Genomic DNA, 57,186 nt, shown 5'->3' with positions numbered 1-57,186 from the left:
GCATGGCATTGCCGGGCTTCACGTCGACGCGTTCGCCCGAAATGACCGTGTCGCCGACCTTCAGGCGCTGCGGCGCCAGGATGTAGGACAGGGTCCCATCCTGGTACTTGATCAGCGCGATGAAGGCGGTGCGGTTCGGATCATATTCGAGCCGCTCGACGGTGGCCGGAACGTCGAACTTGCGACGCTTGAAGTCCACCAGACGATAGGTGCGCTTATGACCGCCACCCATACGGCGCGCAGTGATGCGGCCGGTGTTGTTGCGGCCACCAGACTTGGTCAGGCCCTCAGTGAGGGTCTTGACCGGCTTGCCCTTCCACAGCTCCGAGCGGTCAACAATGACCAGCTGGCGGAGCGACGGCGTAATCGGGCGGTATTGCTTCAGAGCCATCGGATCACACTCCCGCTCAGATGCCCGTGGTCACGTCGATCTTGTTACCCTCGGCGAGGGTGACGACGGCCTTCTTGAAGTCCGAGCGACGGCCGATGGTGCCGCGGAACCGCTTGGTCTTGCCCTTGGAAACCAGGGTGTTGACCGCGGTCACCTTGACGTTGAAGAGACCTTCAACGGCGGCCTTGATCTCCGGCTTGGAGGCCGTGAGCGGCACGCGGAACGTGACCTGGTTATGCTCCGACACCAACGTCGACTTCTCGGTGATGACGGGAGCGAGGATCAGGTCGTACATCCGCTCCTGGCTCACCGCAGGTTTCGACTGCTTGCTCATTTCAGGCGAGCCTCCAGTTGCTCGACCGCGTTGCGGGTCAGGACCAGCGTGTCGCGGCGGAGAATGTCGTAGACGTTGGCGCCCTGCTCCGGCAGCACGTCGATCAGCGGGATGTTGCGCGAAGCCTTGGCGAAGTTCTCGTCCAGGTTCGAGCCATCGATGATCAGCGCGGACGTCAGGCCCAGGGTGGCGAGACGGGCAGCCAGCTCCTTGGTCTTGTGCGTCTCGGCAGCGGCAGCCTCGAGAACGATCAGCTTGCCCTCAGCGGCCTTGGCCGACAGGGCAGTCTTGAGCGCCAGCTTGCGGACCTTCTTGGTCAGCTCATGGGCGTGCGAGCGCACGACCGGGCCGAAGATGGTCGCACCGCCGCGGAACTGCGGCGAACGGATGGAGCCCTGACGAGCGCGACCGGTGCCCTTCTGCGAGTAGGGCTTCTTGGTCGTGCCGCTGATCTCGCTGATGCCCTTGGTCTTGTGGTTGCCGGAGCGGCGCTTGGCCAGCTGCCAGTTAACCATGCGGGCCAGCAGGTCGGTGCGGGTCGGCAGGCCGAACACGGCGTCCGACAGCTCGATCTCGCCGACGGCTTCGTTGTTCAGGTTCTTGATCGTGGCCTTCATGGCGCTCACTCCTGCGTCTCGGCCGGGGCTTCCGCCGCCGGAGCAGACTTGATGCCGGCCGGGAAGGGCAGGCCTTCCGGAGCCTTCTTCTTGACGGCGTCACGGATGCGCAGCCAACCGCCCTCGGCGCCGGGGACGGCACCCTTGAGCATGATCAGACCACGGGCTTCGTCGACGGCGACGACCTGGAGGTTCAGGACCGTAACCCGCTCGTCGCCGAGATGACCGGCCATCTTCTTGTTCTTGAAGACCTTGCCGGGATCCTGACGGTTACCCGTCGAACCGTGCGAACGGTGCGACACCGACACGCCGTGCGTGGCGCGCAGACCACCGAAGTTCCAGCGCTTCATCGCACCGGCAAAACCCTTACCGATGGAAGTGCCGGTGACGTCGACGTACTGGCCGGCGACGAAGTGGGCGGCCGACAGCTCGGCACCGACCTCGATCAGGGCATCGGCATCGACGCGGAACTCGACCAGCTTGCGCTTCGGTTCCACACGCGCCTTGGCGAAGTGCCCACGCTCAGGCTTGTTGACGTTCTTGACCTTGATGGCGCCCGCGCCGAGCTGGACGGCGGTATAGCCATCCTTGTCCTCGGTGCGAACGGCGACGACCTGGCAGCTGTCGACTTTCAGCACAGTGACCGGAACATGCTGACCGTCGTCCGTGAAGACGCGGGTCATGCCGACCTTCTGCGCGATCAAACCGGATCGCATTGTTCTTTATCTCCTGACCAGGGACATCCGCTTACCGGAGAGGTCCCTTACCAAACCAAAATCAGAGCTTGATCTCGACGTCGACGCCGGCGGCGAGGTCGAGCTTCATCAGCGCATCCACGGTCTGCGGCGTCGGATCGACGATGTCGAGCAGGCGCTTATGAGTGCGGATCTCGAACTGCTCGCGCGACTTCTTGTCGATGTGCGGCGAACGGTTCACGGTGAACTTTTCGATGTGCGTCGGCAGGGGAATCGGGCCCCGCACGCGCGCGCCGGTCCGCTTGGCGGTGTTGACGATCTCGCTGGTCGACTGGTCGAGCACGCGATGATCGAACGCCTTCAGACGGATGCGGATGTTCTGGCTGTCCATGTCCAAACGTCCCTTGCACCTTCTAGCGATGACGCGGACGCGTCACCGGAACTCCACGAGCTTGCTTGGGGGCATCGCCGACAGCGCAATGCCGCGCGCCGAACCACCGAAGCGGGGTCGACGGGCGACACATTGACCGATGCGACGGGCCGACACGAAAAAGAACATCCCCTGCGCAGGAAGCGCTGAGGGGATGCTCCGATCAGCATGTGGCGCGCCTCCTGTGGAGGCGCGCCTTGCCGTTCGTCTCGGGCTGCGTCTAGGCCGAAGCTGCCTACCACCAACCCAAAATCCAGAGGGCGTAATCTCTAGGCGTTCAGCGCCCGCCTGTCAATCCTGATTCTCCCCCCGTATCGGAGGAAGCTGGGTTGACAGGCGGACGGCTCCGAACACCGACGCCCGATGGCTAGAACCGGGCGGGCCGCCCTTCCTGCTCGCGCGGGGTAGACGGCCCGTCTCTTACATCCAGCGGCCGGATCGTTCCGGCCGCCCTACCCTTCCCTCTCCGGCGACCGCCTCGCGGCGGCTGCCGGATGGGTCATCACTCGACGATCTTGGCAACGACGCCGGCGCCGACGGTGCGGCCACCTTCGCGAATGGCGAAGCGCAGGCCTTCGTCCATGGCGATCGGGGCGATCAGAGCCACTTCCATGGCGACGTTGTCACCCGGCATCACCATCTCGACGCCTTCCGGCAGCGAGACCATACCGGTCACGTCCGTCGTACGGAAGTAGAACTGCGGACGGTAGTTGGTGAAGAACGGGGTGTGACGGCCGCCCTCTTCCTTCGTCAGGATGTAGGCTTCGGCCTTGAACTTGGTGTGCGGGGTGATCGAACCCGGCTTGGCCAGAACCTGGCCGCGCTCGACGTCCTCACGCTTGGTGCCGCGCAGCAGCGCGCCGATGTTGTCGCCAGCTTCACCCGAATCGAGCAGCTTGCGGAACATCTCGACGCCCGTCACCGTCGTCTTAACCGTGGCCTTCAGGCCGACGATCTCGACTTCGTCACCGACCTTCACGATGCCACGCTCGACGCGGCCGGTCACCACGGTGCCGCGGCCCGAGATCGAGAACACGTCTTCGATCGGCATCAGGAACGGACGGTCCTTCGGACGCTCCGGCTGCGGGATGTACTCGTCGACCGTCTTCATCAGCGCCAGGACGGCGTCACGGCCGATCTCCGGCGAACGGTCTTCCAGTGCGCACAGCGCCGAGCCCTTGGTGATCGGAATGTCGTCGCCCGGGAACTGGTAGGACGACAGAAGCTCGCGCACTTCCAGCTCGACCAGCTCCAGCAGCTCCGGATCGTCGACCATGTCGACCTTGTTCATGAACACGACCAGCGCCGGAACGCCAACCTGGCGGGCCAGCAGGATGTGCTCGCGGGTCTGCGGCATCGGGCCGTCCGCGGCAGACACGACCAGGATCGCGCCGTCCATCTGGGCGGCACCGGTGATCATGTTCTTCACGTAGTCGGCGTGGCCCGGGCAGTCGACGTGCGCGTAGTGGCGGTTGGTCGTCTCGTACTCGACGTGGGCCGTCGAGATCGTGATGCCGCGGGCCTTCTCTTCCGGCGCCTTGTCGATCTGGTCGTAAGCGGTGAAGGTGGCGCCGCCGGACTCCGCCAGCACCTTCGTGATCGCCGCCGTCAGCGACGTCTTGCCGTGGTCGACGTGGCCGATCGTGCCAACGTTGCAGTGCGGCTTGTTCCGCTGAACTTTGCCTTCGCCATGGGGTGGTCTCTCCGTTTCTCAATCGTTCCAGCGGTCTTCAGGCCACCTTGGCGCGGACACCGTCCGCGATGGCCTGTGGCACCGGCTCATAATGGTCGAACTGCATGCTGTACTGCGCGCGGCCCTGACTCATGGAGCGCAGGGAGTTCACATAGCCGAACATGGCCGCCAAGGGAACCAGTCCCGTGACGATTCGCGCGTTGCCGCGCTGGTCCATGCCGGTGATCTGCCCCCGGCGACCGTTCAGGTCGCCGATGACGTCGCCCATATAGTCGTCCGGCGTGATGATTTCGACCCGCATCAGCGGCTCAAGCAGCGCCGGTGCAGCTTTTGTCATCGCCTCGCGGAATGCGGCCCGCGCCGCCAACTCGAAGGCCAGCGGGGAGGAATCGACATCGTGGGTCTCGCCGCCGGCCAAGGTGACCTTCACATCGACGACCGGATAGCCGGCGACCACACCGCTGTCCTTGGCGGCTTCCAGTCCGCGTTGCACACCGGCGACGAAATCCCGCGACAGGGTGACCGCGCGGTTCTCGAACACGAAGCCGGCGCCGCGCTCCAGCGCCTCGACCTTCAGCGTCACCCGCGCGAATTGGGCCCGGTCGCCGGTCTGTCGGGCATGGGTATGGTCCACCTCGGCAGCGCGCAGCACAGTCTCGCGGTAGGCCACCTTCGGCGTGCCGACGGAAGCGTCGACGCGAAATTCGCGCTTCATCCGGTCGACGACGATGTCGAGATGCAGTTCGCCCATGCCGCGGATGACGGTCTGGCCGCTCTCGCGATCGACGGACACCCGCATCGACGGGTCTTCGTGGCTCAGCCGGTTCAACGCCGCCGCCATCTTCTCCTGGTCGGCCTCGGTGCGCGGCTCAACCACGATCTCGATCACCGGCTCGGGAACATCCAGCCGTTCGAGCACGATGGGCTTTGCCGGGTCACAGAGGGTATCGCCGGTCGCGGTGCGCTCCAGCCCGGCGAAGGCAACGATGTCGCCAGTGTGGGCGCGCTCGATGTCTTCCCGACTGTTGGCATGCATCAGCAACATGCGTCCGATCTTCTCGCGCTCACCCTTCACGGGGTTGAGCATCCAATCGCCCACGGTCGCGGTGCCGGAGTAGATCCGGCAGAAGGTGAGCGTCCCGACATAGGGGTCGTTCATCACCTTGAAAGCCAAGCCGGCGAAAGGCGCACTGTCGTTTGCCGGCCGCTCTTCGCTGCGGTCGCCGCTCACGGCATGTCCTTTGATCGCACCGATGTCGTTGGGTGCCGGCAGGTAATCCACAACGGCATCCAACATCGGCTGGATACCCTTGTTGCGGAAGGCGGAACCGCAGAGCACCGGAACGACCGCGCCGGTGATGGTGCCCTTGCGGATCAGCCCGCGCAGGGCATTGGGCGCAGGCTCCTCGCCGCGCTCCAGGTAGGCGGCCATCGCCGCCTCATCGAGGTCCAGAACGGCTTCCAGCAGCGTCTGGCGGGCGCTCGCTGCCGTTTCAGCCAATTCCTCGGGAATGTCTGTATGTTCGAATTCAGCGCCGAGCGTCTCGGCCTTCCAGATCGTGGCGCGCATCGCGACCAGATCGACGATTCCGGAAAAGCCCGCTTCAACACCGATGGGAATCTGAAGGACCAGCGGCTTCACGCCCAGCCGGTCTGTCATCATAGCGACGCAGTTGGGGAAATCTGCCCCGACACGGTCCATCTTGTTGACGAAGGCCATGCGCGGCACGCCGTACTTGTCGGCCTGCCGCCACACGGTTTCCGTCTGGGGCTCGACCCCCGCAACAGCGTCGAAGATGGCGACAGCGCCATCCAGGACACGCAAGGACCGCTCGACCTCAATCGTAAAATCGACGTGGCCGGGCGTATCGATGATGTTGATGCGGTGGTCGCGCCAGAAACAGGTCGTAGCCGCCGAAGTGATGGTGATGCCCCGTTCCTGCTCCTGCTCCATCCAATCCATGACGGCAGTGCCGTCATTGACCTCGCCCATGCGATAGGACTTGCCGGTGTAGAACAGGATGCGCTCGGTCGTCGTCGTCTTGCCGGCATCGATGTGAGCCATGATGCCGATGTTGCGGTAACGGTCGAGGGCGTGCGAACGGGGCATGCAAAATCACCAGGACAGGCGTGAACCTTACCAGCGGTAGTGCGAGAACGCCTTGTTGGCTTCCGCCATACGGTGCGTGTCTTCGCGCTTCTTCACGGCGGTGCCGCGCTGGCTGGCAGCGTCGAGCAGCTCGCCCGACAGACGCTCGGTCATGGTGTTTTCCGAGCGGGCGCGGGCGGCGCTGATCAGCCAACGAATGGCCAGTGCCTGGGCGCGGTCCGAACGGACCTCGACCGGAACCTGGTAGGTCGCACCGCCGACGCGACGCGAACGCACTTCGAGGTGCGGCTTCACGTTGGCCAGGGCGTCGTGGAAGACCTGAACCGGGTCGTTCTTGGTCTTGACCTCGATGCGGCCGAGCGCACCGTAGACGATGCCTTCGGCGGCCGACTTCTTGCCGTCCAGCATCAGGCAGTTCATGAACTTCGTCAGGACGCGGTCGCCGTACTTGGCGTCCGGCAGGACTTCACGCTTCTCGGCGCGATGACGACGGGACATCGTGAGTTCTCCTTACTTCGGACGCTTCGCGCCGTACTTCGAACGGCGCTGCTTACGATCCTTGACGCCCTGGGTATCCAGCGTGCCGCGAATGATGTGGTAGCGAACGCCGGGAAGATCCTTCACACGACCGCCGCGGATCATGACCACCGAGTGTTCCTGGAGGTTGTGGCCCTCACCAGGGATGTAGCTCGTCACCTCGAAGCCGTTCGTCAGACGAACGCGGGCGACCTTACGGAGCGCCGAGTTCGGCTTCTTCGGGGTGGTGGTGTAAACGCGAGTGCAGACGCCACGCTTCTGCGGGCAGGCCTCCATCGCGGGAACCTTGTTGCGCGCGGCCAACGGCTCGCGCGGCTTACGGATCAACTGGTTGATCGTCGGCATATCTGCCCTTCATCCCTTCAAGATCACTCGGCCGGCGGAGCCGGACGAAGCAAAAGCCCGCCTGCGAAACGTTGCCGTTCCGAGCGGGCTGAATGAGCGAAAGCCGATCGGAAAGCTCCGATCGGCGGGATCGGTGGATTCAAGCGGACGCACGGGTTGCCCCAGGGGTCCTCTGAAGTTCGCGGACTTTAGGGAAAGGGGTCGATGGAGTCAAGCGAGCTTTGCGCCGCGTTTGGATCCGGCCGGGCGGAGCGCTCCGGAGCGCCAGTCGGACGCGTCACCGGAGATCAGCCTGCCTCGGGGGCAGCCCCAACTCCGACAGTGCGCGGATGATCATATCGCGCAATTCCCGGTGAATGGCCATGCGATTTGGGCCGGCATCGTCACGACAGAGCGAAGCGTCCTCCCCGTTCTCCCGCAAAAGAGCGGCAGCTTGGGTGGCGCAAATCGGAAAGAGGCTGAAGGGAGTTGCCCCCGCCACGGACCGAAGACGGTCAGGCGGCAGGAAGCCGGCTAGATCGTCCACCTTCGCACCTGGGATCGCCGCGTCGTCGAGCAGCAGAACCGACATCGAGCGGCTGGCCGCCGTCAGCCCCTCCGACGTCATGATACTGGTCAATTCCGGGGCCACGGCCACACCGGCCACCACCCGGGCGTCACGGTGATCGGCCCCCACCGGACCGAGATCCAAGCCGGAGAAGGAAATGCCGGCCTTTGCAAACCAACGGCAATCACGATCCTCCGGCGATCGCTCGCACAGGCTCCTGTAGCGTTCGCCGCTGATTCGTACTCCGAGCAGTGCCATGGCCGAGGTTCCGCCACGCAACAGCCCGACCGTGCCGATCCGTCCGGGCTCGATCGTCGATGACAATTCGGCGTTTCCAAGCAGCGCGGAAATCGCCGCGCTCATGTCGGCGGGCCGGGCGGTCAGTTCCTTGAGCACACCGGCGCCATCCGGTTGGAACCCGACGGGTTCGACGAGGGCCACGACATAGCCGGCCCGCGCCATCCCGGCCGCAAGCCAGTCTCCGATATGGCCGCCTGCGCGCAACCCGCCATGCGCCATCACCAGCAGAGGATGGCGCCCTTGGGGAAGCGCGCCCGTCCGGGCCGGCGTCGGTTCGAAAACCCGACTGCCTCCGACAAGCGTGCCGGCACCACCATCGCCATCGCTTGCAGCGGGATACCAGATGCCGACCGTCACCTCGCCGCCACGCGCCGGCGAGGCGATGGTCATCGACCGGTATCCCACCGCGACCGTCGTTTCCGGCAGGCCGGAAAGGGCCGATCCGGTGGCCGCCGGCAGGAGCAGCGTGACAAGGGCCACCTTCAGGAGCGCGATCAACCTCCGCCGCATCATGTCATCCTCCGATCCGGCCAAAGGAAAAGCCGGACAAAGAAAAAGTCCGGGGCTTCCTTATCGGAGGCACCCGGACTTCTTCTAACACCCAACCAATCAGCGCCGCATCAGGCCGCGGAGCTTTCCTCGCCCGGGGTCGGCAGGGCCGGAGTTTCCTCCGGAGCGCCGGCTTCCAGGGCGGCCTCGCGGTCGCGCTCGGCGGCGATCAGCTTCAGGCGGTTCACCACGGAGCCCGTGCCGGCCGGGATCAGGCGACCGACGATGACGTTCTCCTTCAGGCCTTCCAGATTGTCGACCTTGCCGCCGACGGCCGCTTCCGTGAGGACGCGGGTGGTTTCCTGGAACGACGCGGCCGAGATGAAGGACCGCGTCTGCAGGCTGGCCTTGGTGATGCCCTGGAGAACCGGATGACCGTGGGCGGGCTGGAGGCCTTCCGCCACGGTCTTCTCGTTCTCCTCGTCGAACTCCTGACGGTCGACCTGCTCGCCCACCAGGAAGGTGGTCTCGCCGGCGTCGGTGATCTCGACCTTCTGCAGCATCTGGCGAACGATCACCTCGATGTGCTTGTCGTTGATCTTCACGCCCTGCAGTCGATAGACGTCCTGGATCTCGTTGATCAGGTAGTCGGCCAAGGCCTCCACACCCATCACCGCCAGGATGTCGTGCGGCACCGGGTTGCCGTCCATCAGCAGATCGCCGCGTTCGACATAGTCACCCTCCTGCACGGAGATGTGCTTGCCCTTCGGGATCAGATACTCCTTCTCGTCACCGGTCTCGTCATTGCGGACGACGATGCGGCGCTTGGTCTTGTAGTCCTTACCGAATTCGACGCGGCCGCTCATCTCCGAGATGATCGCGAAGTCCTTCGGACGACGCGCCTCGAACAGCTCGGCCACGCGCGGCAGACCGCCGGTGATGTCACGGGTCTTGGACGACTCGCGGGGGATACGCGCCAGCACGTCGCCGGCCCGGACCTCGGCACCGTTCTCCACCGACAGGATGGCGTCCACCGACATGAAGTAACGGGCTTCCAGGCCGTTCGGCAGGGTGATCAGGTCGCCCCGCTCATCCACCAGCGCGATGCGCGGCTTCAGATCGGCACCGCGCGGCTGCTGGCGCCAGTCGACCACCACCTTGGAGCTGATGCCGGTCGCCTCGTCCATCACCTCGCGCATGGAGATGCCTTCCACGAGGTCGATGTAGCGGGCGGTACCGGCGCGTTCGGTGATGATCGGCAGGGTGTAGGGATCCCATTCGGCCAGCTTCGCGCCGCGCTCGACCTTCACGCCCTCGTCGGCCAGCAGCTTGGCACCGTACGGCACACGGTGACGGGCCCGCTCGCGGCCCTGCTCGTCGAGCAGGATCACTTCGGTGCTGCGCCCCATGACGACCGGGATGCCGGACGAGTTCATGACGACGTTGCGGTTGTTGATCCGCACCGTCGCATCGAACGCCGCCTCGATCTGGCTCTGCTCCGCACCGCGCTGCGCCGCACCGCCGATGTGGAAGGTACGCATCGTCAGCTGGGTGCCGGGCTCGCCGATCGACTGCGCCGCGATGACGCCGACCGCCTCGCCGGTGTTCACCAGCGTGCCGCGGGCCAGGTCACGGCCGTAGCACTTGGCGCAGACGCCGTCGCGGGTCTCGCAGGTCAGGACCGAACGGATCTTCACCGAGTCGATGCCAGACCGCTCGATACGGTCGACCGTCGGCTCGTCGATCAGGCCGCCGTCCTCGACGATCAGCTCGCCGTTCAGCGGGTCGATCACGTCGCCGACCACGGTACGGCCGAGGATGCGGTCGCCCAGCGGGCTGATGACTTCGCCGCCGTCGATCACCGCCTTGACGGTGATGCCGCGCTCGGTGCCGCAATCATGCTCGACGATGATGGCGTCCTGCGCCACGTCGACCAGACGGCGGGTCAGGTAACCGGAGTTCGCCGTCTTCAAGGCGGTGTCGGCCAGACCCTTGCGGGCGCCGTGGGTGGAGTTGAAGTACTCCAGCACGGTCAGGCCTTCCTTGAAGTTCGAGATGATGGGCGTCTCGATGATCTCGCCCGACGGCTTGGCCATCAGGCCGCGCATGCCGGCCAGCTGACGGATCTGCGCGGCGGAACCGCGCGCACCGGAGTGGGCCATCATGTACACCGAGTTCACCGGCTTGCCGGCTTCGGTGGTCGAGATCGCCTTCATCATCTCGGAGGCGACCTTTTCGGTGCATTCCGACCAGACGTCGACGACCTTGTTGTACTTCTCGCCCTGGGTGATCAGACCGTCGAGATACTGCTGCTCGAACTCCTTCACCCGCTCCTTCGACTCGTTGACCAGCTTCTCCTTGGCGACGGGGATGACCATGTCGTCCTTGCCGAAGGAAATGCCGGCGCGGCAGGCGTGACCGAAGCCCAGCTTCATCAGGCGATCGGCGAAGATCACCGTCTCCTTCTGGCCGCAGTGGCGGTAGACGGCGTCGATGACGTTGCCGACGTCCTTCTTGGTCAGGACGCGGTTGATCAGCGAGAACGGCACCTTCGGGTGACGCGGCAGCAGCTCCGACAGCAGCATGCGGCCCGGCGTCGTCTCGACGATGCTGATCAGCTCGTTGCCCTCGTCGTCCACGCCGACGTAGCGCGCCTTGATCTTCGCATGGATCGACAGGACCTTGGCGTTCAGCGCCTGCTCGATCTCCGAGACGTTGGCGAACACCATGCCCTCGCCCTTCTCGCTCGGGCGGTCCATGGAGATGTAATAGATGCCGAGCACGATATCCTGCGACGGCACGATGATCGGCTTGCCATTGGCGGGCGACAGGATGTTGTTGGTCGACATCATCAGGACGCGCGCTTCCAGCTGGGCCTCGAGGCTCAGCGGGACGTGCACGGCCATCTGGTCGCCGTCGAAGTCGGCGTTGAAGGCGGTGCAGACCAGCGGGTGCAGCTGAATCGCCTTGCCTTCGATCAGCGTCGGCTCGAACGCCTGGATGCCGAGACGGTGCAGCGTCGGCGCACGGTTCAGCATCACCGGATGCTCGCGGATGACCTCTTCCAGGATGTCCCACACCTCGGGACGCTCCTTTTCCACCATCCGCTTGGCGGCCTTGATGGTGGAGGCGAGGCCATACAGCTCCAGCTTGGCGTAGATGAAGGGCTTGAACAGCTCCAGCGCCATCTTCTTCGGCAGGCCGCACTGGTGCAGCTTCAGCTCCGGACCGACGACGATGACCGAACGGCCCGAGTAATCGACGCGCTTGCCGAGCAGGTTCTGACGGAAGCGGCCCTGCTTGCCCTTCAGCATGTCGGACAGCGACTTCAGCGGACGCTTGTTGGCGCCGGTGATGACGCGGCCACGGCGGCCGTTGTCGAACAGAGCGTCGACGGCCTCCTGCAGCATGCGCTTCTCGTTGCGGACGATGATGTCCGGCGCCTTCAGCTCGATCAGCCGCTTCAGACGGTTGTTGCGGTTGATGACGCGGCGGTACAGGTCGTTCAGGTCGGACGTCGCGAAACGGCCGCCGTCGAGCGGGACCAGCGGACGCAGCTCGGGCGGGATCACCGGAATGACTTCCAGGATCATCCACTCGGGGCGCGACTGCGAGGCAAGGAAGGCGTCGATCAGCTTCAGGCGCTTGACCAGCTTCTTGCGCTTGGCTTCGGAGTTGGTGTCGCGCAGATCCTCACGGCAGCGCTTCTTCTCCTCGTCGAGGTCGAGCGCCGACAGCATGATGCGCAGCGCTTCGGCACCGATCGACGCGGTGAAGGCGTCCTCGCCATACTCGTCCTGGGCGTTCATGTACTCTTCCTCGCTCAGCAGCGAATGCAGCTTGAGCGGGGTGAGGCCGGGCTCGATGACGACGTAGTTTTCGAAATAGAGGATGCGCTCCAGATCCTTGAGCGTCATGTCGAGCAGCAGGCCGATGCGGCTCGGCAGCGACTTCAGGAACCAGATGTGCGCGACCGGGGACGCCAGTTCGATATGGCCCATGCGCTCGCGCCGGACCTTCGACAGCGTGACCTCGACGCCGCACTTCTCGCAGATGATGCCGCGATACTTCATGCGCTTGTACTTGCCGCACAAGCACTCGTAATCCTTGATCGGGCCGAAGATGCGGGCGCAGAACAGGCCGTCGCGCTCCGGCTTGAAGGTGCGGTAGTTGATGGTTTCCGGCTTCTTGATCTCGCCGTAGGACCAGGACCGGATCCGCTCGGGGCTCGCGATCTGGATGCGGATCTGATCGAAGCTCTGCGGCCCCTGGACCTGGCCGAAAATGTTCATCAACTCATTCATGACCGTCTCCCGCTGGCATCGCCGCGTTGTCGGTTAAGGGCAGTGCATGACCCCGGAACGGCGAACACGCCGTTCCGGGGTTTGGTCACGTCAAATCGGCTCAGTAGGACCGCTGGTTCAGTTCGACGTTCAGGCCGAGCGAGCGCAGCTCCTTGACCAGCACGTTGAACGACTCCGGAATGCCGGCCTCGAAGTTGTCGTCGCCGCGGACGATGGCTTCGTAGACCTTGGTGCGGCCGGACACGTCGTCCGACTTCACCGTCAGCATTTCCTGCAGCGTGTAGGCGGCGCCATAGGCTTCCAGCGCCCAGACCTCCATCTCACCGAAGCGCTGACCGCCGAACTGGGCCTTACCGCCCAGCGGCTGCTGCGTGACCAGCGAGTAGGGACCGATCGACCGGGCGTGGATCTTGTCGTCCACGAGGTGGTGCAGCTTCAGCATGTAGATGTAGCCGACGGTGACCTTGCGATCAAAGGTCTCGCCGGTGCGGCCGTCCACCAGAGTCGACTGGCCCGACCGGTCGAAGCCGGCGCGTTCCAGATGGACGCAGATGTCCTCCTCGCGGGCGCCGTCAAAGACCGGCGTCGCGAAGGGCACGCCCTTGCGCAGGTTGCCGCCCAGTTCCAGCAGCTCGCCGTCGGTCATGTCGGCGATGTCCTCGTTGTAGGTCACCTCGCCGTACGCCGACTTCAGCGTGCTGCGCAGGGCCTCCAGCTGGGGAGCGCCTTCCGCCTTCTGGCGGATCGCCAGACGGTACTGGTCGACCGCACGGCCGATCTGCTTGCCGAGACCCGAGGCCGCCCAACCGAGGTGGGTTTCCAGGATCTGACCGACATTCATGCGCGACGGCACGCCCAGCGGGTTCAGCACCAGATCGACGGGGGTGCCGTCCTCCAGGTAAGGCATGTCCTCCTGCGGGATGATGCGCGAGACGACACCCTTGTTGCCGTGACGGCCGGCCATCTTGTCGCCCGGCTGCAGCTTGCGCTTCACCGCGACGAAGACCTTGACCATCTTCATGACGCCCGGCGGCAGCTCGTCACCGCGCTGCAGCTTGTCGACCTTGTTCTCGAAGCGGTCCTGCAGGGCCTTGATCGAGTCGTCGAACACCTTCGCAAGGTTCTCGACGGTCTCCATCACCTGCTCGTCGGCGATGGCGATCTGGCGCCACAGGCCCTTCGACAGGCCGGCCAGCACCTCGTCGGTCAGCACCGTGCCGCCCTTCATGCCCTTCGGGCCGGACTGGGCGGTCTGGCCGATCAGCACTTCCTTCAGGCGGGTGTAGAAGCTGCGCTCCAGAATACCGCGCTCGTCGTCGCGGTCCTTGGCCAGCTTCTCGATCTCGGCGCGTTCGATGGCGAGCGCGCGCTCGTCCTTGTCGACGCCGCGGCGGCTGAACACGCGGACCTCGACGATGGTGCCGACGACGCCCGGCGGCAGACGCAGCGAGGTGTCGCGGACGTCGGAGGCCTTTTCGCCGAAGATGGCGCGCAGCAGCTTCTCTTCCGGCGTCATCGGGCTTTCGCCCTTCGGCGTCACCTTGCCGACCAGGATGTCGCCCGGACGGACTTCGGCGCCGATATAGACGATGCCGGCCTCGTCAAGGTTCTTCAGAGCTTCCTCACCCACGTTCGGAATGTCGCGGGTGATTTCCTCCTGGCCCAGCTTGGTGTCGCGAGCCATGACCTCGAACTCCTCGATGTGGATCGAGGTGAAGACGTCGTCCTTGACGATGCGCTCGTTGATGAGGATCGAGTCCTCGAAGTTGTAGCCGTTCCACGGCATGAACGCGACGAGCACGTTCCGGCCGAGCGCCAGCTCACCGAGGTCGGTCGACGGACCGTCGGCGACGATGTCGCCGGCGTTCACACGGTCACCGACCTTCACCAGCGGACGCTGGGTGATGCAGGTGTTCTGGTTGGACCGCTGGAACTTCAGCAGGTTGTAGATGTCGACGCCCGGCGCCGTGCTGTCCGAGCTGTCGGTGGCACGAACGACGATGCGGGTGGCGTCGACCTGGTCGACGATGCCCGAACGCTTGGCCACGATGGTCACGCCGCTGTCGCGGGCGACGGTCGCCTCCATGCCGGTGCCGACCAGCGGGGCGTCGGCCTTCACCAACGGCACCGCCTGACGCTGCATGTTCGAGCCCATCAGCGCGCGGTTGGCGTCGTCGTTCTCCAGGAACGGGATCAGCGCCGCGGCGACGGACACCAACTGCTTCGGCGACACGTCGATCAGGTCGATCGCTTCCGGCCGGAACATCAGGTACTCACCGCCCTGGCGGCAGGACACCAGATCGGCGGCGAAGCTGTTGTCGGGATTCAGCTCGGCGTTCGCCTGGGCGACGACGTAGCGGCCCTCCTCCATCGCCGACAGATAGACCACCTCGTTGGTGACCTTGCCGTCGATGACCTTGCGGTAGGGGCTCTCGATGAAGCCGTACTGGTTCACGCGGGCATAGGTCGCCAGCGAGTTGATCAGACCGATGTTCGGGCCTTCCGGCGTCTCAATCGGGCAGATGCGGCCATAGTGTGTCGGATGCACGTCGCGCACCTCGAAGCCGGCGCGCTCGCGGGTCAGACCGCCCGGGCCGAGGGCCGAGAGACGACGCTTGTGCGTGATCTCGGACAGCGGGTTGGTCTGGTCCATGAACTGCGACAGCTGCGACGAACCGAAGAACTCACGCACGGCGGCGGCAGCCGGCTTGGCGTTGATCAGGTCGTGCGGCATCACCGTGTCGATCTCGACCGAGCTCATGCGCTCTCGGATCGCACGTTCCATGCGCAGCAGGCCGACGCGGTACTGGTTCTCCATCAGCTCGCCGACCGAGCGGACGCGGCGGTTGCCGAGATGGTCGATGTCGTCGATCTCGCCGCGGCCGTCCTTCAGGTTCACCAGAACCTTCAGGATCTCCAGGATGTCCTCCTTGCGGAGAACGCGCATCTGGTCGTCGGTCTGGAAGTTCAGGCGCGCGTTCATCTTGACGCGGCCGACGGCAGACAGGTCGTAGCGCTCGCTGTCGAAGAACAGGCCGGAGAACAGCGCCTCGGCCGATTCCAGGGTCGGCGGCTCGCCCGGACGCATGACGCGGTAGATATCGATCAGCGCGTCTTCACGGCTGGCGTTGCGGTCCGCATTCATGGTGTTGCGGATGTAGGCGCCGACATTCAGATGGTCGATCGCCAGCACCGGCAGTTCGTCGACGCCGGTCTTCTCCAGCTTCTCCAGGTCGCTGGCCGACAGCTCGTCACCGGCTTCGAACAGGACTTCGCCCGTGCGCTCGTTGATGATGTCGACGGCGAGGTAGCGGCCGGTCAGCTCCTCGGTGGAGACCTGCTGCTCGGTCAGGCCGGCTTCGACCAGCTTCTTGATGACGCGCGGCGTCATCTTGGTGCCGGCCTCGGCCACGATGGCGCCGGTGGCGGCATCGACGAGATCGGACGCCAGCTTGACGCCCTTCATGCGCTCGGCGCTGAACGGGGTCTTCCAGCCGCCGGCGGAACGGCTGTAGGTGATGGTGTCGTAGAAGTAGTTGAGGATCTCTTCCTTCGACATGCCCTGCGCCTCATAGGGCAGCAGGTCCTTGCGGTTCGCCTTGCGCTCGGCGCGCAATGCCTCGGTCTCCGCGCCGTCCAGAGCGAACAGCAGCGTGGTGGCCGGCAGCTTGCGGCGGCGGTCGATGCGCACATAGACGAGGTCCTTGGCGTCGAACTCGAAGTCGAGCCAGGAACCGCGGTAGGGAATGACGCGGGCGGCGAACAGATACTTGCCCGACGCGTGGGTCTTGCCCTTGTCATGATCGAAGAAGACGCCCGGGCTGCGGTGCATCTGGGAGACGATGACGCGCTCGGTGCCGTTGATGATGAAGGTGCCGTTGGCCGTCATCAGGGGCATGTCGCCCATGTAGACGTCCTGCTCCTTGATGTCACGGATCGAGCGGAGTCCGGTGTCCTCTTCGACGTCGAACACGGACAGGCGCAGGGTGACCTTCAGCGGTGCGGCGAAGGTCATGCCGCGCTGCTGGCACTCCTCGACGTCGTACTTCGGCTGCTCAAGCTCGTACTTGACGAAATCCAGCACGGCGCGGTCGGAGAAGTCCTTGATCGGGAAGACCGACTTGAAGACTTCCTGCAGGCCCAGGTTCGCCCGCTTTTCCGGGGCGACGTCCATTTGCAGGAAGTGGTCGTAGGAGCTGCGCTGCACCTCGATGAGGTTGGGCATCTGGGTGACTTCCGGGATGCGCCCGAAGCTCTTCCGAACACGTTTACGACCCGTAAAGGATTTGGCCATGGATGTCCCCAAACGTCTGTACGTGATGCGCGTTATACCGACCGTTCAACCGACCGAAGGATCACGCCGGCTGCTGCCGGCTGGTCCCAAGGGCGCCCGCGCGGGCCATCCCCATGATGGGGACGGAAAGAGCCGGGCCGGGCGAGCCCGGTCCGGCGGAAGGCAGAAAATGCCGTGCGACGGCCGGCCCCCTGGGGAACCGACCGCCGTCCGGCTTGGTACTGTGTGATCCGTACGCAACAAGGTCTTACTTAATATCGACCTTGGCGCCGGCTTCTTCAAGCTGCTTCTTGATCTTGGCGGCCTCGTCCTTCGTGGCGCCTTCCTTGACCGGCTTCGGAGCGCCCTCGACCAGGTCCTTGGCTTCCTTCAGGCCCAGGCCGGTGATCGCACGGACTTCCTTAATCACGTTGATCTTCTTGTCGCCGGCATCGGCGAGGATCACCGTGAACTCGGTCTGCTCTTCGGCCGGAGCGGCAGCGGCAGCGGCCGGGCCGGCGGCGGCGACGGCCACCGGAGCGGCGGCGGAGACGCCCCACTTCTCTTCGAGGAGCTTCGACAGCTCGGCGGCTTCCAGGACGGTCAGGGCCGACAGATCGTCGACGAGCTTCTGCAGATCAGCCATTTTACTACTCCAAACAACTTGAGTTCTGGGGATGGAAAAAACGAGTGACTAGGCCTGGTTAGGCCGCCGCCTCGTCGTCCTTCTTCGCGTAGGCAGCCAGCACGCGGGCGACCTGGCCGCCCGGAGCCTGGAGAACACCGGCGATACGGGTCGCCGGGGTCTGGATCATGCCCACGAGGCGGCTACGCAGTTCGTCCAGCGACGGGAGCGAGGCGAGGGCCTTGACCCCCTCCGCGTCCAGAATCTGGGAACCGAGGCTGGCGCCGACGATCTTGAGCTTCTCGTTGGTCTTCGCGTAGTCGGCCACCACCTTGGCGGCTGCAACGGGATCCTTCGAGAAGGCAATCGCCGTCGGTCCCTTGAAGAGACCGTCCAGACCTTCGAACTGCGTCCCCTGAAGGGAACGACGGGCGAGCCGGTTCTTCGTCACTTTGAAGCTGGCGCCAGCAGCCCGAACCTTCGCACGCAGGTCGGTGACTTCCTTCACCGTCAGGCCCAGATGGTGGGTGACCACCACCAGGCCCGTGTCCTGGAGCTTCGATTGCAGAGCCGCGATCGTCGCTTCTTTTTGTGTACGATCCACGGATCGCCTCCTTGCACAGAGGTGTACATGAACCCCCTGCCCTTGCGGGCCGGAGGTCCGGCGAACCTGTCCCAGAAGTCAAGCCGTTCCTGAACCGGGCCGTCCGCACGCATGCGGTGGGACCGGAGTGGTAAACGGGTTCAACTCCTGTCTGCGCGGGTGGATTTTAAGCCCTCCCCTTTCCTTGCGGTCGGGGGGTGACACCAGCGGTCTCGGACAGGGGTGGGTGGGTGCCCTCCGGGTTGCCCCGTCAGACGATCCACCCGGTCACCGCCACTGCCCAAGAGCAGCGGCGGCGAAACGGGTCGTCAGGCGGCGGCCGGAGCCGACACGCTGGCGAGGTCGAGCTTCAGGCCCGGGCCCATGGTCGACGACAGCGAGACCTTGAGCACATACTGGCCCTTGGCGCCGGCCGGCTTGGCACGGGTGATGGCATCGACGAAGGCGCGGATGTTCTGGACCAGCGCCTCTTCCGAGAAGCTGACCTTGCCGACGCCGGCGTGAACGATACCGGTCTTCTCCGCACGGAACTCCACCGCACCGGCCTTGGCGGCCTTGACGGCGCCGGCCACGTCGGGGGTCACGGTGCCCAGCTTCGGGTTCGGCATCAGGCCGCGCGGGCCGAGCACCTTGCCGAGCTTGCCGACCACGCCCATCATGTCGGGCGAGGCGATGCAGCGGTCGAAGTTGATGTTGCCGGCCAGAATCTGTTCGGCCAGGTCGTCGCCGCCGACCACGTCGGCGCCGGCGGCCAGGGCCTCATCGACCTTGGCGCCACGGGCGAACACCGCGACGCGGACGGTCTTGCCGGTGCCGTTCGGCAGGTTCACGACGCCGCGGACCATCTGGTCGGCGTGGCGCGGATCGATGCCGAGGTTCATCGCGATCTCGATGGTCTCGTCGAACTTGGCCTTGGCGGCACCCTTCACCAGGGTGACGGCCTGCTCCAGCGGATAGAAGGCGTCGCGGTCGACGGTCTTGTAGGCGTCGGTCAGACGCTTGCCCAGCTTCGCCATAGGATCAGCCCTCCACCACTTCGAGGCCCATCGAGCGGGCGGAACCGGCGATCATCGTCGCGGCGGCGTCGACATCGTGCGCGTTCAGGTCGACCATCTTCTTCTGGGCGATCTCGCGGATCTGCGAGGTCGTGACCTGGCCGACGAAACCGCCCTTGCCGGGGGTCGTCGAACCCTTGTCCTTGCCCGACGCCTTCTTGAGGAAGTAGCTGACCGGCGGGGTCTTGGTCACGAAGGTGAAGGTGCGGTCGCCATAGGCGGTGATGACCACCGGAATCGGCATGCCGACTTCGAGGTCCGCCGTCTTGGCGTTGAACGCCTTGCAGAACTCCATGATGTTCAGGCCGCGCTGACCGAGCGCCGGGCCGATGGGCGGCGACGGGTTGGCCTTGCCGGCCGGAACCTGCAGCTTGATGTAACCGACGATTTTCTTCGCCATCTCACAACCTCCTGGGACGACGCCTCACGCCTTGAACCGGATGATCCGGCGCGGCGCCGCGGGGTTTTGCGGTTCGGCCATGGCGAGCCTCCCGCAACAGAATGGAGCCACCGATGCAAGCACCGGCAGCTCCGACTCAAAAGACAAGGAACCTTGCGTTCAGATCTTTTCGACCTGAGTGTATTCCAGCTCCACCGGCGTGGACCGACCGAAGATCGACACCGCCACCTTGAGGCGGGACTTCTCTTCGTCGACTTCCTCGACGACACCATTGAACGAGGTGAAGGGACCGTCGCTCACTCGAACCTGCTCGCCCACCTCGAAGGTGATCGACGGCTTGGGGCGCTCAAAGCCTTCCTGCACCTGATGGATGATCCGCTCGGCCTCGCGCTGGGAGATCGGCTGCGGCTTACCGCCACCGCCCAGGAAGTCCGTGACCTTCGGCGTGTTCTTCACCAGCGACCAGGATTCATCGGTCAGGTCCATCTTGACGAGGACGTAGCCAGGGAAGAACTTGCGTTCGGTGTTGATCTTGGAACCCCGGCGCACTTCGACCACTTCTTCGGTCGGGACCAGGATTTCCTCGAACTTGTCTTCCAGACCCTTTTGCGCCGCTTTTTCGCGGATCGCCTGGGAGACTTTCTTTTCGAAACCCGAATAGACGTGAACGACGTACCAGCGCGCAGCCATGTCTTAGCCTCCCAGCCCAAGGATCAAGCGAACGGCAACCGCCAGCACCTGATCGACGACGAGGAAGAACAGGGCGGCCAGCACGACCATGACGAAGACCATGGCGGTCGTGATGCCGGTTTCCTTGCGGGTCGGCCAGGTGACCCTGGCTACCTCGCGGCGGACCTCGCGCGCGAATTCTGCGGGATTGACTTTAGCCATCGTGCGAACCGTGCGAGCTCCGAAGCGACTGTGAAGGGCGCCGCTTTTTACCCTAGCCGCTGTTCAGGCGGCCGTTATTGGGACGGGATGGCAGGAGTGGAGGGGCTCGAACCCCCAACCCCCGGTTTTGGAGACCGGTGCTCTACCAATTGAGCTACACTCCTATCTCCGTCCGGCCACACCTTCCGGTGTGGGAGGCCGCTTAAAGCATTCTTTAGGCGGCAGTGTCAAGGCCTTTCGACCCGACTTTCGGAAGAACTTTTAGAACGGCTTTGCGGAAGCCCAACCGTACAGACCGCTCAGATAGAACTCCCTCCGCCAAGCCGAGGCAAGGCGGAGGGAGGCAGGCTTATAGCATCACTCGACGATCTTGGCAACGACGCCGGCGCCGACGGTGCGGCCACCTTCGCGAATGGCGAAGCGCAGGCCTTCGTCCATGGCGATCGGGGCGATCAGAGCCACTTCCATGGCGACGTTGTCACCCGGCATCACCATCTCGACGCCTTCCGGCAGCGAGACCATACCGGTCACGTCCGTCGTACGGAAGTAGAACTGCGGACGGTAGTTGGTGAAGAATGGGGTGTGACGGCCGCCCTCTTCCTTCGTCAGGATGTAGGCTTCGGCCTTGAACTTGGTGTGCGGGGTGATCGAACCCGGCTTGGCCAGAACCTGGCCGCGCTCGACGTCCTCACGCTTGGTGCCGCGCAGCAGCGCGCCGATGTTGTCGCCAGCCTCACCCGAATCGAGCAGCTTGCGGAACATCTCGACGCCCGTCACCGTCGTCTTAACCGTCGCCTTCAGGCCGACGATCTCGACTTCGTCACCGACCTTCACGATGCCACGCTCGACACGGCCGGTCACCACCGTGCCGCGGCCCGAGATCGAGAACACGTCTTCGATCGGCATCAGGAACGGACGGTCCTTCGGACGCTCCGGCTGCGGGATGTACTCGTCGACCGTCTTCATCAGCGCCAGGACGGCGTCACGGCCGATCTCCGGCGAACGGTCTTCCAGTGCGCACAGCGCCGAGCCCTTGGTGATCGGAATGTCGTCGCCCGGGAACTGGTAGGACGACAGAAGCTCGCGCACTTCCAGCTCGACCAGCTCCAGCAGCTCCGGATCGTCGACCATGTCGACCTTGTTCATGAACACGACCAGCGCCGGAACGCCAACCTGGCGGGCCAGCAGGATGTGCTCGCGGGTCTGCGGCATCGGGCCGTCCGCGGCAGACACGACCAGGATCGCGCCGTCCATCTGGGCGGCACCGGTGATCATGTTCTTCACGTAGTCGGCGTGGCCCGGGCAGTCGACGTGCGCGTAGTGGCGGTTGGTCGTCTCGTACTCGACGTGGGCCGTCGAGATCGTGATGCCGCGGGCCTTCTCTTCCGGCGCCTTGTCGATCTGGTCGTAAGCGGTGAAGGTGGCGCCGCCGGACTCCGCCAGCACCTTCGTGATCGCCGCCGTCAGCGACGTCTTGCCGTGGTCGACGTGGCCGATCGTGCCAACGTTGCAGTGCGGCTTGTTCCGCTCAAACTTTGCCTTCGCCATCGCTTTGGTCTTTCGTTCCCGACGTTCCGGACGCACACAATGGCCCGGCCGAGATCGGTTTTCCGTGGCGCACGCGGGATTGGAGCGGGTGAGGGGAATCGAACCCCCGTCGTAAGCTTGGAAGGCTTCTGCTCTACCATTGAGCTACACCCGCCTAAGCATCCCGCCGGCGCGACCGTCCGGGGCAAACGCGATCACGGACAAGCCGTGGAATGTAGTGGTGGAAGGGGCTGGATTCGAACCAGCGTACGCGTACGCGGGCAGATTTACAGTCTGCTGCCTTTAACCACTCGGCCACCCTTCCAATCCGCAGCCTGGCAGTGCCCGCTGCGGAGTTCGGCAATATGCGAATTTTTCAGACCTTGTCAACACGGGTTAAGCAGTTCACACCAGAAAAAATTCGGCAGCCGGTTCCGGCGGCCCCCCTCCCCTTCCTCGTGGGTATCATGACGCGCTCCAGACATCCCGGCCCCGGCCGCCGTTCCGACAGCCAATCCACCACCTCCGCCGGCGGCACCACACGGGCGTCAGCCCCGCGCCAGGATCGGGCGGACGAGACTTCGGGCCCTCGGCGCAGCGGATCGAAGGGCAATCGTCCACCCCCGGCACGGGGAGTTCTCCTGTATGGGCTGCATCCCGTTGCCGCGGCCTGGACCAATCCGGATCGACGCATTCACCGGGTGCTGGCAACCGAGTCCGGTCGCGCCGCTCTGGAGGCATCGTTCGCCGCAGCCCGCGCCAAAGGACTCCAGCGACCCGAGGCGTCGATCGTCGACCGGACGGAGCTGGATCGCATGCTGCCTGCCGGTGCCGTTCACCAAGGCATCGTGATCGACACCTCCCCTCTTCCGGAGTTGGGCATCGAGGATCTCTGCAACGAGGTGGCGACCGAGCCCTCGGCGGTCATCGTCGCGCTGGATCAGGTGACTGACCCGCACAATGTCGGTGCCATTCTGCGGTCTGCCGCCGCCTTCGGCGCCCGCGCGGTGGTCGTGACCGAGCGCCACGCACCGGAAACCACCGGCGTGCTCGCGAAGAGCGCATCGGGCGCATTGGAGGCCGTTCCGCTGGTCCGCGTCACCAATCTGGCCCGCGCATTGACCGACCTGCAGCAAAACGGCTTCTGGGCGGTCGGGTTGGCTGAATCGGGCGAATCGACACTGGCCAAGCTGGATCTGACCGGCAAGACTGTGCTGGTGATGGGGGCGGAGGGCAGCGGCCTGCGTCGCCTGACGATGGATCGCTGCGACACCATTGCCCGGCTTCCGACGGGCGGCCCGGTTGGCAGCCTGAATGTGTCCAATGCGGCCGCCGTTGCTCTCTATGAGGTCGCCCGCCTGCGGGAATGACGGACATCGCGTCCTTTGCAGCGGGCAAGTGCTTGTTTGCGCGGAAAAGAGACGCTAAGGTGGGCGTCCCGCGAGCGACGGGTGAGCCGGATTAGCTCAGCTGGTAGAGCAGCTGATTTGTAATCAGAAGGTCACGGGTTCGATTCCTGTATCCGGCACCACCGCGCTGGCTATTTCGCTCCGGCACGTCCTGTCCCGCGTCGGCCGCAACACGCAAGCGACAGCATGCTGAGCAATGCACCGCTGCATCCGGCAAACGCCAGCGTCAGCGCGGCTGCAAAGGCCGGGGGCATTTCGGCGATGATCGCTCCATCGACCTTGGTCATCGGCGGTGCGCAGCAGACGACACCCGCAGTGCCGGCACTTCCGACACCGATCAGGACCGCGCAGCCGGCCTAGTACATCCGCCCCATGCCCCTCCTGCGCACCGCCATCACCGTCGCAACGGCGAGCAGTGCGGTGGCCATTGCAGGCAGTGCAAAAGCGAACAGGGTCAAGCCGGTATCCAGCATCGGACACTCCAATGGATCGGTTGCCGGGGGAAGTCGCTGCCACCACGGAACCCGGGAGGGCCGCGGCGGTTGGAGTGGGCATCCAAACGCCGCTCCCCGCAGCTTGTGCGAAAGGCCGATCATGACCAAGCCCCAGCGTCCCGAGTCGGGCCGTGACACGCCCGCCGCTCCCAGCGCGGAGGCCAACCGCATGCGCGCGGAAATCGACCGCGGCTCGACCGGCGACAAGGTACCGGCTACCGACCCCGCCGCCGCACCGCTCGGCACCGACGACGAGGCGGCCGGCACCACGCCACCGCACGGCGCCTCGCGCGATCCGGTGGTCCCGCCGAACCAGCGCATGCCGTCGGGGCGGAAGAAGGGCGGCGATACGCTGGACACCTGATCACTGCCGCCCGCAATCACCGCATAGCGAAAAGCCCGGCCGGGCTTTTTTTATGGTCGCTGTGACCCGCTGCCTTTTGCTCAGAAGTAACGCTCCGGAACACGGACCACGTCGTCCGGCATCACCGAAGTCGTGATCGGCGCCCGGCGGATCTCCTTTTTGGGATCGGCGCCGCGGGTGATCAGGACGTAGTCCTCCTTGGCCCGATAGGTGTAGCCGCCGGCCATCGCCACCGCCGACAAGGCGGTCATGCCGTTGACGTACTGGTATTGGCCGGGATTGCGCACCTCGCCCAGGATGAAGAAGGGACGGTGGTTCAGCACCTCGACGCTGACCTTCGGTTCCTTCACATAGCCGGCGGCAAGGCGGGTGGAGATCTCCTTCTCAAGGTCGCGGGTGCTGCGGTCCTTGGCCGAGACCTCGCCGATCAGCGGCATGGCGACCTTGCCGGTGCCGTCGACGCGGAACTCGCCGGACAGCTGCTCCTCGCCGAAGACGATGACGCGCAGCGCGTCGCCAGCGCCCAGACGATACTCGCTGATCTGGCCGACATTGGCGGTTTCCAACGGAGCATCGTTGCCGGCGCAGCCAACCATGGCGACGGCGAGCGCGGTCAATCCGATCCCCTGGCCCAGCGCACGGATCACATGACGTCGATTCATCCCTAAACCCTTTCCCTGGCTGGCGGGTGCCTGCCGCAGCGCCCGGTCCGACACGATGAAACGGCTTCGAGACCCCGTCCCATTCGTCGGTCGCCTTGCGGCGGCGCCCTTTGGTCACGCACCTGAATTCGGGTGGAGCCTAGCAACTCGCAAGCGCTTGGGAAAAAGTGGAGAGGAATTACCGCCTTCGGATCTCGCCAGTACATCATCCACGATAATAAAAACAGGCATAAGAAAAGGGCGCCCGTCATAGGACGGACGCCCTGCCCTGTTCCGCGGAACCTTTAGGCCCTTCGGCTGGATTTCCCCAGCGGCGGGCCTAGGACCAGCGGATTACATCTGTGCGCCGAGACGCAGATAGATCAGGTTGTCGCTGTATTCGGCGGCGCTCAGGTTGGAATTGCGCTTTTCATAGGTGTAGCCGCCGGTCATGAACAGGTAGCGGTTCATCTGATAGGTACCGCCGACGCCGGCCGTATAGACCTTGTCGTCGCGGTCGTTGCCGTTGAAATTGTCCTGGCGATACTGCAGGCGGCCGTTCAACACCAGGGTGCGCAGCAGTTCGTGGTCGACGCCCAGGGCGAAGACGGTGCGGGTATAGCTGGAGGCGGTACCGAAGCCCGGGCTGGCCGTGGTTTCGCGCACCTGGCGGCTGGCGGTGGCGCTGACGGAGGTCAGCTGCGTAACCGCCCAGTTCAGGCGCCCGCCGAAGGACAGGCCGCTGAAATCCTCCAGCCGCGAATCCTTGTAGTTGCGGACCAGATAGCCGGCGAAGACCTCGCCGGTGATCAGGCCGGTCAGGTCGGTGGCGAGACCGCCGACCACCTCGTAGCCGTCCGAGTCGCGGTCGAGACCGAAGGCGTCGCGGTCGTTCTTGTGGCGGGTCCAGGAATAGGTGCCCTGGACGAAGGCCTCGTACCCCTCGATGAACTCGTAGCCGACGCGGGCGACGGTGCCGTATTCCCAGCGGTCGCGGTCTTCCTGGCGCGCGATGCCGCCGCCGATCAGGCCGACATCGTCATATTCGCTGTATTGGGCGGAGCCGGACAGGCGGGCGCGCAGTCGGTTGAAGCGCTGCGTATAGCCGGCCTCGCCGCCGCTGGTGCGGTAGACCACAGGCTCCGTATAGCCCGACAGGCTGTTGATGTCGCCGCGGCCCTCATGGTTGCGGCGATGGAACAGCTGGCCATCCAACGCACCGCTCTTGCTCACGTCGAACCGGCCGGCCGCCTGCAGGGCGTAATCGGTGTAGTTCTCGCCCGAATGGTCGCTGTAGCGGCCGGCATCGGCCGAGGCCGAGAAATTCAGCGCGTGCGCGGCGAAATCGGACTTGATGTCGATCCGCGGACGAACGGTCCAAATGACATCGTCTTCGTGATCGTCACGGGTGGCGTAGACGTTGGTGTCGTAGGTGGCGCCCGCTTCCACCCGCGGCAGGAACAGGAAGGAGCCCGCACGCAGGCCGAGTTGCTCGACCTCCGGCCGACGACGTTCCAGCACGGTTTCGCCACGCTGCAGGTCATCCTGGGCGGCGGCGGGAAGCGACGTCAGCCCGGTCGACGCGAGAGCGAGGGCGAGAAGGGAAAGGGTGCTGGTCTTCATGGAGTCACCGCGCTTGGCTGGGTTCGGTCGGCTCACTGGGCCGGGGTTCCGGCTCCTTCGTGGGAGCGCCCGGCCGCCGGCCCCTGTCGGGACCGAATGCGGACACATCCTCGGCAAAGACACAACAAGGCGTGCTTGCCACGCAACAGTGAAGCCTGTGTCAAACCGCTTTTGCATCGTCCTGTGGTGTGGCCGCAACAAAAGCTCGCACCCGGCAGAGAACAACCCCGTCGATGGCCTGCCTGTTTTCACCAGTTATTTCAAATGGTCCTAAGATGAAGGTCATAGATGATGACCGCAGGACTGGTCTTTCCGGGGCGCGCCTGCTTGGAACCGGCCGACTGTCATGGGGTTGTTCATGGCATTCCCCGATGAGGGAAGGTGCCGCACCCACGTCGACTCGTCCCCCGCCCCAGCAGCATCCGACCAAGCGCCAGCCGGATGCCACCCCACCACCCTACACGCCGGGCGGCATGACGCCACCGAGGGGCGCGGGCGCGCACAGCCGCGATGAAAAGACCGCTCCCCCCGACCGTTGTCCACCCAAGCTAAAGCCCTGACAAAGGGGAAGCCCCGAAAGACGAGCGGCCGATAGGAGACGCCATCGACACGCACAACCCCGGTAGCGACATGTTCCGGTCGCGCAATTGTCGAAATTTGCGGATTCATTGTCGTTTGGCTTCCTTTCCAACCCGCGCGCCTTCTATTGTTGCTCGCATCATGACAGAACCATCGCTGTGGCTCTATGACGCATCTGCGAAGGTTGCTCTGTGGTCATTGTCTTCCCTACGCTTTCCATGAGGAACGCATAATGGACGCATAGGATGGCGACAGGCGGCAAACGCCGCGCCATCCCTGCCCACGCAGCCGGGAGCGGCGGTCCGTGCCCGCCCCAGCCTTCGCCCCGGATCGAAGGCGGGCGCGAACCACGGGCCCGTTGCCATGGACGACTTCGGACGACTGCCTCCCGACGACTACCAGTTGGCCGGCCAGGTTCACCACCGCCTCCGGCGTGCGCATCAACGCGCCTCGGCCATCTTCATCGACATGATCGGCGATTCGCTGCTGACGCCCACCCAATGGGCGGCGTTGGCCACGCTTCATGCAGAAGGCGCCTTGTCGCAGAACCAGCTTGGCCGTTTGACCTACATGGATCCGGCAACCACCCAGGGCGTGATCCTGCGGTTGGTGGAGCGCAATCTGGTCGAACGCCACCCAGATCCGCAGGACCGCCGCCGCACCAGCGTCAGCCTGACGCGCATCGGACAGGCGCTGGTCATCGACCTGATGGCGAATGCCGCCTCCGCCCACGAACGGACGTTGGAACCCCTGTCCGAGGAGGAAAGGGTGCAGTTCATGGCGCTGCTGGCCAGGCTGATGTGACGCGCACGGCGGCCGCCGGAATGCCAACCGGGCGTTAAAGCGGCAAGACACCCGATCAGCCGGTGACTTTTGCGTGGGGTTTGCTATGAACGCGGTGTGTTGCGTCGCACCGCGACCCGGACACGCCGCTGGTCTCTCATGAACCGGGGTCCCCGCAGGATGAAGCACCGCCGCCCGACCGCCTCGCCGCTGGCGAAGCCTCTTTTCCCGGCTGCCCTGTTCGCCGCCGTGTCCTTCGCAACCATCGCCTCCACGCTGGCCGGCATCGGCCTGACGGCCGCTCCCGCGGCGGCGCAATCGGCGAAAGCGTCGGCGACCTTCTCCGGCGCGCCGGTGCGGGTGGGCGAGATCAACAGCTACACCGGCCTGCCGGCCTTCACCATCCCCTACCGCCAGGGCTGGCAGCTGGCACTGGAGGAGATCAACGCCGAAGGGGGCGTGATCGGCTGCTGCGAATTGCAGGTGGTCTCCCGCGATGACGCCGGCAAACCAGACGATGCCGTGCGCGTCGCCCAGGAGTTGGTGGCGAACGAAGCGGTGGACGTGCTGGCCGGCACCTACTTCTCCCACATCGGGCTGGCCGTCGCCGATTTCGCCGCGCGCAACAAGATGCCCTTCGTCGCGGCCGAACCGCTGACCGACGCCATCACCTGGTCGAAGGGCAACCGCTACACCTTCCGCCTGCGCCCCAGCACCTACATGCAGGCGGCGATGCTGGTGGAGGAGGCGGCGAAGCTGCCGGCCAAGCGCTGGGCCACCGTCGCCCCCAACTACGAATACGGCCAGTCGGCGGTGGCGTGGTTCAAGCAGTTGCTGAAGGAAAAGCGCCCGGACGTCGAGTTCGTGGCCGAGCAGTGGCCGGCCCAGGGCAAGCTTGAGGCCGGTCCGACGGTGCAGGCCCTGGCCGCCGCCAAGCCCGACGCCATCTTCAACGTCACCTTCGGCGCCGATCTGGCCAAACTGGTGCGCGAGGGAGAAGGGCGCGGCCTGTTCCGCAACCGCAAGGTCGTCAGCCTGCTGACCGGCGAGCCGGAATATCTGGAGCCGATGAAGGACGAGGCGCCGGAAGGCTGGATCGTCACCGGCTATCCCTGGGACCAGATCGACACACCCGCCCACAAGGCCTTCGTCGCCGCATACACCGCGCGCTTCAAGGAGTCGCCCAAGGCGGGCTCCATCGTCGGCTACATCACCATGAAGGCGGTCGCCGCCGCGATCACCAAGGCCAGGTCGGCCAATGCGGAGCCGATCGTCGATGCGCTGGCCGGCCTGACCATCGACAGCCCGGTCGGCCCGGTGACCTTCCGCGCATCCGACCACCAGGCGACCATGGGCGCCTATGTCGGCACCACGACGGTGAAGGACGGCCGCGGCACCATGAAGGACTGGCGCTATGCCGACGGCGCCAACTACCTGCCGCCCGACGACGTGGTGCGCAAGATGCGGCCGGCAGAGTAAGGCGTCCGGTTTCCGGCGTCCCGTCCCATGTCCTTCCTCCTCGTCCAGGCCCTCAGCGGGCTCGCGACCGCGGCGACGCTGTTCCTGGTGTCGTCGGGGCTGACCATCGTGTTCGGCGTGACGCGGATCGTGAATTTCGCGCACGGCTCCTTCTACATGGTCGGCGCCTATGCCGGCTGGTCGCTGATCGAGCGGTTCGGCGGCACGCCGGGCGGCTTCTGGGGTTCGGTCGCCGCGGCGGCACTGGCGATGGGCCTTCTCGGCGCTGCGATGGAGATCGGGCTGCTGCGCCGGCTCTACCGCTCGCCGGAGCTGTTCCAGCTGCTCGGCACCTTCGGCGTGGTTCTGGTGGTGCAGGACCTGACGGCCTGGGCCTGGGGGCCGGAGGATCTGCTGGGCCGCCGGGCGCCGGGGCTGAAGGGCTCCATCGACATTCTGGACCAGCCCTTCCCGCTCTACGACCTCGTGCTGATCGGGCTCGGGCCGCTGGTGCTCGGGCTGTTGTGGCTGCTGTTCAACCGCACCCGCTGGGGCACGCTGGTGCGGGCGGCGACGCAGGACCGCGAGATGACCAGCGCGCTGGGAGTCGATCCGGCGCGGCTGTTCACCGGCGTGCTTTTCCTGGGCGGCGCGCTGGCCGGGCTGGGCGGCGCCCTGCAGGTCCCGCGCGAGGCGGTGACCCTGCATATGGACATGGCCATCGTGGTCGAGGCCTTCGTCGTCGTCGTGGTCGGCGGCATGGGCAGCCTCACCGGCGCCTTCCTCGCCTCGCTGCTGATCGGGCAGTTGCAGGCCTTCGGCATCCTGGTCTTCCCGCAGATCACGCTGGTGCTGGTCTTCCTGTTCATGGCGGTGGTTCTGGTCCTGCGCCCGCATGGACTGCTCGGCCGGGCGGAGGAGGCGCCGCCGACCGCACCCGCCGCCGTCACCGTACCGCTGCCGGCCGGTCGCCATGCCGGGGCTTGGGCACTGGCCCTGCTGGCGGTTCTGGCCGCCGCACCGCTGGTCGCCGGCGATTACGCGCTGATCCTGCTGACCGAGGTCGTCATCCTCGCCCTGTTCGCCGCCAGCCTGCATCTGCTGATCGGGCTGGGCGGGCTGGTCTCCTTCGGCCATGCGGCGTGGTTCGGGCTGGGCGCCTACGGCTCGGCCCTTCTGGTCAAGCATCTGGGAGCGCCGATGCCGCTGGCGCTGGCCGGTGCGCCGGTCCTGGCCGGGCTGGGGGCGCTGGGGGCGGGGTGGTTCTGTGTCCGGCGGTCGGGGCTGTATTTCGCCATGCTGACGCTGGCCTTCGCCCAGATCGTCTGGTCCATCGCCTTCCAATGGTATGCGGTGACCGGCGGCGACAACGGCATCCTCGGCGTCTGGCCATCGGCCTGGGCGGCGGGCAAGGCTGCCTATTACTGGCTGACGCTGGCCCTGTGTGCCGGAGCGCTGTGGCTGCTGCGCCGCGCGGCCTTCGCCCCCTTCGGCTACGCGCTGCGGGCCGGGCGCGACTCGGGGCTCCGAGCCGAGTCGATTGGCATCGACGTGCGCCGCTTCCAATGGATGGCCTTCGTGCTGGCCGGCAGCGCCGCGGGTCTGGCCGGCGGGCTCTATGCCTTCGCCAAGGGCAGCGTCTTCCCCACCCTGCTGGCGGTGCCGCAATCGGTCGACGCGCTGGTGATGGTGCTGATGGGCGGCATCCAGACCGTCGCCGGGCCGCTGGCCGGTGCGTTGGTCTTCCACCTGCTCGAGTCGGAGGTCATGAGCCTGACCGACTGGTGGCGGCTGGTGCTCGGCCTCATCATCGTCGCGCTGGTTCTGGTCTTCCCCAAGGGGATCGTCGGCTTCCTGTCCGGGATCGGGGGGCGGGCATGAGCGAGCTGGTGGTGCGCGACCTGCAACGCTCCTTCGGCGGGGTGCAGGCGGTGGGCGGCGTGTCCTTCACCCTGCGCTCCGGCGATCTGCTGGCGCTGATCGGCCCGAACGGAGCCGGCAAGAGCACCTGCTTCAACCTGCTGAACGGGCAGCTTCGCCCCGATTCGGGGTCGGTCAGGCTGGACGGCACCGAACTGGTCGGGTTGCCGCCGCGGCGCATCTGGGCGCTTGGGGTCGGGCGCACCTTCCAGATCACCGCGACCTTCGCCTCGATGACGGTGGCGGAGAATGTGCAGATGGTCCTGCTGTCGCGCGCGCGCCGGCTGTTCGGCCTGTGGCGCCCGGCCGCCGCCCAGTTCCGCGAGCCGGCGCTGGCCTTGCTGGAGCGGGTCGGCATGGCTCGCCAAGCCGACCGCCCTTGCGGCGTGCTGGCCTATGGCGACGTGAAGCGGGTCGAGCTGGCGATGGCGATGGCGAGCGAGCCGACGGTGCTGCTGATGGACGAGCCGACCGCCGGCATGGCGCCGGCCGAACGGCTCGCCCTGATGGCGCTGACGGCCGAGCTGGTGCGCGAGCGCGGGCTCGCCGTGCTGTTCACCGAACATGACATGGATGCCGTGTTCGGCCACGCCACCCGCGTGCTGGTGCTCGACCGCGGCCGGCTGATCGCGGAAGGCCCGCCGGATCAGGTGCGGGCGAACCCGCGCGTGCAATCCGTCTATCTGGGAGGCGAGGCGTGAGCGAACCCCTGCTGGCGGTGGACGGACTCCAGGCCTGGTACGGCCGCGCCCACATCCTCGACGGCATCGCCCTGACCGTCGGACGGGGCGAGGTGGTGGCGCTGATGGGCCGCAACGGCGCGGGCAAAACCACCACGTTGAAGGCGATCATGGGGCTGGTCGAGCGGCGCGCGGCGACCTTGCGCTTCGATGGCCGGGATATCGGCACCCTGCCTGCCCACCGCATCGCCCGTCTCGGCGTCGGCTATGTGCCGGAGGACCGTCGCATCTTCGCCGATTTGACGGTGGAGGAGAATCTGGAGGTCGGACGCCAGCCGCCCCGCCCCGGCGCGCCGGCCTGGACGCCGGAGAAGCTGTTCGCCCTGTTCCCCAACCTCGCGGAGATGCGCGGACGGCGCGGCACCCGGATGAGCGGCGGCGAACAGCAGATGCTGACGCTGGCCCGCACGCTGATGGGCAACCCGTCGCTGCTGCTGCTGGACGAGCCGTCCGAAGGTCTGGCACCGCTGATCGTCAAGCAGATGGCCGACGCGGTCCGGCGCCTGAAGGCGGAGGGGCTGTCGGTGCTGCTGTCCGAACAGAGCCTGTCCTTCGCCTCGGCGGCCGCCGACCGCGCCTGCGTCATCGAAACCGGCCGCCTGCGTTGGACCGGCACGATGGCGGAGTTGCTGGCGGATGACGGGGTGAGGGCGGCCTATCTGGCTGTGTGACCGCCCCCTCCCGCACTCGTCACTTCCCGGCGATGCTAAGGTCCATCACCGACTTCGGGTCGAGCGCCTTGTCGACCTGACCTTCCGACTGCCAGAACTTCACCTGGTTGACGATGTCGTCCACCAGCAGGCGGGCCTGCGGGTCGACATAGGGCAGGCCGGCGGCGGCGATGTCCGGCTTCTGCTTGGTCGCGTCGGCGATGATAGTCAGCAGCTCGTCATAGCCGGGGCCCTTCACCAGAGCGCCCGAGGCGTCCTTGCCATTGAAGGCGGCGTGATATTCGGCCAGCGCGGTCTTGTAGGCGCGGACGAACTTCTCCGCCAGCGGCCGGCGGTCCTTCATCGTCTTCGGCGCGGTGAACAGAGCGCCGAGCTGCCAGGGCGTCTCGTCGCCGACCCAGCCCAGCATCTTGCCGGCGCCATCGGCCACCAGCTGCCGCGACACGGTGGAGGGCGCGATGATGGCGTCAACCTGCCCGCCCCGGAAGGCAGCGACCATCTTCGGCACGTCCTGCAACGGCACCATGGTGACGTCCTTGACCGTGAAGCCGTGCTTCTGCGCCAGAAGCCCGATCATGTAATGGAAGGTCGAGCCGACGGTGGTGATGGCGACCCGCTTGCCCTTCAGGTCGGCCGGCGTCTTCAGCCCGGCGTCATAGGCGGCGTTGGTCGCGAGATAGGCGCTCAAGGGGAAGCCCGGCTCATCGCGGCTCTGTGCGGCGATGATGGTAACGGCGCCCTTGGAGGCGAGGTTGTAGAAGCCGGCGGTCAGGCCGGTCACGCCGAAATCGACATCGCCCGAGGTCACGGCGACCGGCACCTGCTGGGCCGAGGTGAACATCTTCAGCTCGACGTCCAGCCCTTCCTTCTCGAAATAGCCCTTGGCCTTGGCGATGAAGATCGGCCCGGAGGAGGACAGCGCCAGCACGCCGACCGTCGCCTTCTCCAGCGGCTGCGCCAGCGCGGCGGACATCAGGGTGCCGGCGGCGAAGGCGGCGCCGGCAGTGGCGATCAGGGCGCGCCGGGTGAGGCCTGCGAGGGTCATGGACGGAAATCCTCCCGATGATGGTTCAGGTTTCTTGGAATGGGGCGGTCAGCGCCAGTTCAGCAGACGCCGTTCGAGCTGCGACAGCACGGTGCCAATGGCGAGCCCCAGCAGCGACAGCACCAGCACGCCGGCCAGCAGCGTGTCGGTCTGCATCAAATTGCCGGCCATCAGCACGAAGGCACCGATGCCGTACTCCGCCCCGATCATCTCCGCCGCCACCACCAGGATCAGCGCGATCGACGCGGTGATGCGGAAACCGGCCAGAATGCCCGGCAAGGCACCCGGCAGGACGATGGAACGAAGGATCGACCGCCAGGGCAGGCCGAAGCTCTGCGCCATGCGGATCAGGTTGCGCGGCACCGAATCGATGGCGCTGTAGGTGGCGATCACGGTGGGGAAGAAGACGCCGAAACCGATGGTGGCGAATTTCGACGGCTCGCCGATGCCGAACCAAAGGATGAACAGCGGCAAGAGGGCGATCTTCGGGATCGGGAAGAAGGCCGACACCAGCGGCACGCCGACCGCGCGGGCGGTGGAGAAAATGCCCATGGCGAAGCCGACCAGCATGCCGCCCGCCGTACCCAGCACCCAGCCGACGGCGATGCGCGCCAGAGACGCCTTCAGGTTCAGCCACAGCGATCCGTCCGCCACCATGCCGGCCAGCGCGCGGGCGACGGCGCTCGGCGGCGGCAGGAACAGCGGGCTGGCGAGGCCGAGGCGGCTCGCCCCTTCCCAAACCGCGATCAGCAGGGCGAAGGCGGCCAGCGCCGCCCAGGGATGGCGCTTCACGGTAAAACCGCCGCCGCGGAAGCGGACGGGCTGGCCCAGGGCCGGGCTGGGCGGAACGCCCGTCGGGTTCAGGCTGTCAGGCACGGGCGATCTCCCGGTCGGCCATCTGGGCTTCGGCCTTCATCAGGTGCCACAGGCGGTCGCGCACTTCGGCCAGATGGGCCTGGGCCGACGGCTCCTGCCGGCGCTCCCGCGGTTCCTCGATGGTGACCAGTTCGCGGATGCGGCCGGGGCGGCGGCTCAACACGCAAACCCGGTCGGCCAGCCGCAGCGCCTCGTCCAGATTGTGGGTGACATAGAGGGCGGTGGTCTTCTCCCGCCGCCACAGCTCCAGGAAATCGTCCATCAGCAGCTCGCGCGTCTGGGCGTCGAGCGCCGACAGCGGCTCGTCCAGCAGCAGCATGGCCGGACGCACCGCCAGCGCGCGGGCGATGCCCACCCGCTGGCGCATGCCGCCGGACAGCTGCTTGGGCAGGGCCTTGCGGAACTCCGACAGCCCCATGCGGCGCAGGCCGCTGTCGATGCGCTCCCGCCGGTCGGCGGATGAGAGCGGATGATGCTCCAGCACCAGGGCGATGTTGTCCTCCACCGTGCGCCAGGGCAGCAGGGCGAAGTCCTGGAAGATGAAGGTGATCGGGTTCAGGCAACCGTCCGGCACCTCCCCCTCCACCCGGATGCTGCCGGAGGTCGGGGCGACGATACCGCCGGCGATGCCGAGCAGCGTCGATTTCCCACAGCCGCTGGGGCCGATCACCGCCAGGATTTCGCCCTCCGCCAGCGTCAGGTCGATGCCGTCCAGGACGGTCAGATCCTCATAGCGGTGGGTCAGATCGGAAACGAGAAGCCTCATCGCGCCCTTTTTGTGCCTGCACCTTGGTCGGCTTGGGTCCGACTGTTCGTTGGGCCTGCCACTATAGCGCGGCGTCCCGGCGGCGGAGAGGAGAAAGGCATCCCGCATCCCAGCCATACGGCAGTATGGCAGTGGCCGGAAGGCGTCAAGAGGCTGTCAGCTTCCCGACAGGAACGTCAGGCGAGGCCGCTCAGCGATCCGCCGCCAGCCGGCAGGTCGAGCACCCGCAACGCCGCGGCACAACGGCCGACCGCGAGCTCCGCCAGAGCATGGCGCTCGCCGAGCCCGGCCTCGTCCACCTCGTCGGGTGTCATCGCCTGCAACAGGACGCGCAAGGTGCGGACATAGGTGCGCAGAAGCGTGGCCTCCTCGGCATGGTTTCCGAGCAGACCGGCCCGTCCGGCGGCATGAAGGGCCGCAAGCTCGCCGTCCAGCGAGGCCGCGGCCATCTCGATGGCCTGCAGGGCCCGCGACAGGCGGACATGCTTCAGAACGACGATGTCGGCCATGCCCACCTCCCTATGCCGGCTGGAACGGCAGAACGAAAGCAATGGCCGTGCCAGCGCTACGCAGGGCGTGCTTACCGCTGCCGCATCGACGGATGCCAGGCCGTCGTCGCCCGCTCCAGCAACGCCAGCGCACCATACAGCCCGGAACCGGTCAGCGCCGCCACCGCGATGGTGGCCCAGACGATGTCCAGGTTCATCCTCGCCACCTCGGTGGAGATGCGGAAACCCATTCCGACCACAGGCGTGCCGAAAAATTCGGCGACGATGGCGCCGATCAGCGCCAGGGTGGAGTTGATCTTCAAACCGTTGAACAGAAAGGGCAGCGCGTTCGGCAGTCGCAGCTTGACCAGGGTGCGGCCATAGCCGGCGGCATAGCTGCGCATCAGGTCGAGCTGGATGCGCTCCGAATTGCCGAGCCCCGCCAGTGTGTTGATCAGCATCGGGAAGAAGGTCATGACGACGATGACCGCCGCCTTCGACTGCCAGTCGAAGCCGAACCACATCACCATGATCGGCGCGATGCCGACCACCGGGATGGCGCTGGCGAGATTGCCGAGCGGCAGCAATCCACGGGCAAGAAAGGGCACGCGGTCGGCAAGGATTGCCACCAGGAACCCGGCACCGCAACCCATCGCATAGCCGCGCAGAACCGAGGTCAGCACGGTCTGGCGGAAATCGTCCCACAGCACCGGCGCATGGGCGGCCAGAGCCGACGCGATGCGGCTTGGCGGCGGCAGCAGGATGGCCGGCACCTGGAAACCGCGCACCAGCACCTCCCACCCCACCAGCAGACCAATCCCGAACAGGCCGGGCACGACGACCGAGCGGGTCCAGCCCGGCACCCCGGCCAGCACCCCCATCACCCGCCACAGCAGCAGCGTCGCCGCGCCCAAGAACAGCCACAGCCCCCATCCGGCCGACAGGTCCAGCCCCTCGTTCAGCAGATGCAGGGGCAGCAGCCAGGCCAGCGCGACGCCGGCCAGCTCCGCCCAGGCGCCCCACACCCGCTTCGGTGCCGATGCCCCGGCGACAACCGCCAGCACCACCCCGATCAGGAACAGCGGCGCCATGGTTCCGCCCAACCAACCGGCAGACGCACCATCCCGGACACCCAGCGGAAGGGCCAATGCGGACAGCACCGGCAGGGCGATGGCGACCAGCCCCCAATCGGCGGCCGTGCGCAGGCTGGGGCGGTAGGGGCTCGTCGCCTCATCGCTCGCCAAACCGCTCATCGCGCACCCGCCCTGCCCAGCAGGACCAGCTCCAGCCCGCGTACGACTGCGATCAGCGCCACCGACAGCAGCGAGGCCATGATCAGCGCCGCCCAGATCTGCACGGTCTGGCCGTAATAGGAGCCCGATAGCAGCCGCGCCCCCAGCCCGGCCTGCCCGCCGGTCGGAAGCTCCCCCACGATGGCGCCGACCACGCTGATGGCGACCGACACCTTGAGGCTGGCGAACAGGAAGGGCATGGAGGCCGGCAGCCGCAGCGACCAGAAGGCGCGCATCCCGCTCGCCGAATAGGTCCGCATCAGGTCGAGCCACAGCGGATCGGCGGAGCGCAGCCCCTTCACCATGCCGACCGTGATCGGGAAGAAGCAGAGATACATGCAGATCACCGCCTTCGGCAGCAGCCCGGTCAGCCCGATGTTGCCGAGGATGACGACGATCATCGGCGCAATGGCCAGGATGGGGATGGTCTGCGACGCGATCACCCAGGGCAGCAGGCTTGCCTCCAGCGTGCGGGTATAGACGATGCCCGCCGCCAGCAGGATGCCCAGGACCAGCCCCATCGCCAGACCGGCCAGCGCCGCTTCCGCCGTCACCCAGGCGTGGAACAGCAGATTGCGCGGACTGGTCGGCGCGTAGCCGGTCAGGGAGGTCCACAGCTCCGCCACCACCTGATCGGGGGTGGGCAGGATCGGCCGCTTCATCGCGTAGGCCTGGGCCAGCACATCTGCGAAGCCGGCCGGCTTGTTGGCGCGCGTCAGAGCTTCCGCCGCCTGCGGCCAGTTCAGCCACGCCGCCCCGATGTACCAGGCCGCCAGCAACAGCAGCGTCATCACCGTCACCGGAAGCCCACGGCTAATCATCGTAGCTGTGCCCTTCCTTCAGCCCCTCGCGCACGCGGTGGGCGATGGCGGCGAATTCCGGCGATTCGCGGATGTCCAACTTGCGCTCATGCGGCAGGGAACTGCAGTCGATGATGTCCAGGATGCGGCCGGGCCGCGGGCTCATCACCACGATGCGGGTGGAGAGGAACACCGCCTCGGCGATCGAATGGGTGACGAAGACACAGGTCTTGCCGGTCGCCCGCCACAGTTGGGTCAGATGCAGGTTCAGGTGGTCGCGGGTGATCTCGTCGAGCGCGCCGAACGGCTCGTCCATCAGCAGCAGGTCGGGCTGAAGAGCCAGCGCGCGGGCAATGGACACCCGCTGCTGCATGCCGCCGGACAGCTGCCAGGGAAATTTGCGCTCGAAGCCGACCAAGCCGACCCGCTCCAGCTGTTCGCGGGCGCGGGCCCGCCGCTCGGCACCGGCGATCCCCATGATCTCCAGCGGCAGCATCACGTTGCGCTCCACCGTACGCCAGGGATAGAGCGCCGGCGCCTGGAAAACATAGCCATAGAGCCGCTTCAGCCGCGCCTGTTCCGGCGTCATGCCTTCGATGGCGATATGGCCGGAGGTCGGGCGCTCTAGGTCGGCGATAACGCGCAAAAGCGTGGTCTTGCCGCAGCCGCTGGGGCCGATCAGCGAGACGAAATCACCCTTGGCGATGGAGAGATCCACCTCGCTCAATGCCATGACCGGCTTGTCCGCAGTGGGATAGACCAGTGAGAGCTTGCGTGCCTCCACCACCACGGACGCGGCGGACTGTTCCGGGCCTCGCCGCGAAACAGTGGTCTCCCGGGCATCGAGCGGATCGGCGGAGGTCACAGGCGACAGTCCTTCGCGGCTGGTCAGGCTGGGCGGGTCGGTCTGGAAACGCTCGGATTCACGCTATCACCGGTGCGGTTGCTGCACCAGGGGCGTGGAACCAGGCGCAGTTGGAGAAAGGCGGTGGCGAACGGCAACCCGGTCCCCGGCACGCTCCGCGGGTCTGTGCCGGATCGGGCGACAGGCGAAAGAACTGGACGGCCAGCACGCCCCCGGCACAGGATCACGCCCCCACCCCTGCCCCGATCCCGCCGATATGCCAGCCGCCAAGCCACCGCCCAGCCTGGAGATCACCCGCGAAGACGGCGGGGCCGGAGCCGTTTTCGTGGCGAGGCCGGTGCTGACCCCGGTGATCCGCACCCGCTATCTGCTGATCGCCGGGCTGCTGGCGACGGGCTTCGTCGCCGGAGCCGGATTGGCGCCGGAGGAGCTGTCGGACATGCTGCAATGGCTCGCCGTCTTCTGTGCGGCGCCCGTGCTGCTGCTGTGGGTGGTGACGCTGACGGAGACGGTGCAGCGCCGGGCCGTGCGGCTGGGCGTGACGGAGCGCGGATTGACGGTGGACGGCACCCGCATCCATGCGCACGAGACGATCCGGGATTTGGCGCTCTATCCGATGGTGGGCGGCAAGCCGCTGTTCGTCGCCTGGATCGATCCGGCGCACGATTACGGGCACAAGGCGGAATTGAGGCTGGTTGCCGGCGACGTGGCGCCCAATGACGCGGTCAAGGCCGAGCTGAAGGCCGCCGGCAGCCGCAACGTGCGGCTGGTCATGCACCGGCGCGGCGGGCACAAGGCGATCGTACTGGTGCGCGGTCTGACCCTGTCGGGCGGGCAGACCCTGCTGGCAGCCCTGGCGGCGGAGCTTCGCGCTCACAGCCGCTAAGGCGCCAGTGGGGAACGTCAGGAAAAGGCCAGGGATCAGCGGCGCGGGATGGCCGGCGGCTCCGGCAGATCCTCTTCCAGAATGACGACGTTCAGGGCATAGGAGACCTCGCCCTCGTCCTCGTCACGGTTCAGCGTGCCGAAGAACTCGCCATCCACCGTCACCTCGGCCGACTGGCCGGCCTTGGCCGGCGGCTCGATCACGATCTTCTGATTGCCCAGCGTCTTGCGCAGGTACATCTGCACGCGGGCGATTTCGGTGTCGGACATCCGGACGACGGACGACTTTGCGGGCGGCATGGCGAACCTCGTTGTCTGCGAAGGAGCGTCATATAGGCGGCTTCGCGGCGAAGGGAAAGCGATACCTCGCGCCCTCGGCGAGCTTGTTCGGCGAGTTGGAACGGGACTCCCGACGCCGCCGGGGCACAGGATACCCATCCGCGCGGGGTAATGCGGCCATCGCCGGACGCCCCGAAAGAGCGGGGCCCCGCAACGGCGGAAAAGGCTATGCTCCCGGCGGCGGTACGCAGCCCGGAAGGGCGGCGGCTCGATTGGCCGCGCCCTGCGGAAGGCCGCCGCGAAGACGGAGGACGGAACGCCTTGACGATGATCGCCCGGCCGCGCAATGCCCTATTCCCCGCCACCCGGCCATGGATACGAACCCTTGCGGGGACCATTCTCGCCGCGGCGCTGCTGGCCGCCCCGCCCTTCTGCGGTGCAGTGGCCGACAGCGGAAAGCGGGTGGCGCTGGTCATCGACAATGGACGCTACGACGGACTCGACAGCCGGCCGGAACAGGCCGCCGCAAATGCACGGGTGATGGTGTCCGCGCTGCGCAAGGCCGGCTTCTCGGTGACGCGGGCCGACAATGTCGGGAAGGTCGCGATGGAGTCGGCGCTCGAGCGCTTCCGCGAGGCGCTGTCCGGTGCCGACCTGGGCTTCGTCTATTATACCGGCCTCGCCGTCGGGATCGGGGAGCGGGAGTATCTGCTGCCCGCCGACGCGGCGCCTGCGGGGGCGGAGGATCTGCCGCGAACGGCACTGGACCTCGACACGATGTTGGGCGACCTGCGGGACAGCGGGCGCAAGTCGGTGGTGGTGATCGATCCGGGCCCGGCCGATGCCCTGGCCCGGAGGGTCGGCGGCGGTGCGCTGGGGACGCCGATGGAAGCGGACGGCCTGTTCGTCGTCTATGCCCACCGCCCAGGAGTGCCGCCGGTGCCGGCGCAATCGGTCAAGGGGACGGCCCCCTTCACCGCCGCGCTGGCCCGCGAGATGGTCAAGCCCGGAATCCCCTTCCGCGACTCGCTGGCCGAAGTCGCGCGTTCCGTCGCCGAACGCAGCGAAGGCCGCCAGTTGCCCTGGCTGCAGGACCGGTTGGGCACCACGCTCGTCCTGGTGCCGGCCGTCGCGGCAGCGTCGAAGCCGTCCGCCGCCCCGTCTTCCGACATGCAGCCGCAGGACCAGTCCACCCAGGTGAAGAAGGAGACGCCGCCAAAGGAGCCGCTGAAGGAGCCGCCGGCGGTGACCAGCCCCAGCCTGCCGCCGGGCGAGTATGAGGTGGCCAGGTCCGGCGTGCTGTTCGACCGTCCGGCGGTGGGGGCGCACGGTGTTGCGCAGTTGCCGGCCGGCACTCTGGTGACGGTGTTGGAGGCTGTGCCGGAGGGAAGCTGGCTGCGGGTGCGGGATTCGTCCGGGCGGAACGGCTACGTCACCGCCGGGACACTCGCCGCCCGCTGGGCAGACCCGTCGCCGCTGGCCGCCCGCGCCCGCGGAACCGTGGAGGCCGGCCCCTCCTTCGGCGATCCGGCCGCCGAGCCGCCGGCCGCCGGCAGTTCCGACCCGATCCGGACGGTTGAGCCACGCAGCTTCCCCACTCCCCCGCCCGGCACCGCATCCGCAGAGCCCGACGGCCCGGCGGTCGCGGCGGAACGGCAGGCGATGCGCGCTCTTGGCGATGCCCGCACAGCGGCGGAGCAGGCGCGAAGCCGGCCCGACAGCCGCTTTTGGAGCTATGGCTTCTCGGGCGGCGACCGCTATGAAGGCACATGGGTACAATCGTCGTCTGGTTCGGGGCTGGGGCGGCCGGTCCGCCAGGGGACGGGCGTCTACCGCTTCGCCAACGGACAGACCTATGAGGGCGAATGGTCCGGCGACCTGATGTCCGGTTATGGCGTGATGACCTTCACCGACGGCAGCCGCTTCGCCGGGCGTTTCAGCAATGGCCAGCCGGACGGGCCGGGCGTGTTCCATTACGCAAATGGCGGACAGAGCGCCGGGACGTGGCGCGGCTCCGTCCGCCTCGACCAGTGACCCTCTTGACCATGCGCGCCTGATCAGCGCGGCTTGAGGGCGTCCACCACCTGAACATGCCCCTGCAGCGCGCCGAGCGTCAAGGCGGAGTTGCCATTGGCATCCATGCGGTACGGGTTGGCTCCGTGGTCGAGCAGCAGCTTGGCCACAGCCTCATGCCCGTTGTTGGCGGCATACATCAGTGCCGACCAGCCATAGGCGGTGGTGCGGTCCACCATCACGCCGCGCTGGATCAGCGTGCGCGCCACCTCCTGGTGACCGCGGGCGGCGGCGGCCATCAACGCCGTCTTGCCGTCGCTGTTGGTCGTGTCGAGCTCCGCCCCGCCATCCGCCAGCGCCCGCACGACCGCGTCATGGCCTCCCCAGGCCGCATACATCACCGCGGTGGCACCGTCGGAGGTCCGCAGATCGCTGCGGGCGCGCCGGTCCAGCAGAACGCGCACCGCATCCGTCAGTCCCTGTTCCGCCGCGACCATCAACAGGGTCTTGCCGCTGTCGAGCCGCGTGTCGGGGTTGGCGCCGCCCTGCAGCGTGCGCGACAGCTCCGCCGGGTTGCCCAGCAGGGCCAGCACCGATTCGCGATCCTGCAAGCCCGGAGCGGCCTTCACCGGAGCGGCCGTGCTTCCGCCCGCAGATCCGGAACTGCCCATGGCCGGACCGCCATAGGCCCGCTGCTCGCCCGCGGCGCGGATCCGCTCCGCGAGGTCGGGGCTGTTGGGCGAGAGCATCTGTGCCCGCTCGTAGAAGCGCTTGGTTTCCGACCAGTCTCCGTCACGCTCGGCCAGCATCGCCCAGCGGCGATAGGTATCCTCCATGGTGGTCAGCAATTCGGTCGCCTCGGGCGCCGCCGGTGCGATCTGGCGGATGCGCTGCACCGTCTCATAGGCGTTGTCGCCGGGCGGCGTGGTCAGGCGCTTGCCGGCGATCTGCCGGCGGGCCTGATCGACCATCATGCGCACGCGCTGCGCACTCTCGGCGTCGGGCACGGCCGCCTGCGGCACCGACGGGATCGGCGCGGCCGAAGGTTCCTCCAGCGGCGGCAGCGAGGCCGCACCCGGTGCCGCTTCCGCATTGCCCGCGGCCGGTGCGGCCGGTGCGGCCGGGGAGGCGGCAACGGGTGCGGTGGCCGGTGCCTGGGATTGGGCCGGCGGCAAGACTGCGGTCTGCACCGGAGCGGTTTGAGCGGGTGCGGACGGCGAAGGTTGGGCGACGGCCTGCTTCGTCACCGTCAGGGTGCCGGCCGGCTGCGCCGCGGCCGGGAGGGGGGTGTTTGTGGCGCCGCCGCTCTGCCCCGCCTGGACACCGGCCGCCACGGACGGCTGGGAGGCAGGCGGCGACGCGGCAGGAGCATCCGGCGGCGGACCGGCGGCGGCATGCCGCCCGCCGTCCGGTGGGACATCGGTGCCGATCAGCCCCTGCACCCTGCGCTCCACCGCATCGCGCGTCCGGCTCCAGCCCTCTTCGATCATGGTCAGAGCCCGGCCGGGAGACACGCCGGGCACGGCGGTGGCGATGGCCGCAGCGGCGGCACCCAGCAGCACCAGCGTGGTCAGTGCCGCACCGGCATAGAGCCCGGTCCGGCGCGGCACCCGCATCGCTCCGATGGGCATGGCATCCGCCGGCATGGCTCCGGCCGGCCGTCCCCTTGCTGCCATGGTGTCGGAACCAGGGTCGCTCCAGTCATACTCTCCCGACTGGGGGGCTCCAGCCCAGCGGTCGCCGGCCCAGTCATTCGCCGACGGCTTGGCGGCGGGCTGGGCCGGGGCCGGCTGCGGACCGCAGCGATCCACCCAGGCCGGACCGGCCTCCGGCACCTGGGACGGAACCGCCGGCATCAGCGCCGGACGCGGTGCAGTCAGCACGGCGGACATCGACGGCAGCTCGTCGGGCGGACCGCCGCCCGGTGCCATCCGGTAGATCACGCCCATGTCGCGCAGTTCGTCGGCCAGCCCGGCGCGCGCCAGCGTTCCTTCCAGTTCCGGTGTGCCGCAGAGAAGAACCTGGAGAAAGCGGCCCGCCGGCGTCTCGGCCCGCGTCAGGTCGACCAGATCGGCCAGCACCGGCGGGGCGAGCACGGTGGCGTTGTCGACCGCCAGCAGGCCGGACCCGGCCAGTTCCAGCCGGTCTTCCAGGGCGGTGATCAGCGCGTCGAAGTCGCCTTCGCCAGCCTCGCCGGACGGTGCCAGATCGGGCAGTGCCCCGGCACCGGCGGCAGCGACCAGATCCTCCACCTCGGCGCCGACGCAGGCCATGACCGGCAACGCCATGGCACCATCGGCCTCCACATGCTCCACCAGCTGCCGGAACAGGGCGGGACGGTCCGATCCGCCATCGCCGACCAGCACCAGAAGCCTCTTGCGGGCCAGAAAGGCCAACACCAGCCCATCGCGGATCTCGGCGGCCGATGGCGCGGCACCGGCGGAATCGTGAACGGGATCGTGGTGACCCGGAGCGGCGCGCCGGGGGCGCGAGGTGTGTTTCGGGGCAGAACGGTCCATGGACATCTCGAAACGCCGATCAGTGAAGGGAGCGCTGATGTGACTCTAGTGATGCGCCCCCCAAGCCCCGACAGTGCAAAGGGCGGTAGCCCGCTCTCTTCCGGGGTGGGTGGACTGACCCTTCCGGCACGAACGCGCCGCTGGTCCGCCGGACGGGGGAGGGGTATAGGGTTGCTCCCGGAATCCTCGACCGAACCCCCATCTGGACGGCGACAGCCATGCGAGTCGGAATCGATTTGGGCGGCACCAAGATCGCGGCCGTGGCGCTCGGCGCCGACGGGTCCGAACTGGCCCGCCACCGCCGCCCCACCCCCCGCGATTACGACGCCACGCTGGACGCTTTGGCGGAGACGGTGGCGGTTCTGGACCCGTCCGGCACCGGCGGCGTCGGCATCAGCCTGCCCGGCATCGTCGACCCCGCCGCCGGCCGCGTGCGCGCGGTGAACCTGCCCTGGCTCGCCGGCCGCCCTTTCGCCGAAGACGCGGCGCGGCGGATCGGCCGCCCGGTGCGGATCGCCAACGACGCCAATTGCTTCACCCTGTCGGAAGCGGCGGACGGCGCCGCGGTCGGATCGGCGGTGGTGTTCGGGGTCATCCTGGGAACCGGCGTCGGCGGCGGAATCGTTGTGGACGGGCGCATCCTTCCGGGGGCCAACGGGCTGGCCGGCGAATGGGGCCATGCCCCGCTGCCCTGGCGGGAGGAGGCCGACGGCCCGCCGGCGCCCTGCGGCTGCGGCAAGATCGGCTGCCTGGAAACCGTGCTGTGCGGGGCCGGGCTGTCGCGCCTGCACCGGCACCTGACCGGGGAAGACGGCACCCGACAGACGCCGGACCCGCAGGAGATCGCCGCCCGCGCTCTGGCGGGCGATCCGGCCGCCGCTGCGGCGCTGACGCGCCATGCCGATGCACTGGCCCGTGCCCTGGCCCCGGTGCTGAACCTGCTCGATCCCGACGTTGTGGTGGTCGGCGGCGGCCTGTCGGCCCTGCCCGGCCTGTGCGACTCGGTGACGCGCCGCTGGGGCGCCTGGGCGCTGACAGCCACGCCGCGGACCCGGATGGCGATTGCCCGCCATGGCGGGGAAAGTGGCATGCGCGGGGCCGCCCGACTGTGGCCGGAATAGGCCTCACCATTTTTGCGGGGCGGACCGCAACCAACGGTCACGCAGTGGCACGGGACTTGCGCATTCTCAGTTCAGACCGAACGGGGATATGCCCATGATGCGGAAGAAGTTGGGGACGCGGGCCACGGGGAACGGCGTCCATTTGCATTTTGCAAACCGGAACGCGACGCGGTCCGGGAAACCGGCAGCGCGTTTGCATTTTGCAAATGACCTCGGCATTGGCCAGGGCACCAGCCGTCACCTGGAACAGGCCTGCGCAAGCCTGCAGGACGCGGCGGTGGAGTTGGAAGCGGTGCTTGCCACGCTGCCCGGCGACGAACAGGCCGATCTGCATGAAGCCATCGGCTCGATCATGGAGACACTGCAGTTGATCGCCTCGGCCCACTCCCGGCTGGAGCCGCCAATCGCCGCCGACTGAGGCGGCGGCTGGATTCGCGTGCTTTTCCTGAAGGCCACATGAAAAAAGGCGGCCCAGCGGGACCGCCCTTTTCTCGGTTGCCGACCTCTCGCTCGCCGAGCGGCCCAACCGGTCGTACCGCAGCCGGCTCAGTCGGAAATGGTCTGCCAGAAGAAGAAGGCAACGGCGAGGACCATGATGGCGATGTCCATGGGAACGGCTCCTGTGGATTGCGGCGGATGGGCGTGTCGTCGGAATCTATACGACAGTTCGCGATGCGGGTGCAGTGATTCCGTGTGCCTGCGGCGGTTTTTCGCCCCCTGCACTGCAGCAAGGATGACAGGCCGCGGAAAAAGACAGAAAAAATTATCTCGCCCGACGATCCCCAGCAATGGCGTTCCAAGCCATGGACCAGTCCGGCCTTGCATGGAACGGCGGAGTCCCCGTCATCGCCCCGGCTGACGCTGACTCCGGCAGTACATTGTATTCAAATGATTTTCTTCGGTCGCCCGCCTCTCCCCACAATCGGGGGACGGGGCGCCGGGCCCTCGGCCGGTGGCGGACCGCACCCCTGCCCCCCTCACTCGCCCCCTCATCCCCCGAAGAAAATCGCAGCGCTATGACTTTTGTAAGGGGTTGCCTAACCAGGGGGCTTTCTGGCAAGAAAAAGGCCGCTGAATACAGCGGCCTTGAGTTTAGGGAGGAAACGCCCAAGAAGGGCGAAGCAGCAATCGCTTGCTGCACTGCAACAGTACCAAAACCCGGAGGTACCGCAACCTCCAAAGCCGGCCCCTGCGCGGGGCCGAAGCTTTTTGAGGGGTTTGTTGCAGATCGGCCACAATTGGCCGTTCCATTTGCCGGAGCGCAAGCCGCCCAGCTGTTCCGGCCGTTACCACTCCAGTGGCGTGCCGGCCCCGGACAGCCGCCACATTCCTCTGGCAGCGGCGCGAGGTTCCCCCCTTGACCCACGTCCCACCCTCCGCATTCTCGGAATTCGACGCCTTCACCGCGGCGATCGGCGGCCGCACCCCCGCCCTGTTCCTCGATTACGACGGCACGCTCGCCGCCATCGCGCCCAGGCCGGACCTGGCGGTGATGCCAGCGGAGGCTCGCGCGGTGGTCCGACGGCTGTCGACCCTGTGCCCGGTCGCCTTCGTCAGCGGCCGCGACCTGGACGATCTGGCGGCGATGGTGGCGCTGGACGATCTGGTCTATGCGGGCAGCCATGGTTTCGATCTGCGCGGTCCGGACCTGCGCCGGCAGGTCGGCGTCGAGTATGTCCCCGACCTCGACGCCGCCGAACGGAGTCTGCACGACCGTCTGGGCGGCATCGCCGGCGCGCTGGTGGAGCGCAAGCGCTTCGCCATCGCCATCCACACCCGTCAGGTCGCCCCACCCGAAAAGCCCGCCGTGGCGGACACCGTCCGCACGGTGGCGCAGGAGCAGGCGCGGTTGCGCGTGACCGGCGGCAAGGAGCTGTTCGAGCTTCGCCCAAACCTGCCCTGGGACAAGGGCCGTGCCGTCCTCGCCCTGCTGGAAGCGCTGAGGCTGGAGGGGGACGGCACCGTGCCGATCTATCTCGGCGACGACGAGACCGACGAGGACGCCTTCCGCGCGCTGTCAGGGCCGGGAATCGGCATCCGGGTGATGGACGACCCGGCCGAGACGGCGGCGACCTGGAGCCTGCGCGATCCGGCGGAGGCCGCGGCCTTTCTGGGCCGGCTGGCGGACTGGCTGGCGGAGAGAGCCGCCGCCGGAGCGATGTCACCCATTCACCAACCCTAAACCCTCGTTCCGCTATCCTGCCCCCTCAACCAGCCGGACAGCCGCCATGGATATCGGATCGGCCACCTCCGCCACGCCCTACCGGCCGCAGGCCAGCGCTCTCGCCGGCCTGCAGGACGCCCAGGCCCGCGGCGAGGCGGCGGCGACGGAGATCGCGGCGGGGAACCTTGACCCGGCGGTGGTGCTCGACCTGAGCGCCGCCCAGGTGGATTTCGCCGCCAATGCCAAGGTCCTGCAGACGACACAGGAGAACAGCAAAAGGCTGCTCGACATGCTGGCCTGACGTCATAAAGCCTGGTCAGCGGCGCGCGCCGGGGCCGTAGACCTTCGGCTGGCTGAAGTTCAGATGGTCGAGCAGCCCCTGGGTGGCGCAGCCGTCCACCGGCAGCCTGGCCGCACGCTGGTAGGAGCGGATCGCCGAGCGGGTGCGCGATCCCATCTTGCCGTCCACCGGCCCGGCATTGAATCCGTGCTCGTTCAGCGCCTCCTGGGCGCCGGAAATGAAGGCCAGACGCATCTCGTCGGGCAGATTGTCCGTTTCGCAGGCGGCAAAGGCCGGGGTCGCCAGCAGCATGGTGCCGCACAGGATGGCGCCGCTCAGGGCGGGAAGAATACGTCCGTTCATGGATCGGTTGCTCCGAATCGTTGGGGCGAGAGCCTGTTGTAACAGCCGAGCCCACCCTTCCATTCCAAGGAGGCTTTCCAGGCACACACCGAATCGAAAAGGGCGGCCGCAAGCGACCGCCCTTTCCCACGCTCCAACCCGTCAGCCGCCGGCGGCATGCGCGTCGTCGCTCTGCCCCTTGATCCGGGAGGCGAGTGCGGCCTCCAGGAAGGGATCGAGCGCGCCGTCCAGCACCGCTTGGCTCTGCGAGGTTTCCACCTCCGTCCGCAGGTCCTTCACCATCTGATAGGGGTGCAGGACATAGGAGCGGATCTGGTGACCCCAGCCGATGTCGGTCTTGGTGGCTTCCAGCGCAGCGGCGGCATCCTCGCGGATCTTCAACTCCCGCTCGTACAGGCGGGCACGCAGCATGTCCCACGCCTTGGCACGGTTCTTGTGCTGCGACCGTTCCTGCTGACAGCTCACCACGATGTTCGTCGGGATGTGCGTGATGCGCACCGCCGAGTCGGTCTTGTTGATGTGCTGGCCGCCGGCGCCCGACGCCCGGTAGGTGTCGATGCGGCAGTCCTTCTCGTTGATCTCGATGTCGATCTTGTCGTCGATCACCGGGGAAATCGAGACGGCGGCGAAGCTGGTCTGGCGCCGCGCCTGGCTGTCGAACGGGCTGATGCGCACCAGACGGTGCACGCCGGCCTCGGTCTTCAGCCAGCCATAGGCGTTGTGGCCCTTGATCTGGACGGTCGCGGACTTGATGCCGGCCTCTTCGCCCGGCGTCTCGTCCAGCCATTCGGTCTTGTAGCCATGCTGCTCCGCCCAGCGGGTGTACATGCGCATCAGCATCAGCGCCCAGTCCTGGGCCTCCGTGCCGCCGGCGCCGGCATTCACCTCGACGAAGCAGTCGTTCGCATCGGCCTCGCCCGACAGCAGACTTTCGATCTGCAGCTTGTTGGCGCGGTCGCGCAGGCCATAGAGCTGGGCCTCGGCATCGGCGACGACGGTGGCGTCGCCTTCCGCTTCACCCATCTCGATCAGTTCCAGACTGTCGGACAGATCGCGCTCGAGCGCCCGATAGCCGGCGACGGACGTGTCGAGCTGGGTACGCTCGCGCATGATCGTCTGGGCCCGCGTCGGGTCGTCCCAAAGCTTGGGATCCTCGGCGAGGTTGTTCAGTTCGTCGAGACGCCGCAGTGCATTGTCCCAGTCAAAGATGCCTCCTCAGCAGCGCCAGCGATTCTCTGATCTCGCCGGCGGCCGCTTCGATCTCGGCCCGCATGGCGGTGCCTCCTCGTCAGCCAGAGTTGAAGGGTTTGTCGGCTGCATATGTAGCGGCTCGCATCCCCGCTTGCACCCCCTTAATAACCCGGAGGGCGGTTGGACGCCGGCCCATCCGGGCCCAGCGACCGGTTGGGGCTTGCCACTTTCGAGTATGGCCCAGTCCCGGCTTGGCGGTTCTAACCGTTTGGAATCATACGCCCGGCCCTTTTCAGAGTACGTCCCATATCCGGCAGAACAACCCTACCGCGGCGGCGGGAAGTCCTGAAATCGTGGTTATCTTCGGCTCCGAACTTCGCCTTTCTTGCGCGGTTGCGCGGACGCGCGAGCATCTCTGCCGGGGGCACGATGAGCTTCACCAGCCTGAACTTCCTGCTGTTCATCACCGTGTTCAGCGCCGGCTTCATGGCGCTGGCGCGCACGCGCGTCTTCACGCCCTTCCTGCTGGTGGCCAGCTATATTTTCTACGGCTATTGGGATTACCGGTTCTGCGCACTGCTGGCGCTCAGCACCTTCATCGACTTCTATTGCGGCCTGAAGATCGCCGACGCGCCCGACCGACAGACCAAAAAGCTGTACCTGTTCTTAAGCCTCGGCACCAACCTGGGCATGCTGTTCTTCTTCAAATACTACAACTTCTTCGCCGACAGCGCGGAGACCGCACTCGCATCCCTGGGCGTCGACGTGGGACGCCGGACGCTGGACATCCTGTTGCCGGTCGGCATCTCCTTCTACACCTTCCAGAATCTGAGCTACGGCATCGATCTCTACACCGGCGAGGTGAAGCAGCCGGAACGCTCGCTGATGCGCTATGCCACCTTCGTCGCCTTCTTCCCGCAGCTGGTGGCCGGCCCGATCGTGCGGGCGCGCGACCTGCTGCCGCAAATCCAGCAGCGCCCGCGCGACATCCCGTTCGAGGAGCGCTTCGCCGGCCTGGAAAAGGTGATCTGGGGCTATTTCCTGAAGATCGGGCTGGCCGACAACGCCGCGGTGGTGGTCGACGCCCGGTTCCACCAGCCGGAGTTCTTCAACGCGCTCCAGCATATGATCGGGCTGGTCTGCTTCTCGCTGCAGATCTACGGAGACTTCGCCGGTTACTCTCTGATCGCCATCGGGCTGGCCCAGATCTTCGGCTACACCATGTGCCAGAATTTCGCCCGGCCCTATTTCGCCACCGGCATGCGCGATTTCTGGCGGCGCTGGCACATCTCGCTGTCCACCTGGTTCCGCGACTATGTCTATGTGCCGATGGGCGGCAGCCGGACGCGCTGGCTGCGCATCCGCAATGTCGTCATCACCATGCTGATCTCCGGCCTGTGGCACGGCGCCAACTGGACCTTCGTCCTGTGGGGAGCGCTTCATGGCGGGCTGATGCTGGTGGAGGACGGCGCGCGCCGGCTGGCCGCTCTCAGCCCGGTGCGCCTCAGCGGCCCGGCGCTGGCCGCCGGCCGTCTGGTGATGGTCGGTCTGGTGTTCGCGGTGGTGACGCTGACCTGGCTGCCCTTCCGTGCCGACAGCCTGCACACGGTCTGGACCATCCTGGGCATCATCGCCCACGGCGATTTTGGCCTGCAGCAGGGCAACCTCCAGGCCAGCTCGCTGCTGCGCGTCGCCGTCGCCGGCCTGATCGTGCTGACGGTCGATGCGCTGATCGAGCGCGGCGCTGGCCGCCGCTATGCCGGAACCAACGTGGTGGCGCGATCGATGGCCTGTTCCGCCCTGATCCTGGTGATGCTGCTGTTCGGCAGCTTCGCCAACCACGCCTTCATCTACTTCCAGTTCTGAAGACCGGACGGAGATCCTCCCATGTACCGCCTTCTGGCTTGCATCGTGCTGATCCTCGCCACCGTCACGGCGATGGACCGGGTCCTGGCTTCGGCGCTGGGCGAGCTGCTTCTGCGCTCCAGCGACCGCTTCATGGCGATCTACCGTCCGCCCGAGCCGGAGGAGGTGCCGGCCGCCAAGGCCGACCGGCAGCCGGACGGGCCGACGCCGGAAAACCGGACGGACGAAACGCCGGGCGTCCTGATGGTGAAGGCGGCGCTCGCCTCCACCCCCGGTCAGGACGCCAGCGCCACCCGCGGGCCGGCCGACGTTCTGGTGCTGGGCAATTCGCGGGCGGACAACCATTTCCCGGTCTCCACCCTGCAGGACATGACCTGCGGCCGGGCGCTGAACCTGGGCATGGGCGGGGCGCCGACCGTGCTGTCGGCCCTGCTGTGGGAGGATTACGTCGAGCGGCATGGCGCCCCGCGCCTGCTGATCCTGGAGCCGACCGGTCTGGTCGACAACCCGCAGGACCTCGCCGACCTGCCGATGCTGGCCCATTACTCACCGCGCATCGACGCCTTCGTCCGGCAGGAGAATGAGCAGCTGTGGATGGCCAACCACGCCTTCCACCTGCTGACCTTCAACAACAACCAGACCATGCGGCTGGTCGCCGGACTGCTGAAACCCGCCGCCGACCGGACCCTGGTCGGCGTCATCCCGGAGCCGCTGAAGGCCCAGCTCGCCGCCGCGCCGGAAGAGGTGATGACCGCCGACGACGCCAATTGGCAGGCGATGGACCGCATCATCCGCAGCGCCCAGGCGCAGGGCACCCGAGTGGCGGTGGTGATCACCCCCTATTTCCCGACCTATGCCGGCAAGCTGAAGAATTTCGACGCCTTCTTCGCCGAGATGAAGGGCCGCCTGCCCACCGGTGTGACCCTGATCGACGCCCGGCGCGCGGTGGACAAGGACGAGCTGTTCATGGACGCCCTGCACGTCAACGAGGACGGCGTGCGCGCGATGTTCGCGGCACTCGAACCGGACCTGCGCCCGCTCGGCAGTTGCCCGGTGGACGCCATCGCCTCGCTGACGGCGGCAGGAACGGTGGCGGGGACGGTTGCTGGAGCGGCCTCCACCCATTGACGAAAGGGGCGCCCGCAAGGACGCCCCCTTTCCGTTCCGCTCAATAAAGCCCGCCGGTGCCGAGCGTCGCCGCTGAGGGCTGCGTCGGGACGCCCGGCTGGGCGCCCTCGAAGCCTGCGTTCGGGTCGCCCATCATCGCGCCGGCCCCCTGGACCGACCCGTCCAGAACCATCTGAGGCTGGTCCGGGTTGGGTTCGGTGCCGGGCAGGAAGGCCTCCCAGATGGCGCGGTTGTCGCCGGGCTGGGCCAGCTGGCCGTTGGCCGGGTTCACGCGGACGAGGCGCAGGCCGGGCGGCACGCGGAAGGGCGTCGCCGGCTTGTCCTTCAGCGCCACCTGCATGACGTCCTTGAACACCGGCACCGCCGCGGAGCCGCCGGTTTCGCGGCTGCCCAGCGAGCGCGGCTGGTCGAAGCCGATGTAGGTGCCGACCACCAGATCGGGCGAGAAACCGACGAACCACGCGTCGTGGCTGTCGTTGGTGGTGCCGGTCTTGCCGGCGAGCGGCTTGCCCAGCGATTTAAGCGACGCGGCGGTGCCGCGCTGGACCACGCCTTCCAGGATCGAGACGATCTGATAGGTGGTGCGCGGATCGTTCACCTGCTCACGGGTGTCGGGCACCGCGGGAACGCCCATCCCATCCTTCCAGGCGACGTTGGTGCAGCCTTCGCAAGCGCGGTTGTCGTGGCGGAACACGGTCTTGCCGTTGCGGTCCTGAACGCGGTCGATGAAGGTCGGCACCACCCGCTTGCCGCCATTGTCGAGCATGGCGTAGGCGGTGGCGAGCCGCAGGACCGTGGTTTCGCCAGCGCCCAGCGACATCGGCAGGTAGGGCTGCAGATTGTCGACGATGCCGAACTTCTCGACCAGGGCCTTGACCTTGTCCATGCCGATCTGCTGGGCAAGACGGACGGTCATGACGTTGCGCGACTTTTCGATGCCGACGCGCAACGGGGTCGGGCCGTAGAATTCGTGGCTGTAGTTCTCCGGCCGCCAGACCGGCTGGCCGCCGCCCGGATCGAAGGCGAAGGGTGCATCCATCACCAGCGAGGACGGGGTGAAGCCCTGGTTCAGCGCCGTCAGGTAGACGAAGGGCTTGAAGGAGGAGCCGGGCTGGCGCAACGCCTGGGTGGCGCGGTTGAACACGCTCATGGCGGGGGAGAAGCCGCCGACCATCGCCAGCACGCGGCCGGTGTGCGGATCGAGCGCAACGAGGCCGCCCTGCACCTGCGGGATCTGGCGCAGGGCATAGCTGCCCGGCGGCAGTTCCTTCGCCGCCGCCTGGGCGCCCTTCCTGGCCGGCTTCTCGTCCTCGTCCTTGGCAGCAGGGCCGCTGATCGCCTCGACCAGCAGGATGTCGCCCAGCTTGGCGACGTCCGACGGCTTGCGGATCGCCGGCCCGACGGCCTCCCCGTCCTTGGCCGCGCGGGCCCAGCGCAGTTCCGACAGCGGGATGCGGCCGCGGCCGCCGTCGGCCAGACCGATGTCCAGCCCGTCCGCCTGATCGTCCTTCAGCACGACGGCCAGCTTCCAGCCCTCGGAGCCCGCGGGGGCCGGCATGGCGGCCAGCTTCTTGGACCAGTTGTCGAAATTCTCCATCTTGCCGACCGGCCCGCGCCAGCCATGGCGGCGGTCATAGGCCACCAGCCCGTCGCGCAACGCCTTGGTCGCTGCCGCCTGAAGCTGCGGGTTCATCGAGGCGCGCACCGACAGGCCGCCCTCATACAGCGCCTGCTCGCCATAGAGCTTCACCAGTTCGCGCCGGATCTCCTCGGAGAAATATTCAGCGGTCACCACTTCCTGCTCGTCGCGCTTGCGGGTCAGCAGCGGCCGTCCTTGCGCGGCCTTCGCCTCCTCGGGCGTGACGTAGCCATCCTCCGACATGCGGCCGATCACCCAGTTGCGGCGGGCGACGGCGGCATCGTGCTGGCGATCGGGATTGTAGTTGGAGGGAGCCTTGGGCAAGGCCGCCAGGAAGGCGACCTCCTCGATGCTCAGCTCGTCCAATGCCTTGTTGAAATAGTTCAGCGCCGCCGCCGCCACGCCGTAGGAGCGGTTCCCCAGGAAGATCTCGTTGAGGTACAGTTCCATGATGCGGTCCTTGGTGAAGGCCCGCTCGATGCGGACCGCCAGGATCGCCTCCTTGATCTTGCGGGCGAAGGACACCTCGTTGGTCAGCAGCATGTTCTTGGCGACCTGCTGCGTGATCGTGCTGGCGCCGACCGGGCGGCGGTCGCGGCCGAAATTCTCGATGTTGGTCAGGATCGCGCGCAGGATGCCGAGCGGGTCGACGCCCTGGTGGGCGTAGAAATTCTTGTCCTCGGCCGCCATGAAGGCGTTGATGACCTGCCGTGGCATGGCGTCGATCGGCACGAAGATGCGGCGTTCCGAGGCGAACTCCGCCATCAGCCGCCCGTCGCCGGCATAGATGCGCGTGGTCACCGGCGGCTCGTAATTGGCCAGCTTGGTGTAGTCGGGCAGGTCCTGGTCATAGTGATCCAACAGGAAGACCAGCCCCCCGGCACCGGCAAGAGCCAGCATCACGAAGGCCATCAATAGGGACAGAAGAAGGCGCATGACCGATCCCGCAAGAAACGACGAACGACGCGCCCCGCTCCCGACCCTTTGAAGGTCCGGTCCACGAGGCGCGCTGACAGGGCGGGCGCATCCTACACCGCCGCGATGCGAAGCGCCGCCCCCGTTCCCGTCATGTCAGGAAAATGTGACGCGCAGAGGGCGCACGCGATAAAGCGCCCGCGCGGAGGGGGTAAACCGTCCGGCCAAGTCCCGGCTCCGCGTCGCGGATCAGCTCCGCTGGGCGCCGTGCAGCCAGCGGAAATAGGCGTCGATGGTGCGGGCCAGCCCGCGGCCCAGCCGCTCGCGGTGCGCTGCGGAGGCCAGCAACCCGGCATCCTTGCGGTTCGACAGATAGCCCATCTCGATCAGCACCGATGGCACATCGGGCGCCGTCAGCACGGCGAAACCGGCCTGCCGATGCGGCTTGTTGGGGATCAGCGGCACCTCGCGCCCCAGACTCTGCAGGGCCAGCGTTGCGAAACGCTTGGAATGGTTCTTCGTATCGCGCTGGGCCAGGTCGATCAGGATATTGGCGACCAGCTGGTTCTCGCCCGACAGGTCGAGCCCGACCAGCGCGTCGGCCCGGTTCTCCTTGGCGGCCAGCATCTCCGCCTCGCGGTCCGACGCCTTGTCCGACAGGGTATAGATCGACAGACCGCGCATATCGTCGCTGCTGATGCTGTCGGCATGCAGCGAGATGAACAGGTCCGCCCCGGCCTCGCGCCCGATGGCGACGCGGTCGCGCAGGCGGATGAACACGTCGCTGTCACGGGTCAGCCTGACGCGGTAGCGGCCGGTTGCCTCCAGCTGGCGCTTCACCTCCCGGGCGGCGGCCAGCGTGATGTCCTTCTCATAGATGCCGCCGACGCCGATGGCGCCGGGATCCTGCCCGCCATGGCCGGGGTCGATCACGATCAGCGGCTTTTCCGCCACGGTGGACGGCTTGCTGTCGGGCAGCGGCGGGGCGGACGGCAGCGCCGCCGGAATCAGCTGGGCCGGCGGGATCGGCGGCAGCGGCGCGAAGGGCGGCGGGGCGGAGACGATCCCGCTCGCGGCCGGATCGTCCTGGGCGGGAGGAGGCGCCGGAACGGCCATCGCCGATGCGACGACCGCACCCATCGTCAGCTGGCCCTTGGCGGACGCCGTGCCCGTCCTGGCACCGGACGCCGCCGCGAGCTGGCGGAATTCCGCCGCCGTCGTCTTTTCCAGGTCGAGGACGAGGCGCGGCTGGCGGCCGTCGCGCGGCGGGATCATGTAGCCTTCCCGCAGCTTGGCCGGACCGACCGTCTCGAAGGTCAGGCGCGTGCCGTGCGGTCCGCCTGCCGAATGATGGTAGCGCGCCACCACCCCCTTGCCCTCCACCGGCAGCGATCCGCCGGGCCAGACCAGATCGGGCAGGTCGACGATGATGCGGTAGGGATCGGCGGCCAGCGACACGCTGAAGGACACCGGGTCGCTCACCTCCAGCACGAAGCGGGTCTTGTCGGGGTGGATGCCCAGCCGGGCATCGACCACCGCGGTGCGGGGCGGCGGGGACGGCAGCGCCGCCGTGGTCTGCGCCACGGCGGGAAGAAGACCGGCGAGAAGCAGCAGAGCCAGCAGGACCGGCAGCACCATGCCCAGCACACGCGCAAGCCCCCGCTTCACGGCGCCGCGCCCGACCCCGCACTTGGGATGGGCGACAGTCCGCAGACGGTCGGTCATGACGGCGGTCGGCAGGCTGGGCGGCCGTTGCATCGTGTCTCCCCGGTGGAGGACGGCGGGCGGACGACCAGCTATAGCCCAGCCAATTCAACGCCCTCAACGCGGAACGTCACAACC

The 57,186-nt window shown here is 67.0% G+C and carries 49 protein-coding genes and 4 tRNA genes (1 of these 53 running past the window's edge); 16 read left to right on the top strand and 37 right to left on the bottom strand.

All coding sequences use genetic code 11. The features are described 5' to 3' along the window. The 22 genes from rplB to A6A40_RS01765 form a co-directional block, all read right to left on the bottom strand. On the bottom strand, positions 1-391 hold the beginning of the coding sequence (gene rplB / locus A6A40_RS01870; RefSeq protein ID WP_012973208.1) for a 50S ribosomal protein L2. 437 nt of this gene lie to the left of the window's left edge; the window shows 391 of its 828 coding nt (coding positions 1-391); the start codon lies at positions 389-391; the stop codon falls past the left edge of the window. A 16-nt stretch (positions 392-407) separates the two neighbouring features. After that, positions 408-725, bottom strand: a complete 318-nt coding sequence (locus tag A6A40_RS01865) for a 50S ribosomal protein L23 (protein ID WP_012973207.1) — start codon at positions 723-725, stop codon at positions 408-410. Next, positions 722-1,342, bottom strand: a complete 621-nt coding sequence (gene rplD, locus A6A40_RS01860) for a 50S ribosomal protein L4 (protein WP_063633868.1) — start codon at positions 1,340-1,342, stop codon at positions 722-724. The genes A6A40_RS01865 and rplD overlap by 4 nt, the downstream gene beginning before the upstream one ends. Positions 1,343-1,347: 5 nt before the next feature. Then, positions 1,348-2,058: a 50S ribosomal protein L3 gene (rplC, locus tag A6A40_RS01855; protein WP_063633867.1), complete on the bottom strand. Its 711-nt coding sequence runs from the start codon at positions 2,056-2,058 to the stop codon at positions 1,348-1,350. 61 nt (positions 2,059-2,119) lie between these two features. Continuing rightward, a complete protein-coding gene (rpsJ, locus tag A6A40_RS01850; RefSeq protein WP_012973204.1) occupies positions 2,120-2,428 on the bottom strand; it encodes a 30S ribosomal protein S10 in 309 nt (102 codons plus the stop codon). Positions 2,429-2,969: 541 nt separating this feature from the next. Continuing rightward, positions 2,970-4,109 (bottom strand): elongation factor Tu, encoded by a 1,140-nt coding sequence (gene tuf / locus A6A40_RS01845; RefSeq protein WP_063633866.1) that lies wholly within the window; start codon positions 4,107-4,109, stop codon positions 2,970-2,972. Positions 4,110-4,197: 88 nt separating this feature from the next. Further along, positions 4,198-6,270 (bottom strand): elongation factor G, encoded by a 2,073-nt coding sequence (fusA, locus tag A6A40_RS01840; RefSeq protein ID WP_063633865.1) that lies wholly within the window; start codon positions 6,268-6,270, stop codon positions 4,198-4,200. Between the two features lie 27 nt (positions 6,271-6,297). After that, a complete protein-coding gene (rpsG, locus tag A6A40_RS01835) occupies positions 6,298-6,768 on the bottom strand; it encodes a 30S ribosomal protein S7 (protein WP_012973202.1) in 471 nt (156 codons plus the stop codon). 12 nt (positions 6,769-6,780) lie between these two features. Next, positions 6,781-7,152 (bottom strand): 30S ribosomal protein S12, encoded by a 372-nt coding sequence (gene rpsL, locus A6A40_RS01830; RefSeq protein ID WP_012973201.1) that lies wholly within the window; start codon positions 7,150-7,152, stop codon positions 6,781-6,783. A gap of 277 nt (positions 7,153-7,429) precedes the next feature. Then, entirely contained in the window at positions 7,430-8,497 is a 1,068-nt protein-coding gene (locus tag A6A40_RS01825; RefSeq protein WP_146191532.1) for an alpha/beta hydrolase family protein, read from the bottom strand. 122 nt (positions 8,498-8,619) lie between these two features. Next, positions 8,620-12,792, bottom strand: coding sequence for a DNA-directed RNA polymerase subunit beta' (gene rpoC / locus A6A40_RS01820; protein ID WP_063633863.1), 4,173 nt, complete (start codon positions 12,790-12,792; stop codon positions 8,620-8,622). Between the two features lie 100 nt (positions 12,793-12,892). After that, complete coding sequence (rpoB, locus tag A6A40_RS01815; protein WP_063633862.1) at positions 12,893-17,086, bottom strand: DNA-directed RNA polymerase subunit beta; 4,194 nt, start codon at positions 17,084-17,086, stop codon at positions 12,893-12,895. Between the two features lie 247 nt (positions 17,087-17,333). Continuing rightward, complete coding sequence (gene rplL / locus A6A40_RS01810) at positions 17,334-17,711, bottom strand: 50S ribosomal protein L7/L12 (RefSeq protein WP_014246882.1); 378 nt, start codon at positions 17,709-17,711, stop codon at positions 17,334-17,336. Between the two features lie 58 nt (positions 17,712-17,769). Further along, complete coding sequence (gene rplJ, locus A6A40_RS01805; protein WP_063633861.1) at positions 17,770-18,294, bottom strand: 50S ribosomal protein L10; 525 nt, start codon at positions 18,292-18,294, stop codon at positions 17,770-17,772. 308 nt (positions 18,295-18,602) lie between these two features. Next, positions 18,603-19,310: a 50S ribosomal protein L1 gene (rplA, locus tag A6A40_RS01800; RefSeq protein ID WP_063633860.1), complete on the bottom strand. Its 708-nt coding sequence runs from the start codon at positions 19,308-19,310 to the stop codon at positions 18,603-18,605. Positions 19,311-19,314: 4 nt separating this feature from the next. Beyond that, a complete protein-coding gene (rplK, locus tag A6A40_RS01795) occupies positions 19,315-19,749 on the bottom strand; it encodes a 50S ribosomal protein L11 (protein ID WP_014246878.1) in 435 nt (144 codons plus the stop codon). Positions 19,750-19,908: 159 nt separating this feature from the next. Further along, complete coding sequence (nusG, locus tag A6A40_RS01790; RefSeq protein ID WP_012973192.1) at positions 19,909-20,439, bottom strand: transcription termination/antitermination protein NusG; 531 nt, start codon at positions 20,437-20,439, stop codon at positions 19,909-19,911. Positions 20,440-20,442: 3 nt separating this feature from the next. Continuing rightward, positions 20,443-20,640 (bottom strand): preprotein translocase subunit SecE, encoded by a 198-nt coding sequence (gene secE / locus A6A40_RS01785; RefSeq protein ID WP_014246876.1) that lies wholly within the window; start codon positions 20,638-20,640, stop codon positions 20,443-20,445. 88 nt (positions 20,641-20,728) lie between these two features. Continuing rightward, a tRNA-Trp gene (locus tag A6A40_RS01780) sits at positions 20,729-20,804 on the bottom strand. A 193-nt stretch (positions 20,805-20,997) separates the two neighbouring features. Further along, positions 20,998-22,188 (bottom strand): elongation factor Tu, encoded by a 1,191-nt coding sequence (tuf, locus tag A6A40_RS01775; protein ID WP_063633859.1) that lies wholly within the window; start codon positions 22,186-22,188, stop codon positions 20,998-21,000. Between the two features lie 80 nt (positions 22,189-22,268). After that, positions 22,269-22,342, bottom strand: a tRNA-Gly gene (locus tag A6A40_RS01770). A 64-nt stretch (positions 22,343-22,406) separates the two neighbouring features. Further along, positions 22,407-22,492 (bottom strand) — tRNA-Tyr (locus A6A40_RS01765). Between the two features lie 40 nt (positions 22,493-22,532). On the opposite strand from A6A40_RS01765, the gene rlmB reads away from it, so the two are divergent. From rlmB to A6A40_RS01750, 3 genes are all read left to right on the top strand, one after another. Continuing rightward, a complete protein-coding gene (gene rlmB / locus A6A40_RS01760; RefSeq protein ID WP_082860691.1) occupies positions 22,533-23,537 on the top strand; it encodes a 23S rRNA (guanosine(2251)-2'-O)-methyltransferase RlmB in 1,005 nt (334 codons plus the stop codon). An 85-nt stretch (positions 23,538-23,622) separates the two neighbouring features. Further along, positions 23,623-23,698, top strand: a tRNA-Thr gene (locus A6A40_RS01755). A 472-nt stretch (positions 23,699-24,170) separates the two neighbouring features. Continuing rightward, complete coding sequence (locus A6A40_RS01750; protein WP_063633857.1) at positions 24,171-24,434, top strand: hypothetical protein; 264 nt, start codon at positions 24,171-24,173, stop codon at positions 24,432-24,434. Positions 24,435-24,514: 80 nt separating this feature from the next. Here A6A40_RS01750 and A6A40_RS01745 read toward each other — a convergent pair whose 3' ends face one another. Then, a complete protein-coding gene (locus A6A40_RS01745; protein WP_063633856.1) occupies positions 24,515-25,096 on the bottom strand; it encodes a polysaccharide biosynthesis/export family protein in 582 nt (193 codons plus the stop codon). A gap of 333 nt (positions 25,097-25,429) precedes the next feature. Next, positions 25,430-26,698, bottom strand: a complete 1,269-nt coding sequence (locus A6A40_RS01740) for an outer membrane beta-barrel protein (RefSeq protein WP_063633855.1) — start codon at positions 26,696-26,698, stop codon at positions 25,430-25,432. Between the two features lie 942 nt (positions 26,699-27,640). On the opposite strand from A6A40_RS01740, the gene A6A40_RS01735 reads away from it, so the two are divergent. From A6A40_RS01735 to A6A40_RS01715, 5 genes are all read left to right on the top strand, one after another. Beyond that, positions 27,641-28,081 (top strand): MarR family winged helix-turn-helix transcriptional regulator, encoded by a 441-nt coding sequence (locus tag A6A40_RS01735; protein ID WP_063633854.1) that lies wholly within the window; start codon positions 27,641-27,643, stop codon positions 28,079-28,081. 159 nt (positions 28,082-28,240) lie between these two features. Beyond that, a complete protein-coding gene (locus tag A6A40_RS01730; RefSeq protein ID WP_063633853.1) occupies positions 28,241-29,539 on the top strand; it encodes an ABC transporter substrate-binding protein in 1,299 nt (432 codons plus the stop codon). A gap of 27 nt (positions 29,540-29,566) precedes the next feature. Then, positions 29,567-31,399: an ABC transporter permease gene (locus A6A40_RS01725; protein WP_063633852.1), complete on the top strand. Its 1,833-nt coding sequence runs from the start codon at positions 29,567-29,569 to the stop codon at positions 31,397-31,399. Then, positions 31,396-32,139 carry an ABC transporter ATP-binding protein gene (locus A6A40_RS01720; protein ID WP_063633851.1) on the top strand — a complete coding sequence of 248 codons (744 nt, stop codon included), beginning with the start codon at positions 31,396-31,398 and terminating at the stop codon, positions 32,137-32,139. The genes A6A40_RS01725 and A6A40_RS01720 overlap by 4 nt, the downstream gene beginning before the upstream one ends. Continuing rightward, on the top strand, positions 32,136-32,849 hold the full coding sequence (locus A6A40_RS01715; RefSeq protein ID WP_063633850.1) for an ABC transporter ATP-binding protein: 714 nt from the start codon (positions 32,136-32,138) through the stop codon (positions 32,847-32,849). Before A6A40_RS01720 ends, A6A40_RS01715 begins: the two co-directional genes overlap by 4 nt. Before the next feature lie 19 nt (positions 32,850-32,868). On the opposite strand, the gene A6A40_RS01710 is transcribed toward A6A40_RS01715, so the two are convergent. The 7 genes from A6A40_RS01710 to A6A40_RS01680 all read right to left on the bottom strand — a co-directional run bounded on the left by A6A40_RS01710 (position 32,869) and on the right by A6A40_RS01680 (position 38,981). Then, the gene (locus tag A6A40_RS01710; RefSeq protein WP_082860690.1) at positions 32,869-33,894 is read right to left on the bottom strand and encodes an ABC transporter substrate-binding protein; all 1,026 of its coding nucleotides are present in this window, start codon (positions 33,892-33,894) and stop codon (positions 32,869-32,871) included. A 48-nt stretch (positions 33,895-33,942) separates the two neighbouring features. After that, a complete protein-coding gene (locus A6A40_RS01705) occupies positions 33,943-34,770 on the bottom strand; it encodes an ABC transporter permease (protein ID WP_082860689.1) in 828 nt (275 codons plus the stop codon). Next, positions 34,763-35,536, bottom strand: a complete 774-nt coding sequence (locus A6A40_RS01700) for an ABC transporter ATP-binding protein (protein ID WP_063633849.1) — start codon at positions 35,534-35,536, stop codon at positions 34,763-34,765. Before A6A40_RS01700 ends, A6A40_RS01705 begins: the two co-directional genes overlap by 8 nt. A gap of 176 nt (positions 35,537-35,712) precedes the next feature. After that, positions 35,713-36,045, bottom strand: a complete 333-nt coding sequence (locus A6A40_RS01695) for a hypothetical protein (protein WP_063633848.1) — start codon at positions 36,043-36,045, stop codon at positions 35,713-35,715. Positions 36,046-36,116: 71 nt separating this feature from the next. Next, the gene (locus A6A40_RS01690; RefSeq protein WP_108546619.1) at positions 36,117-37,277 is read right to left on the bottom strand and encodes an ABC transporter permease; all 1,161 of its coding nucleotides are present in this window, start codon (positions 37,275-37,277) and stop codon (positions 36,117-36,119) included. Beyond that, positions 37,274-38,137, bottom strand: coding sequence for an ABC transporter permease (locus A6A40_RS01685; protein ID WP_063633847.1), 864 nt, complete (start codon positions 38,135-38,137; stop codon positions 37,274-37,276). Before A6A40_RS01685 ends, A6A40_RS01690 begins: the two co-directional genes overlap by 4 nt. Continuing rightward, complete coding sequence (locus tag A6A40_RS01680; protein ID WP_082860688.1) at positions 38,130-38,981, bottom strand: ABC transporter ATP-binding protein; 852 nt, start codon at positions 38,979-38,981, stop codon at positions 38,130-38,132. Before A6A40_RS01680 ends, A6A40_RS01685 begins: the two co-directional genes overlap by 8 nt. Before the next feature lie 256 nt (positions 38,982-39,237). Between A6A40_RS01680 and A6A40_RS01675 the strand changes: the two genes are divergently transcribed. After that, positions 39,238-39,867 (top strand): hypothetical protein, encoded by a 630-nt coding sequence (locus tag A6A40_RS01675; protein WP_063633846.1) that lies wholly within the window; start codon positions 39,238-39,240, stop codon positions 39,865-39,867. A 35-nt stretch (positions 39,868-39,902) separates the two neighbouring features. On the opposite strand, the gene A6A40_RS01670 is transcribed toward A6A40_RS01675, so the two are convergent. Then, positions 39,903-40,136, bottom strand: coding sequence for a DUF3126 family protein (locus tag A6A40_RS01670; protein ID WP_063636068.1), 234 nt, complete (start codon positions 40,134-40,136; stop codon positions 39,903-39,905). Between the two features lie 336 nt (positions 40,137-40,472). Here A6A40_RS01670 and A6A40_RS01665 point away from each other — a divergent pair, with 336 nt between their 5' ends. Next, entirely contained in the window at positions 40,473-42,179 is a 1,707-nt protein-coding gene (locus A6A40_RS01665) for a caspase family protein (protein WP_236783768.1), read from the top strand. Between the two features lie 23 nt (positions 42,180-42,202). On the opposite strand, the gene A6A40_RS01660 is transcribed toward A6A40_RS01665, so the two are convergent. Next, the gene (locus A6A40_RS01660) at positions 42,203-44,677 is read right to left on the bottom strand and encodes an ankyrin repeat domain-containing protein (RefSeq protein WP_063633844.1); all 2,475 of its coding nucleotides are present in this window, start codon (positions 44,675-44,677) and stop codon (positions 42,203-42,205) included. Between the two features lie 218 nt (positions 44,678-44,895). Here A6A40_RS01660 and A6A40_RS01655 point away from each other — a divergent pair, with 218 nt between their 5' ends. The 4 genes from A6A40_RS01655 (at position 44,896) to A6A40_RS01640 (ending at position 48,263) form a co-directional block, all read left to right on the top strand. Next, positions 44,896-45,798, top strand: a complete 903-nt coding sequence (locus A6A40_RS01655; protein WP_063633843.1) for an ROK family protein — start codon at positions 44,896-44,898, stop codon at positions 45,796-45,798. 94 nt (positions 45,799-45,892) lie between these two features. Beyond that, positions 45,893-46,216 (top strand): hypothetical protein, encoded by a 324-nt coding sequence (locus tag A6A40_RS01650; RefSeq protein WP_063636067.1) that lies wholly within the window; start codon positions 45,893-45,895, stop codon positions 46,214-46,216. A 939-nt stretch (positions 46,217-47,155) separates the two neighbouring features. Continuing rightward, the gene (otsB, locus tag A6A40_RS01645) at positions 47,156-47,980 is read left to right on the top strand and encodes a trehalose-phosphatase (protein ID WP_063633842.1); all 825 of its coding nucleotides are present in this window, start codon (positions 47,156-47,158) and stop codon (positions 47,978-47,980) included. Positions 47,981-48,026: 46 nt separating this feature from the next. After that, on the top strand, positions 48,027-48,263 hold the full coding sequence (locus A6A40_RS01640; protein WP_063633841.1) for a hypothetical protein: 237 nt from the start codon (positions 48,027-48,029) through the stop codon (positions 48,261-48,263). 15 nt (positions 48,264-48,278) lie between these two features. On the opposite strand, the gene A6A40_RS01635 is transcribed toward A6A40_RS01640, so the two are convergent. Together A6A40_RS01635 and prfB are read right to left on the bottom strand one after the other, a co-directional pair. Continuing rightward, on the bottom strand, positions 48,279-48,605 hold the full coding sequence (locus A6A40_RS01635; RefSeq protein WP_063633840.1) for a peptidoglycan-binding domain-containing protein: 327 nt from the start codon (positions 48,603-48,605) through the stop codon (positions 48,279-48,281). Between the two features lie 141 nt (positions 48,606-48,746). Continuing rightward, a protein-coding gene (gene prfB / locus A6A40_RS01630) for a peptide chain release factor 2 (RefSeq protein WP_108546617.1) occupies positions 48,747-49,878 on the bottom strand; the annotation gives its coding sequence in 2 pieces (ribosomal slippage) (positions 48,747-49,808 and positions 49,810-49,878; 1,131 coding nt in all). Positions 49,879-50,225: 347 nt separating this feature from the next. On the opposite strand from prfB, the gene A6A40_RS01625 reads away from it, so the two are divergent. Both A6A40_RS01625 and A6A40_RS01620 read left to right on the top strand, forming a co-directional pair. Further along, the gene (locus A6A40_RS01625; RefSeq protein ID WP_063633838.1) at positions 50,226-51,662 is read left to right on the top strand and encodes an MBOAT family O-acyltransferase; all 1,437 of its coding nucleotides are present in this window, start codon (positions 50,226-50,228) and stop codon (positions 51,660-51,662) included. Positions 51,663-51,683: 21 nt separating this feature from the next. Continuing rightward, a complete protein-coding gene (locus tag A6A40_RS01620) occupies positions 51,684-52,790 on the top strand; it encodes an SGNH/GDSL hydrolase family protein (protein WP_063633837.1) in 1,107 nt (368 codons plus the stop codon). 40 nt (positions 52,791-52,830) lie between these two features. Here the strand turns inward: A6A40_RS01620 and A6A40_RS01615 are convergent, their stop codons facing one another. Next, a complete protein-coding gene (locus A6A40_RS01615; RefSeq protein WP_063633836.1) occupies positions 52,831-55,365 on the bottom strand; it encodes a penicillin-binding protein 1A in 2,535 nt (844 codons plus the stop codon). Between the two features lie 228 nt (positions 55,366-55,593). Next, positions 55,594-57,102 carry an N-acetylmuramoyl-L-alanine amidase gene (locus A6A40_RS01610; RefSeq protein WP_063633835.1) on the bottom strand — a complete coding sequence of 503 codons (1,509 nt, stop codon included), beginning with the start codon at positions 57,100-57,102 and terminating at the stop codon, positions 55,594-55,596. Positions 57,103-57,186 lie beyond the last annotated feature (84 nt).

It is taken from the genome of Azospirillum humicireducens, from assembly GCF_001639105.2.
Taxonomy (GTDB): domain Bacteria; phylum Pseudomonadota; class Alphaproteobacteria; order Azospirillales; family Azospirillaceae; genus Azospirillum; species Azospirillum humicireducens.
This window is presented reverse-complemented; position numbering and strand designations above follow the sequence as displayed.

Excerpts from the sequence above, each read along its gene's own strand:
- A6A40_RS01865 (WP_012973207.1), bottom strand. The coding sequence starts at position 725 with ATGAGCAAGCAGTCGAAACCTGCGGTGAGCCAGGAGCGGATGTACGAC.
- rplD (WP_063633868.1), bottom strand. The coding sequence starts at position 1,342 with ATGAAGGCCACGATCAAGAACCTGAACAACGAAGCCGTCGGCGAGATC.
- rplC (WP_063633867.1), bottom strand. The coding sequence starts at position 2,058 with ATGCGATCCGGTTTGATCGCGCAGAAGGTCGGCATGACCCGCGTCTTC.
- rpsJ (WP_012973204.1), bottom strand. The coding sequence starts at position 2,428 with ATGGACAGCCAGAACATCCGCATCCGTCTGAAGGCGTTCGATCATCGC.
- fusA (WP_063633865.1), bottom strand. The coding sequence starts at position 6,270 with ATGCCCCGTTCGCACGCCCTCGACCGTTACCGCAACATCGGCATCATG.
- rpsG (WP_012973202.1), bottom strand. The coding sequence starts at position 6,768 with ATGTCCCGTCGTCATCGCGCCGAGAAGCGTGAAGTCCTGCCGGACGCC.
- rpsL (WP_012973201.1), bottom strand. The coding sequence starts at position 7,152 with ATGCCGACGATCAACCAGTTGATCCGTAAGCCGCGCGAGCCGTTGGCC.
- rpoC (WP_063633863.1), bottom strand. The coding sequence starts at position 12,792 with ATGAATGAGTTGATGAACATTTTCGGCCAGGTCCAGGGGCCGCAGAGC.
- rpoB (WP_063633862.1), bottom strand. The coding sequence starts at position 17,086 with ATGGCCAAATCCTTTACGGGTCGTAAACGTGTTCGGAAGAGCTTCGGG.
- rplL (WP_014246882.1), bottom strand. The coding sequence starts at position 17,711 with ATGGCTGATCTGCAGAAGCTCGTCGACGATCTGTCGGCCCTGACCGTC.
- rplA (WP_063633860.1), bottom strand. The coding sequence starts at position 19,310 with ATGGCGAAGCTGGGCAAGCGTCTGACCGACGCCTACAAGACCGTCGAC.
- rplK (WP_014246878.1), bottom strand. The coding sequence starts at position 19,749 with ATGGCGAAGAAAATCGTCGGTTACATCAAGCTGCAGGTTCCGGCCGGC.
- nusG (WP_012973192.1), bottom strand. The coding sequence starts at position 20,439 with ATGGCTGCGCGCTGGTACGTCGTTCACGTCTATTCGGGTTTCGAAAAG.
- secE (WP_014246876.1), bottom strand. The coding sequence starts at position 20,640 with ATGGCTAAAGTCAATCCCGCAGAATTCGCGCGCGAGGTCCGCCGCGAG.
- tuf (WP_063633859.1), bottom strand. The coding sequence starts at position 22,188 with ATGGCGAAGGCAAAGTTTGAGCGGAACAAGCCGCACTGCAACGTTGGC.
- rlmB (WP_082860691.1), top strand. The coding sequence starts at position 22,533 with ATGCGAATTTTTCAGACCTTGTCAACACGGGTTAAGCAGTTCACACCA.
- A6A40_RS01750 (WP_063633857.1), top strand. The coding sequence starts at position 24,171 with ATGACCAAGCCCCAGCGTCCCGAGTCGGGCCGTGACACGCCCGCCGCT.
- A6A40_RS01745 (WP_063633856.1), bottom strand. The coding sequence starts at position 25,096 with ATGAATCGACGTCATGTGATCCGTGCGCTGGGCCAGGGGATCGGATTG.
- A6A40_RS01740 (WP_063633855.1), bottom strand. The coding sequence starts at position 26,698 with ATGAAGACCAGCACCCTTTCCCTTCTCGCCCTCGCTCTCGCGTCGACC.
- A6A40_RS01735 (WP_063633854.1), top strand. The coding sequence starts at position 27,641 with ATGGACGACTTCGGACGACTGCCTCCCGACGACTACCAGTTGGCCGGC.
- A6A40_RS01730 (WP_063633853.1), top strand. The coding sequence starts at position 28,241 with ATGAAGCACCGCCGCCCGACCGCCTCGCCGCTGGCGAAGCCTCTTTTC.
- A6A40_RS01725 (WP_063633852.1), top strand. The coding sequence starts at position 29,567 with ATGTCCTTCCTCCTCGTCCAGGCCCTCAGCGGGCTCGCGACCGCGGCG.
- A6A40_RS01720 (WP_063633851.1), top strand. The coding sequence starts at position 31,396 with ATGAGCGAGCTGGTGGTGCGCGACCTGCAACGCTCCTTCGGCGGGGTG.
- A6A40_RS01710 (WP_082860690.1), bottom strand. The coding sequence starts at position 33,894 with ATGACCCTCGCAGGCCTCACCCGGCGCGCCCTGATCGCCACTGCCGGC.
- A6A40_RS01700 (WP_063633849.1), bottom strand. The coding sequence starts at position 35,536 with ATGAGGCTTCTCGTTTCCGATCTGACCCACCGCTATGAGGATCTGACC.
- A6A40_RS01695 (WP_063633848.1), bottom strand. The coding sequence starts at position 36,045 with ATGGCCGACATCGTCGTTCTGAAGCATGTCCGCCTGTCGCGGGCCCTG.
- A6A40_RS01690 (WP_108546619.1), bottom strand. The coding sequence starts at position 37,277 with ATGAGCGGTTTGGCGAGCGATGAGGCGACGAGCCCCTACCGCCCCAGC.
- A6A40_RS01685 (WP_063633847.1), bottom strand. The coding sequence starts at position 38,137 with ATGATTAGCCGTGGGCTTCCGGTGACGGTGATGACGCTGCTGTTGCTG.
- A6A40_RS01675 (WP_063633846.1), top strand. The coding sequence starts at position 39,238 with ATGCCAGCCGCCAAGCCACCGCCCAGCCTGGAGATCACCCGCGAAGAC.
- A6A40_RS01670 (WP_063636068.1), bottom strand. The coding sequence starts at position 40,136 with ATGTCCGACACCGAAATCGCCCGCGTGCAGATGTACCTGCGCAAGACG.
- A6A40_RS01665 (WP_236783768.1), top strand. The coding sequence starts at position 40,473 with ATGATCGCCCGGCCGCGCAATGCCCTATTCCCCGCCACCCGGCCATGG.
- A6A40_RS01660 (WP_063633844.1), bottom strand. The coding sequence starts at position 44,677 with ATGGACCGTTCTGCCCCGAAACACACCTCGCGCCCCCGGCGCGCCGCT.
- A6A40_RS01655 (WP_063633843.1), top strand. The coding sequence starts at position 44,896 with ATGCGAGTCGGAATCGATTTGGGCGGCACCAAGATCGCGGCCGTGGCG.
- A6A40_RS01650 (WP_063636067.1), top strand. The coding sequence starts at position 45,893 with ATGATGCGGAAGAAGTTGGGGACGCGGGCCACGGGGAACGGCGTCCAT.
- A6A40_RS01640 (WP_063633841.1), top strand. The coding sequence starts at position 48,027 with ATGGATATCGGATCGGCCACCTCCGCCACGCCCTACCGGCCGCAGGCC.
- A6A40_RS01635 (WP_063633840.1), bottom strand. The coding sequence starts at position 48,605 with ATGAACGGACGTATTCTTCCCGCCCTGAGCGGCGCCATCCTGTGCGGC.
- A6A40_RS01625 (WP_063633838.1), top strand. The coding sequence starts at position 50,226 with ATGAGCTTCACCAGCCTGAACTTCCTGCTGTTCATCACCGTGTTCAGC.
- A6A40_RS01620 (WP_063633837.1), top strand. The coding sequence starts at position 51,684 with ATGTACCGCCTTCTGGCTTGCATCGTGCTGATCCTCGCCACCGTCACG.
- A6A40_RS01615 (WP_063633836.1), bottom strand. The coding sequence starts at position 55,365 with ATGCGCCTTCTTCTGTCCCTATTGATGGCCTTCGTGATGCTGGCTCTT.
- A6A40_RS01610 (WP_063633835.1), bottom strand. The coding sequence starts at position 57,102 with ATGCAACGGCCGCCCAGCCTGCCGACCGCCGTCATGACCGACCGTCTG.